Source organism: Mesorhizobium sp. WSM4840 (assembly GCF_055811755.1).
Genome location: NZ_JBVVQD010000013.1, coordinates 110,380 through 164,426 on the forward strand (window position 1 = coordinate 110,380; position 54,047 = coordinate 164,426).

Sequence of the window (54,047 nt, forward strand, 5' to 3'; positions counted from 1 at the left end):
TTTTTTATTTGTTTTTTTCATGGGGCGGGCCCTTTTATATAAAAAAAATTTAAAATATTCCCTTTCCAAACATTTTTATTCCCCCCCCCCCCCCCCCCCCCCCCCCCGCGGGGGGGCCACGGCCGTTTGTCCTCAGAAGCCTGGCGTCAGTAGTCCATGCCGGCACCGGCAGGCATCGCCGGCGTGGCACCTTCTTTCTTCGGCTTCTCGGCCACCATCGCCTCGGTGGTCACCAGCAGGCCGGCCACCGACGCCGCGTCCTGGAGAGCGGCGCGCACCACCTTGGCCGGGTCGATCACGCCCTGCCCGTAGAGGTCGCCGAACTCGTTGGTCTGGGCGTTCCAGCCATAGCCGAATTCGGTCTTCTCTCGCAGCTTGCCGACGATGATCGAACCCTCGGCGCCGGCATTCTCGGCGATCTGGCGCACCGGCTGTTCGATGGCCCGACGCACGATCTCGACGCCGGTCTTCTGGTCGGGATTGTCGACGGCGACATTGTCGAGCGCCTTCGCCGCCCTGAGCAGCGCCACGCCGCCGCCGGGCAGGATACCCTCCTCGACCGCCGCGCGGGTGGCGTGCATGGCATCGTCGACGCGGTCCTTGCGCTCCCTGACCTCGACCTCGGTCGAGCCACCGACGCGGATGACGGCGACGCCGCCGGCGAGCTTGGCCAGCCGCTCCTGCAGCTTCTCACGGTCGTAGTCGGAGGTGGTCTCCTCGATCTGCGCCTTGATCTGGCTGATGCGCGCCTGGATTTCATCCTTGCGGCCGGCACCGTCGACGATGGTGGTGTTCTCCTTCTCGATCAGCACCTTCTTGGCGCGGCCGAGCATCTCCAATGTGACGTTTTCGAGCTTGATGCCGAGATCCTCGCTGATTGCCGTGCCGCCGGTCAGGATGGCAATGTCTTCCAGCATGGCCTTGCGGCGGTCACCAAAACCCGGCGCCTTGACGGCGGCAACCTTCAGGCCACCGCGCAGCTTGTTGACGACCAGCGTCGCCAGCGCCTCGCCTTCGACATCCTCGGCGATGATCAGCAGCGGCTTGCTCGATTGCACTGCGGCTTCGAGCACCGGAAGCATGGCCTGCAGGTTGGACAGCTTCTTCTCGTGGATCAGCACATAGGGCTCTTCGAGCTCGACACGCATCTTGTCCTGGTTGGTGATGAAATAGGGGCTGAGATAGCCGCGATCGAATTGCATGCCCTCGACCACTTCCAGCTCGGTCTCGGCGGTCTTGGCCTCCTCGACGGTGATGACGCCCTCATTGCCGACCTTTTCCATCGCTTCGGCGAGGAAGCGGCCGATCTCGGCATCGCCATTGGCCGAGATGGCGCCGACCTGGGCGATCTCGTCGTTCCGGGTCACCTTGCGGGCATTGGCCTTGAGTTCAGCGACGATGGCGTCGACCGCCTTGTCGATGCCGCGCTTCAGGTCCATCGGATTCATGCCGGCGGCAACCGCCTTGGCGCCTTCCTGGACGATCGACTGAGCCAGAACGGTCGCGGTCGTTGTGCCGTCGCCGGCGACGTCGCTTGTCTTCGACGCCACCTCGCGCACCATCTGCGCGCCCATGTTCTCGAACTTGTCCTCAAGCTCGATTTCCTTGGCGACGGTAACGCCGTCCTTGGTAATGCGCGGGGCGCCGAATGACTTGTCGAGGATGACATTGCGGCCCTTGGGACCGAGTGTGACCTTCACTGCGTCGGCGAGGATATTGACGCCGCGCAACATCTTCTCGCGGGCTTCGGTATGGAATTTCACATCCTTGGCAGCCATTGGATAACTCCTTCAAATAGGCAGCTTTTCGTTGACTGATTGCTTGTCCAGGCCCCGCTCAGGCGGCCTTCTGCATCTTGTCGGTCGATTCGATCACGCCCAGCACGTCGCTTTCCTTCATGATGAGCAGGTCCTCGCCGTTGAGCTTGATCTCGGTGCCCGACCATTTGCCGAACAGGATACGGTCGCCGACCTTGACGTCGAGCGGCTGCAGCTGGCCGCTATCGTCACGCGCCCCAGGCCCGGCGGCGATTACCTCGCCTTCCTGCGGCTTTTCCTTGGCGGTGTCGGGAATGATGATGCCGCCCGCGGTCTTCTCGTCGACCTCGATGCGGCGGACCAGGATACGGTCATGCAGTGGACGGAACGCCATGTCGTTCTCCTCATAGGACAAACAGATTTTCTTGGACCTCCCTTCGCAGCCGACCGGTACAACGGCCGATGCGACGGTGCGCGACCCCTGCTCAGGCATCACGCGCATATCGAATTAGTCTGCCGATTCAGGCTTTCAAGAGGACGTCGAAAAAATTTTAGCACTCGCCGTGGTCGAGTGCCAACGCACCGTAATAGCGCACTGTAATTATGGCGCTATTCCAGGATTGAAACGACGGATGCGGCTTGAAACCGCGCCGCAACCCTCCAACGTCGTCGTCGACCGCGGCACCGCCTGCCGGCCGGCCGGAACCGATGAGGAAGCGGACGCGTTTTTGCACGCGGAGGATGGCGATGGAACGCGATGCCCCAACGATTTCGATTGCACCGGAAGATCCCGCTCTCGGCCGGCTGCTCGATCCGGCGCGGCATTTCGATCGTCCACAGGACGTGCTGGCCGACGCGACGCTGGACGTCGGTGAAAAGCGCGCGATCCTGTCGTCATGGGCCTCCGATGCCTGCGCGGTCGAATCCATGCCGGCGCTGCGCAAGCCGCCCGGCGCCAAAGCTCCAATCGCCTTTGAAGAGATCATGGACGCTCTGCAGGCACTCGATGGCGCAGGTCCATCTCAAGGCGCCGGCGCCAGCCGAAGCCGCCACGGCGGGCCCCACCGCGTCGGCGCCTGATTTACGACAGAAAGGAGACGTGCATGGTCAGCAACGAGTTCCAGCTCCAGATGCAGGGTTTTGGCCTGACGACGGCGGAGATCCATTATCGTCTTCCCGACTATCGGGACCTGCTGCAGCTCTTCATCTGGCAGGAATACGACATCGCTCCGGATTTCCCGACGCTGAAGCATTTCCTCGAATATTGGGAACGTGAGATCGAAGGCCCGCTGCATTCCGTGCGTGTCGCCCATCACCGTCTGATCCAGCCCTCCGAATGGCGGGCGGTGGACGGTGTTATTACGCTGCAGTGAGACGTCGTTGCGTTGCAGTGAGGCAGGGGGGTACGCGCCGCTCCGGGCCACGGCCGTTCAGGTGGATTTACGTCCCTTGACAAGCAGTCCGGCCGTGCGAGCCGCCTTGACGAAGGCCGTGCGAGCCTCGCGGGCGGTGCGCCAGCCGTCGAGCGCGTCGCGGCAGGCGCGATAGGCTGCGCGCCAGTTCCGGCCGCGCGCCCGGTCCGGCCACTGCTGCATGCATTCGATGGCTTCCCAACTGCTTGCGACCTTGCGCTCTCCGACGGATTGGAGCTTCAGCGTGATCGGCTCGGAAAATGGGACGTCGTTCATCACTTCCTCCTTCTTTCTGTTTTTTAGAGCAAGTAACATCCTCGAATAAGCAGCAAGGCAGCCGATGTCCGATCGGCGCCGGTGGACGAGATGGTTCGTGTGCCTGCACGCTTCAAGACCTCCCCGCCTCAAACCCCTGGCCCCCGCCCTCGACTGCAACGGCCGGCTATATGTCGTCGTCAGGCGGTTCGAGAAGCCCGATCAGCGTCGCCACCCTTGCCGACGGCAGAGGGCGGCCCTCGTTGACCAGCGCCTCATCGGCACCGACCCAGGCAAAGGCCTCGCGCAACTCTTCGATCGTCGCGCCGGTCGAGGCGATGTCGGCGATGACGGCGTCGTCCACCGGGCCCAGCACCGAAATGATGTCGTCGCGTGTCATGGTCATGATATCCTCCATGCGGCGTGCCGGCGCGACCCTCAAATGACGGTTGAAACCGGCATTGCCAGTACAATCTGGCAACAAAAAAATCTGGCTGCGGGACAGAATCTGGGTCTTGATTTCGGCCTGACAATAACCAAATCCAAATTGCCGGTTGCCGAACGGGACCGGCAGAACCCAGGGAGCGCCAAGCTCTTTGGCGTCCCTCGTACTATGTTGCTCCATGGAGGATGTAGCTATGAGAACCGCATTCGACTTTTCCCCGCTCTATCGGTCGAGCATCGGTTTCGACCGTATCTTCACCCTGCTGGAAAACGCGCCTCAGGCAGTCGAAACCTGGCCGCCTTATGACATCGAGCGAAGCGACGAGAACACCTATCGTGTGAGGATCGCCGTCGCCGGCTTTTCCGAGAACGATCTCGACATTAGCCACGAGCCGAACCTTCTAATCGTCTCGGGCGAGCGCAAGGAACAGGACGAGGTGGAATATCTCCATCGCGGCCTTCCGGTGCGACCGTTCACACGGCGCTTCGAGCTTGCCGATCACATGACGGTCACCGGCGCCTCGCTCAACAACGGCCTGCTGACGATCGACCTCGTGCGCGAAGTGCCCGAGGAGATGAAGCCGCGTCGCATCGCGATCGCCAAGGACGACGACGCGCGGAAGGCCGGGCAGGTCGAGAAGCCGAAGCAGGCCGCCTGAGCGAAGGCGATCTCTGGCGTTCGCCTTTGGCGCAACCAGTCGAGAAAGGAGAACAGCAATGGCTATTCGTGATCTCATACCCTGGGGCCGGGAGAACAGTCCGGTTCCCAGCTTCTATCGTGACGAGGAGCGCGACCCGTTCATGGCGTTGCATCGCGAGATGAACCGCCTGATCGACGACGCGTTCCGCGGCTTCGAAACGCGCATGCCTTCGCTCAGCGGATTTTCGTCGGCGCGCGGCAGCTGGCCGAGCGTCGAAATCGCCGACGGCGAGAAGGAGATCCGCGTGACCGCGGAAATTCCTGGCATGGACGAAAAGGACGTCGAGGTGATGCTCGATGACGGTGTGCTGACGCTGCGCGGCGAGAAGCGCTCCGAGACCGAGGACAAGGACAGGCAGTTCTCCGAGCGGTTCTACGGCCGCTTCGAGCGCCGCATCCCGCTCGGCTACGAGGTCGAGGAGGACAAGGTGAACGCCGCCTTCCATAACGGCGTGCTCACCGTGACGCTGCCCAAGACGGAGCGCGCACAGTCGAAAGCCAAGCGCATCGCCATCAGTGGCGGTGCCGCCAGCCCCGGCAAGAGCAAGCACTGACGACATCGGCAGCCGGACGCGCAAGCGCCCGGCTGCGCAGGCCCGCGCTCTCCGCCAAAGGGGCGTGGGCTTCATTTGTTTGGCCGATGCGCCTGACGGCGCGAAGGCCGCATATTGAGTATCTACGGAGCATTTAGTAGCAGCGTCGCTACCGTGGCGTTCCTGGCCCCCAGGCTACGGAAGCCCGTCATCCGAAAGGGTGGCGGGCTTTCGTATCAATTGTCGAACTTTATCGGCCTGTCGGAGCCGAGCGAAAAGTCCTCGCCATCCGCTTCTTGTCGCCTGTCACGGGCGGAGCCGGCCATCCGTCTCAGATCTCCTCGCGCTCGCGTTCCGGCGTGGCGACCAGCACGGCCGCGGCGGTGTTGGCGGCGGCGAGGGCAGCCTCGACCTGATGCCCACGGGCAAGGCCTGCCGCGAACGCGCCGACGAACTCGTCGCCGGCGCCATGGGTGCTGACGACCTTCACCGGGATGGCCGCCAGCAAGAACGCCTGGCCGTCGCGGTCGCAATAGGCAACGCCCTCCCCGCCGGCCGTGACGATCGCGGCCGGATAGAAATCGGCCAGCATGCGTGCCGCCTCGGCAGCCCCCTCGAGCGTGTCGACGACCGGAATGCCGGCCAGGAATTCCGCCTCGATGGCGTTGACGATGACGATATCGGTAAGTGCGATCAGTTCGCCGGACAGTTTTCGGGCGGGTGCGGCGTTGAGCACGACGCGCCCGCCATGCGCCTTCACCGCCCGCGCCGCGGCAATGTTGGCGGCTTCCGGCACCTCGTTCTGCAGCAGCAGAACCGACGTTTGCGCAATCACATCAGTAGCTTCCGCGACGTCTTTCTTGCCCAAGGTGAGATTGCTGCCTGACACGATCACCGCGCCATAATCGCCGCCGTCGTCGAAAATCGCCACGCTCATGCCGGAGCCGGCGCCAGCCGCGACCCGCACGAAGCGGCTGTCGACGCCGCAGCGGTAGAGATTGTCGAGAAGCACGCGGCCGAAATCGTCATCGCCGACGGCGCCGATCATCGCCGAGCCCACGCCGGCTCGCGCCACCGACACTGCCTGGTTGCCGCCCTTGCCGCCGCATTTCGGCTGCCAGGCATGGCCGGTCACCGTTTCGCCCTTGCGCGGGCGGTCAGGCGCTTCGACCATGATGTCGTAATGCAGGCTGCCGAACACGGTGACCAGCGGAGCCGTCATGTACCCCAATCTTTCATGAGCCCTTGTCCCGACGTTTCGACGTCACCGCCGACATGGTGCGGCCGAGATTGCGCTCCGCCGCCTGATAGTCGCGCTGCGCCACCGCGACGAACAGCGAATCGAGAATGTTGAGCTGGGCGATGCGCGCCGCAGCGTTCTCGCCCATCAGCGGCGAGCCCTGCGCTGTCGAGCACAGCACGATGTCTGCAACGGCGGCCAGCGGCGAGTTGTCGTAGTTGGTGATCGCCAGCGTCCGCGCCCCGCTCTTGCGGGCGAGATGGATGGCATCGATGACGGCGCTGGTATTGCCCGAATGCGAGAAGCCGACGGCGATGTCGTCGGCGCCGAGCAGCGAGGCCGACATCAGCATCATGTGCGAATCGTCGTAGACCGATGCGCGGATGCCGATGCGCAGGAATTTGTGCGACACGTCGCGCGCGATCTGCGCCGAACCGCCGACGCCATAGAAATCCCGGTTCTTGGCGCGGTAGAGAAGATCGGCGGCGCGGTCGAAATCGTCCATGTCGAGGATCGCCAGCGTTTCCTCCAACGCCTGGATGGAGGTGCGGAACACTTTTTGGACGATCTCGGCCGAACTGTCGTCGGCCGACAGCTCCTGGTGCATTTCTGCGGTCGGCAGGCGGCTATACTCATAGACCGCGGTGCGGAAGTCGCGGTAGCCGGAAAAACCCAGCTTCTTGGCGATCTTGACCACCATCGCCTCCGACACGCCGGCCTCTTCGGCGATCTGCTTGAGCGGAATGGTCTCGTCGAAGCCGCGCCGTCCGAAGACGGTTTCCACCACCTTCGCCTCGAGCGGCGTCAAATGCGGCATCATCATGCGGATCCGCGGTCCTACTGCTTTCAGATCCAGGCTGGTCAAGGTCATCCACGTCCCCTCGTCACGCGATCGATAAGCATCGCGGCAAGGATTATAAGACCAGTTGCCAGGAGCTGATAGAAGGACTGGACATTCATCAGCGTCAGGCCGTTGCGCATGGTGCCGAGAATGACGGCGCCCAGGATGGTGCCGACCACGCTGCCCTTGCCGCCCATCAGCGAGGCGCCGCCGATGGCCGCCGCGGCAATCGCATCGAGCTCCCAGAGATTGCCGAGAATGGGCTCGGCGGCACCCAGCCGGCCGATCAGGATCTGCGCGGCAAGGGCCGCCAGCAGACCCGAAATCATGTAGGCGGCTATCTTGGTGCGGGCGATCGGCACGCCTGCTATGTAGGCGGCCTCCTCATTGCCGCCGACGGCGAGCAGATATTCGCCGAACGGCGTCTTCTTGAGGATGATCCATGCGATCAGCGCGACCACGGCCACGATGATGACCGCCAACGGCAATCCGAACAGCGAGCCGTTGAAGATGGTGCGGAAGCCGGCAGGCAGGCCGAGCACCGGATTGCCGCCGGTATAGATCAGCGCCAGCGCCCGGTAGGTGCTGAGCGTTCCCAGCGTGACGATGAAAGGCTGCAGTCCGACATAGGCGACCAGCACGCCGTTGAGCAGCCCGCAGACGAGGCCGATGGCGAAGCCGGCGGCGATGGCCAGCGGAAACGGCACGCCGGCAACCAGCATCGAGGCCGAGATGACGGCCGAAAGGGCCGCCGTCGGCCCGACCGACAGATCGATGCCGCCCGAGATGATCACCAGCGTCATGCCCAAGGCCAGGCAGGCATTGATGCTCGACTGCTGCAGGATGTTGATCAGGTTGCGCTCGGCAAAGAAGCCCGGGACCAGCGCACCGAAGACGGCGAGGATCACGACCAGGCCGATCAGCGTCCCGGCGTCGCGCACGGAAAACCGGTGCAGGAATTCAGCCCTTGGGCGCGCTGCTGTGTGTTCGGTTATATCAGTCATCCGCTGGTCCTGTCCGTTATGCACCGGCCCGATGGCCTTGCGCCTTGCCGGCCTGAGTCTCCGATTGGGGTATGGCGTGCGCCGCGATCGCCTGTTCGTTGAGATCGGACCGGTCGATTGCGGCGGCGACCGTGCCGTCGCGCATGACCAGCACGCGGTCGGCGAGCCGGATCACCTCGGGAAGCTCGGACGACACGACGACGACCGAATGGCCTTCGGCGGCGAGCTCCTCGATCAAATGATAGATCTCCGCCTTGGCGCCGACATCGATGCCGCGCGTCGGCTCGTCGAACAAAAGGATGCGCGTTCCCGCCGCCAGCCAGCGGCCGATGATCGCCTTCTGCTGGTTGCCGCCGCTGAACAGCCGGATCGGCCGGTCGAGCAGGAATGGCCTGAGATTGACCCGCTTCATCTTCTCGGCCGCGACCCGCTTCAGCCTGGTGTGATCGATGACGCCGCGCGGTGCGAACACGCCCATCGACGCCAGCGCCATATTGCTGGAGATCGACCGTAACGGCACGATGCCTTCGCGCTTGCGCTCCTCCGGCACCAGGCCGATGCCGGCGGCGATAGCGTCGCGCGGATTGGAAAGTTTGATCGCCTTGCCGTCGATGTCGACCGTGCCTGATGAGGCGCGGTCGGCGCCGGCCAGCAGCCGCAGCAGTTCGGTGCGGCCCGAGCCGACCAGGCCGGCAATGCCCAGCACCTCGCCGCGATGCAGGTCGAACGAGACGTCATGGACCTTGGATGCCGAGGCGAGGCCACGCACGCTCAGCCTTACTTCGCTGGAAGCGTGCGAGCGGTGCTGTTCCTGGGCAAGCTCGCGGCCGACCATCATCGAAACGACGGCTTTTTCCGACATCTGCGCGAGATCGACGGATCCGACCACGACACCGTCGCGCATGATTGTGGCGCGTTGGCAGATGCCGAACACCTCGTCCAGCTTGTGCGAGACATAGACAACCGCGACACCGTCGCGCGCCAGTCCGGCAATGACTTCGGCCAGGCGCTCGAACTCGCTCGGCGTCAGGCTCGATGTCGGCTCGTCCATCGCCACGATGCGCGCCCGATCGAGCAGCGCCCGGGCGATCTCGACGATCTGCCGCTGCGCGACCTTCAGGCTGCCGAGCGGTCCACCCGGATCGATGGTCGGATCGAGGGCGGCAAGGGCTTCCGCAGCGCGGCGTTCCTGCTCGCGCCGTGCGACGAAGATGCCGCCGCGCGTCAGCGGATGACCAAGGAACATGTTCTGGGCGACGCTGAGGTGCGGCACCTGCTGCAATTCCTGATGGATCATGGCAACGCCCGCGGCGCGCGCGGCGACCGGATTGTTCAGCATCAGCGGCCTGCCGTCGATCAGCACGCTTCCGGCTGTCGGCCGGTAGACACCAGACAGGATGCGCAGCAGCGTCGATTTGCCGGCGCCGTTCTCACCGAGCAGGCCATGGATTTCGCCGACGCCGACCGAAAAGGACACATCGCTCAGCGCCCGCACGGCCGGAAACACCTTGGAAATGCCCTCGAATTGCAGCCGAGGTGACATTGGTTCGTTCTCCAAGCGATCTCTCAAAGACCCCTCACCCAGCCTCCGCTTCGCTCGGCTGACCTCTCCCCGAGGGGAGAGGAGATCGCCAGCGTCGGCGCCCTGCTCTTCTCCCCAGCGGGGAGAAGGTGGCCGCGAAGCGGCCGGATGAGGGGGGGTGCAACAGCCCCGGTTGTTGCCCCGTCTTAGTTGCCCGCCGCCGCGTCCTCGAGCAGCGCCTTGCGCACGGCGTCGCCGGCGCCGGAATAGCGGTCGGCATTGTCCTTGGTGATCAGCGCCTGCGGCGTGGCGACGACGCGCGGCAGCTTCTGCCCGGCCACCAGTCGCAGCGCCGATTCCAGCGCCACCTCGCCGGTCAGCACCGGGAAACTATCGACGGTGCCGGTCAGCTCGCCGGCGCGGATCGAGGTATACGCGTCGGAGATGCCGTCGGTGCCGAAGACGGCGACCTTGTCCTGCAAGCCGGCGGCCTTGACCGCCTCGACGATGCCCAGCGCCATACCGTCATTGTTGGCATAGAAGCCGATCAGGTCGGGGTGCTGCTGCAGGATGTTGGTGGCCGCGTCGTAGGATGTCTGGCGATCCCAGTTGCCGGGCACGCTGGCGACGACCTCGAACTTCCCGGCCTCGGTGATCGTGGTTTTGAAGCCATCCGTGCGCTGGACGGCGGCATAGACGCCGGCCTGGCCTTCGACGATGGCGACCTTGCCGCCATCCGGCCGGTTCTTGATGAACCATTTGGCGACGCGCACGCCATTGTCGCGCTGGACATTGCCGACATAGTGCTCAGCCTGCGGGATGACCGCGTCATTGACGTTGACCACCGGCACGTTGGCGGACTTGGCCTGTTCCATGATCGGCTGCAGGTTGGAGTCGGTCTGCGGCGAGACGAGAAGCACGTTGTAGCCTTGTGTGACCAGGCCTTCGGCGATGGTGAGCTGGCCGAGCTGGTCGCCCTCGCTCTGCGCCGCCTGGTAGACGACCGGAACGGCGACGCGGTCGCCGAACGACTTGTAGCCCTCACCCAGCGAGCGCCAGTATTCGTTGGTCAGCGTCTTGGAGACGGCGCCCGCCTTGGTGCCCTCGGGCAGCTTGGGGAAAGCACCGAACTTGGCCTCGAGCTGCGACCAGTCGATGCGATCCTGCTCGGTGTCGGAGTTGAGCGGCGCGAGGTCCGCGGAAAATGCCGAACCGATGGACAGCGCCATCAGGCCAGCGGCAGCGGTGGCAAGCAGAAATTTCATGGTCTTTCCTCCCTTGTTGAAAAACGGCGACGGCGCCGGCGTCAGCTGTCCGGCCCGAGCATGGCTTCCTGAATGATGGCTTGCGATGCGATCGCGTCCTGACGATCGACGGCGGTGGACAGGCGGTTGTCCTTTTCCAGCCGATCGACAACGCGCAGCATGCGTTTGACTGTGGCGATGTTGACTTCGCATTCGTGGACCGGATCGAGCCCGGTCATGTCGGGAAACGTGTCGAAGTAGATGGCGCCGGCGTAGCCGTCGCGGAGGATCTGCCTGAGCAGCTCGATCGTCTGCAGCGTGTGCACCGCGCCGACCATCAGGCCGTCGTCGCGCTTGCCGTAGCCGTCGTTGAGATGGACGCCCAAGAGCTTGCTGTGGCGCGCGACCAGTGCTGCGGCAAAGGCCGGCTGCTCGTCGGCGTAGAGCACATGGGCGAAATCAAGCGTCACGCCGAGATTGGGCAGTCCGATCTCGCGGATCGCCAGCAATGTCGTCGCCGCGTCGGGCATCAGGCTGTAGGAGCGCGGCTCGTTGGGCTTGTATTCCAGGCTGATCTGGCAGTCGGGATCATGCGCCGCCACTTCACGAATACCGTCTATCTCGTGTTGCCACAGCGTCGCGTAGTCGGCCTGGAAGGCATAGTCAAAGCCATCCTGGCCGAGCCACAGCGTCATCAGATTGGCGCCGGCCTCACGCACGGCGTCAATGCCGGCCTTGGTTAGGTCGATGGCTTCGCGGCGAACTGCGGGATCTGGATTGGTGAAGGCGCCGAGCTTGAAAGCCGGGTTGGAGTAGTAGCGCATGGCGAAGCCATTGATCGAAAGCCCGACATCGCCGAGTTTTCGCGCCATTTCCGCAGGTTTTTCATCGACATGGTCGGGAAAGTTGAGGTCAAGGTCGGTCAGCCCCGCAACCTTCGCCGCACGCGCCGCCATCTGCAGCATGGACGGCTTGTCGACAAGATCAGGCCATTCGGCCTGTGGTCGCGAGGCAAAGGAATTCAGGCGTGTGGCGAAACGACTGGTTGTCATGGATGACCCTTTTGGTGGACATAACTTCACATGTTTTAATTTACTTGTAAAGTATAGAGCACTGTTTAATTCAATCGTGGGGGCCGGGGGCCTGGGAAGAGACGAACTGCTGGCGCGCGATTTGACCCGCATCCACGGATGCCTTGAGCGCAATTGTTACCGCTTTCGCGAAAGCGGTAACAATTTATGATGACGGTGGCGACGAAATTGTGTTATTACCCTTTTCGCGAAAACGGTAACAACTCATATGCAGCAGATTCCCCATACATACCAGACGCTCTATTCCGAGCTGGCGCAGCGGTCGCTGGATGCCTCGTTCTCGACGGAATTCAACGTCGGCGGCCGCTTTGTCACAGCCGAGGTGAAAGGCCGCCGTTACTGGTATCTCGACCTGCCGAACCCTGACGGCGGCAAAACACGCACATATGTCGGCCCCGTCGACGATCCCGAAATCACCAGGAGGGTCGAAAACTTCAAGGACCTGAAAGCCGACATCAAAGAGCGGCGAAAACTGGTTTCGACACTCATTCGCGAGGCCTACCTGCCACGGCCGGAAAGGAAGACCGGCGACATTGTCCAGGCGCTCGCCGAAGCCGGTTTCTTCAGGCTTCGTGGCGTCCTGGTCGGTACCGTCGCCTATCAATGCTATCCAGCCGTCCTTGGCGTTCGCCTGCCCAGTACGTCGATGGTCACGGGAGATGCCGATTTTGCGCAGTTTCATTCGATCTCGACGGCCGTCGATGACAAGATGCCACCCGTGCTCGATACGTTGAGGAAAGTCGACCCGACTTTCCGGGAGATTCCGCACCAGGCTGACGGCCGCTTCACCACGCAATATTCTTCCCGCTCCGGATACAAGGTCGAATTCCTGACTCCGAACACCGGTTCGGCCGACTACGAGGGTCGTCCAACATCCATGCCCGCGCTTGGTGGCGCGTCGGCGCAGCCCCTGCGGTTTCTCGATTTCCTGATATACGAGCCGATCCGGGCCGTTCTCCTTCACGGTGCCGGCGTGCCGGTGAACGTGCCGTCGCCCGAACGGTACGCCATCCACAAACTCATCGTCGCCAGCCGCCGTCGGACGGACAGCGACGGCACCGCCAAGAGCCGCAAGGACAAGATGCAGGCTGCAACCATCATGGAAGCCATGATCGAACAACGGCAGTCGGAAGACCTGGCCGATGCTTTCATGGAGGCTTACGACCGCGGCCCGGCCTGGAAGGATGCCATACGCAGGAGTCTATCCCAGGTTGAGAAGGGCGCGCGCGAAACCGTCCTGCCGGCGCTGGCCCGCGCTATTCGAAAACTGGAAAGAGACCCTTCGGAATTCGACCTTGAAGACGTGGCGACCGCGCCGAAACGATAGCGCCTCGCGAATAGTAAGGTTCCGGGCAGTAGGCGCCGACCATCAAGTAAATTTACACAGAGCAGTATCGCGGGTAAAATTGCTTGCAAGCGATCGGCGTCCCAAATGAAGGGCCCACTGAAGATCAAGGTGCTCGGCGAATTGGTGGTCCTGCGGGGCGCCCGGGAGATCGCGCTGCCACCGTCGAAGAAAACGCGCGCCCTGCTCGCCTACCTAGTGGTGGCGAACCGGCGTCAGCGGCGCGATCATTTGTGCCGAATGTTCTGGGAGGTGCCTGACGATCCAAGAGCTTCGCTGAGATGGAGTCTCTCGAAGCTAAGGCACATCATCAACCAAAACGGTGACGAGGGCTGCCTGAAGGCCGATCGAGAGAGCGTGCTTTTCGACACCGCCAAGCTTGATGTCGATTTGCCGCAAGTCGCCCACATGACGGCGGACGAGGTACGCTTTCTCGACACCTCACGCCTGGTAACCCTGGCCGCCATGTTCCGGGGGCAGTTCCTTGAAGATCTGGAACTGCCGCGCTGCCCGGTGTTCGAGGCTTGGCGCACATTCCACGGCGACGCATTGGATCGCACCAGATCGATGATCCTGCAGGCGCTTGTCGAGCGGCTGCGCAGCGATCCTGAACGGGCCCTTTCCTACGCCGAAATGCTGCAGTCTCTGGACCCGGCCAACAAGCAGGTTTCATTGGAGATAAGATCCCTCGAGGCTTCGGCTCCCGGCAATGGGCGATCACATCCTCAAGACATGTCCGACGAGCACCGCTTCCTGGTACCCCGAGACCGGACACGCACCCTTCATCGAGGACTCCTCTCGTTTCAACCGCGAACTCGCCGACTCGTGCGCAGAGCGACGACATCATAGCTGACGATAGCGGACATTTCGCGCCAAGGCTTCTCAATCGGACCAGGCCGTCGTGTCTGCTATTGGCGGCGCATTGCGGACGTAAGGCTCGACGCGGCGAATTTCCGTCCGGGTTTTGAACGCGGCCTGCGTATCAGCACCACGCCTCCCACTCGATTGTTCTGAAGCATCATAACGCATTGATCCATCGAGGAAAATTTTTCCGCTGACGACGAAGAACCGTATCCCGGATCTGTCAGAAATTCTCGCTCTTGAATTCAAAGGAGAATTTCGGCGATCCGCGATTTGCTCGGTTTCAAAGACTATCGATATCGGTTGGTCTATTTTCCTCGGAGTTCTCCGCAAAAGCGGCGTCTCCAGCCTGCCAAAAAGACCGTCAGCGATGGTGAAGTCCGTCGCCGTCAGTAGTGTGGCCCTCCCGCCGGTTGCGATACGGCGCAACATTCGCGGATTGAACGACGCCGCTTCAAGCGATCGCAGCTCGGCTTCCGACCGGATTACGGCAAGCGTCGCCGGCGACCTGCTGCGCATCAGTCGCGCGATACAGACAGCCCCGCGAGAAGCGGAGCGTACGCGGCGAGCCTCCGGGATACGAACTCAGTGAAGAGCCGCACGCGCTTCGTCTTGCGTGTCTCCCCCTGCGTGAGAAGCCAGAGCGTTCCATGCATGTGCAGGTCGGTGCCCGGCACCCTTACCAGTAGGGGGTCGGCATCTCCGACGAAGCACGGCAGTGTCGTCATCCCGAGCCCTTGCCGTACTGCAACGATCTGCGCCTCGCCGTCCGTGGTCCTGAACGGAGCCCCCGTGGTACGAACCTCACCCTCGCGGGCCCAGTCCGGGATGCCATGAAAGCTTATGACGATCCACCGGATGGGATCAGGCGCACCCGCACGCCACGCGGCTAGTCGATCGCGAGACATGTAGACGCCGCTGAACAGCTCCGGTCCCTTCAGGCCGTGAAGATTGAGCGGCAGGGTTTTGCGGTCGTAAACGACGCGGATCGCGACATCGGCCTCTCGGTTGGTCAGATTTGCCAACTCGCCGGACGACAAAATTTCCATCTCGATGTCCGGATGCAGAAGCGCAAACTCAGCGAAGTCGGGCATGAGCAGGTGCGTCGCGAGGGTCGGCGCCAGTGTCACCCGCAAGAGTCCGCGTACGCCCTGATCGCGCCCGAAGATTCGCGTCTCCAGCCGGTTCGACGACGCCTCCATCTGCTCCGCGAACTCGAGGACCTCCTCGCCCACAGCCGTCAGGCGGTAGCCCGAAGGCAGCTTTTCGAACATGTGCGCCCCCAGGCGTTCCTCGAGCTGAGCGATGTGTCGCAGCACGGTCGAGTGATTCACCCCGAGGCCCTCGGCGGCGGCCCGCACTGAGCCTCCGCGCGCGACGGCAAGAAAGTAGCGAACGTCATCCCAGTCGATCATGGTGCAATCCGGCACCGCGCGGTGCGCGCCTTCCAAAGCCCGTATCTAGCACATCGAACAGCAGTACGGGCGGTTATCCTAGCCTATGTCGACGAACGAGGCCCCATTCCGAACGGCGGACACCGATCGTCGCGGCTGGCGTCAGTCGTCCAGCCGGATCGATTTCGCACCACCGATGTGCGCGCTTCCGCACTCAACAACTGACGCCGACTGACCCATTTCGAGGTCCTCGGAGGCAGATGCTGTCCCGACACCACGAAAGGAGAAGTCATGGGAAAGCTTGAGGGCAAGGTTGCAGTCATCACGGGTGGATCGAGCGGCATGGCGCTGGCGAGCGCCAAGCGGTTCGTTGAAGAAGGCGCCTACGTTTTCATCACGGGCCGGAGGCGGGAGGCGCTCGACGAGGCCGTCAAGCTGATTGGCCGGGACGTGACCGGCGTGCGCGGCGACGCGGCTAATCTCGACGACCTCGACCGCCTGTTCGATACAGTCAAGCGGGAAAAGGGCAAGATGGACGTCCTGTATGCGAGCGCCGGCACGGGCGAAGCCGTCCCACTGGGCGAGATTACCGAGCAGCATTTCGATGCGACCTTCGGCCTGAATACGCGCGGCACGCTGTTCACGGTGCAAAAGGCGTTGCCGCTGTTCAACGATGGCGGATCGATCTTCATGACCGGATCAGTTGCTTCGGTGAAAGGTTTTCCTGGTTACAGCGTGTATGCGGCGAGCAAGGCGGCGTTGCACGCATTCGCACGCGGGTGGCTCAACGAGCTGAAGGGCAGGAATATCCGGGTGAACGTGCTGCACCCGGGGCCGATCGCCACACCGATGCAGGACCAAGTTCTCGACGAGGAGGGGAAGCGGATGTTCGAAGCCCTGATCCCGCGGGGAAAGATGGGGCGTCCTGAGGAAATTGCGACGGCCGCGCTGTTTCTTGCTTCAGACGATTCGAGCTTCGTGAATGGGCTGGAGTTGTCTGTCGACGGAGGCTTCTCGGCCATCTGAAATCGCGCCGGATCGCGGCAAGTGGCTGATCGGCGGGAACTAGCATGTCCATGGTGGAACGACTTCCGCGCTGAACGGTCGGCCCGGCCGCGCGGAAGTCGTTCACAACGGGATGTCTACGCAAAGGTCGCCACACAGCAGAACGGATAACCCAGCGCCGTTGGAGGCGGGGAATGAATATCAACACGGATCGGAGAAGCATTATGAGCTACGCAATTGTAGGATTCGGTAAGATAGGCCAGGCCCTCGCCCACGCCTTCGCCCGTAAAAACATCGACGTGACCGTCGCGAGCCGCCGTCCGCCCGAGGCGTTGGCGCCACAGGCTCGGGCGATCGGACCCACGGTCGTCGCCAAGTCTCTGCAGAATGCAGTCGAGGCCGACACGATCATCTTGGCAATCCCGTTCTGGGAACACCGCGAGGTTGCGAAGGCTCTGCCGAGCTGGGAAGGCAAGACAGTCATCGACGCGACGAACGTGTTTCCAGTCCCTGAAGAGCTGGACGGTCTCCCGTCCTCCGCCTTCGTCGCGAAGGCGTTCACCGGCGCCAAGCTCGTCAAAGGGTTCAATCACCTGATTGCGGCCACCCTGGCTGCCGATCCGATCGTCGAGGGCGGCCACCGGGTCGTCTTTCTGTCGAGCGACGACGAGGACGCGGCCGCTCCCGTGGCGGCTTTGGCCAAACAACTCGGGTTCGCACCCGTCAAGCTGGGAAAGCTCAACGAGGGTGGCGCGCTGGTGCACGCACGCGGCCGCACTTGGGGCCAGCTGATCTTCCAGGATTTGTTCAAGAAGGAGCAGTAATCGATCTATGACCGTGTGATCGACGCCGAGAACTGGTCGCGCGCGCTAACTTCTTCGAGCAGCGCGCGACCGAATATTTGAAGGCCACAAAGTCGCGAAGGTTGGGGTGGGCCTGACGGCGTATGGGCGCCGTTCGAAAAGCGGGGAGACGCCCGACAGAGCGGCAGATCTGCAGGTCGCCTAGAATCTATCGACTGCTATCGATGGCCTAGGATTCGCTCGAGTGTCCTCTGCTATCCGATACTACTCCACGGTACTCCCTTCACTCCCACTAGAATATCGAGCCCGCCGTCAACAGCTTGGTCATGCTCGCCGCCCTTGCGTCTTGCGCGCCAATTGACCATGCTCGCCGACGTTAGTTGCACCGCGGCCGGGGGGTTCGCACATGCCGACGCTCTATGCGCTCAAACCGGCCTTTCAGGCGAAGCTGCGGCCGCTCGCCGACCGGCTGGCCGGGGCCGGCGTCACCGCCAACCAGATCACGCTGCTGGCTGCCGCCCTGTCGGTTGCCACCGGCGTTGTGGTCGCGGCCCTTGCCGGCCATCGCGCGGTCTTCCTGCTGATGCCGGTGGTGCTGTTTGCGCGCATGGCGCTGAACGCCATCGACGGGATGCTTGCGCGAGAACATGGCCAGGCCTCCAAGCTCGGCATGTATCTTAACGAACTCTGCGACGTCGTTTCCGACCTGGCGCTGATCCTGGCCTTTGCCGCTCTCTTCCCTGCCTGGGGCGTCGTCGCCTTTGCCGTCACAGCAGTGCTTGTGGAATTCGCCGGCGTGCTCGGCATCGCGGCGGGCACGGGGCGCAATTATGCCGGGCCGTTCGGCAAGAGCGACCGGGCGCTGGCGCTCGGTATCATCGCCTTTCTCATCGCCTGCGGCCTGTGGGTGGACGCGATCACGCCGTTTGTGTTTCCGGCCTTGGCTACACTCTCGCTGGTGACCGCCATCAACCGGATACGCAGCGGGCTTAACGGGAGCGGTGACTGAAATTCCGGTCGCCAGGGGAACAACATGCTTCATGAACCAACGATTGCCGCTTCCGCAAGTGAGCAGCGGGTGGCGCAGGAGCGCACCTTCCGCACGCATGACGGCACCGAGATCTTCTATCGCTATTGGCCGGCATTAACCGAACACGGCAAAAGCGCGGTCCTGCTGTTCCACCGTGGCCACGAGCATGGCGGCCGCGTGGCGCATCTTGTCGATGAACTCGACATGCCCGGCCATGCCTTCTACGCCTGGGACGCGCGCGGCAATGGCCGCTCGGCCGGCGAGCGCGGCTATGCGCCGTCCTTTGCAGCACTTGTGCGCGACATCGATTGTTTCGTGCGCGAGATCGGCAGAGACGGGTTCGGCCAACGCGACATCGCATTGATCGCGCAATCCTTCGGCGCCGTGCTCGCCGCCGCCTGGGTGCATGATTATGCGCCCGACATCCGCGCGCTGGTGCTGGCCTCGCCGGCCTTCTCGGTCAAGCTCTACGTGCCCTTCGCCAAGCAAGGCATTGCGCTGTGGCAGAAGATCAAGGGCCGCTTCTTCGTCAATTCCTACGTCAAGGCCAAGTTCCTGACGCATGACCCCGAGCGCATCGCCTCCTTCGAGGCCGATCCGCTGATCACGCGGCCGATCGCCTCCAACATCCTCGTCGAGCTCTACGACCACGCCGCGCGTATCGTCGCCGACGCCCGCGCCATCACCGTGCCGACGCAATTGCTGATCTCCGGCAGCGACTGGGTGGTGCGGCATGGACCGCAGCACGAGTTCTTCGTCAATCTCGCCAGCCCGGCCAAGGAGCGGCATGTGCTGCCCGGCTTCTTCCACGACACGCTCGGCGAACGCGACCGCCGCAAGGCACTCGACCTGATCAAGCCGTTCCTCGAAAGACAGTTCGCGACGCCGGAGAAGCCGCTCGACCTGACCACGGCCGACCGCGCCGGCTACACACGCGACGAGGCCGACCGGCTGGCCTCGCCGCTCGCCCCGCTGTCACCGAAAGGCCTGTACTGGGCAATGAGCCGCGCCTCGATCCGCATGGGCGCGTGGCTGTCGTCAGGCATGAAGACGGGGATTGCCACCGGCTTCGATTCCGGCTCGACGCTCGACTATGTCTACGAGAACCAGGCGCGGGGCACCGGTCCGCTCGGCCGCATGATCGACCGCACCTTTCTCGACGCCATTGGCTGGCGCGGCATCCGCCAGCGCAAGCTGCACCTGGAAGAGCTGATCGGCGGCGCCGCTGAGACGCTGAAGACCGCCGGCCGACCGGTCCATATCGTCGATATCGCCGCCGGCCACGGCCGCTACGTGCTCGACGCCGTCGCCAAATGCACTGAGCCGCCGGCCAGCGTGCGGCTGCAGGATTTCTCCGAGCTCAACGTTTCACTCGGCTGCAAGCTGATCGCCGAGCGGCACCTGCCGACCAGCATCTCGTTCCATCAGGCCGACGCCTTCGACGCCCAAATGCTTGCCGGGCTGGAGCCGGCGCCGGACCTCGCCATCGTCTCCGGGCTTTACGAATTGTTTGCCGACAACGCCATGATCGCCCGCTCGCTCGGCGGGCTGGCCAAGGCGATGCAGCCGGGCGGGCTGCTTCTCTACACCAACCAGCCCTGGCATCCGCAGCTCGAAATGATCGCGCGCAGCCTGACCTCGCATCGCGGCGGCCAGGCCTGGGTGATGCGCCGGCGCACCCAAGGCGAGATGGACCAGCTGGTGGCGGCGGCCGGCTTCGAGAAGCTCGACCAGCGCATCGACCAGTGGGGCATCTTCACCGTCTCGGTCGCGCGGCGCGCCTGAGCATGGTCTTGCCTGCCCTTGGCCCTGCCGATGCCCCTGCCCCTTCTGGCTCCGCGCGCGAGCCGTACGCCGGCATCGTGCTGCGGGCGGCGCTGTGGGTGGGGTTTTTGGCACCGTTCTTCTACGCGACCTACGGCTTCGCCAACTGGCTGGCGTCGCAGCGCGACGATGTCGGCAGCATCGTCTTTGCCTGGGAGCGCGGCATCCCGTTCATCGCCTGGACGATCGTGCCCTATTGGTCGATCAACCTGTTCTACGGCCTGTCGCTGCTGCTCAACGATACCAAGCGCGGCGTCGACCGTCTTGCCGGCCGCTATCTCACGGCGCAAATCGTCGCCGTCGCCTGCTTCATCCTGTTCCCGCTGACGGCGACCTTCGTGCGGCCGCAGACATCAGGCCTGCCAGGCTTCATGTTTGCGGTGCTCGGCGGCTTCGACAAGCCGTTCAACCAGGCGCCATCGCTGCACATCGCGCTGCTGATCATCATCTGGGATCATTGGCGCGGTCGGCTCAAAGGCATGGCCACCGTCTGGCATGCCTGGTGTTTGCTGATCGGCGCCTCGGTGCTGACGACGTGGCAGCACCATGTCATCGACATCCCGACCGGCGCTTTGCTCGGCTTCTTCGCCCTGTGGCTGTTTCCGCGCGATGGCGAATTGCCGTTCGCCGGCTTTCAGCTAACCGCCGACGCCAGGGCCAGGCGGCTGGCTCGGTTCTACGCGCTTGGCACAGCCCTTGTGCTGGCCGGCGCCGTTGCCGGCGCCTTCGTCTCGGCGCTGTGGCTGATCCTGCTGTGGCCGGCGCTGGCGCTGGCCATCGTCGCCTTCGCCTATGCCGGGGCCGGCGCCAGAGTGTTCCAGAAGACGGCCGACGGCAGCGTCTCCCTGGCCAGCCGTGTCTTGCTGCTGCCCTACCGGCTTGGCGCCAGGATCAATAGATGGGCATGGACGCGCAAGCTGCCGCCGCATGTCGCCATTGCCGACGGCGTCTTCCTCGGCCGCTTTCCCACCGCCGCCGAGGCCGACGCCTTCGGCACGGTGATCGACCTTGCCGGCGAGCTGGAACGGCCGCGCGGCGTCACCAGCCGCTGGACTGCTATCGCCATGGTCGACCTTTTGCCGCCACCGCCAGAGGCGCAAGCGCAAGCGGTGGCGGCGATCGAGGCGGCCCGCGGCCACGGCACGGTGCTGGTCTGCTGCGCGCTCGGCTTCCAGCGCAGCGCCGGCGTCGTCGCCGAATGGCTGGTTGCCACCGGCCGCTCGCCAACGCCGGCGCAGGCGCACAAGCGGCTCGCGGCATCGGGCCGGCCGGTGCATCTTCGGATCGCGGTGGATGAGCCGGCATGAGTGCCCATCGAGACAAGGCCGAAGCTTTCGCCGCCGGGCTGATGACGCAGGCGGTGTGGCCGCTGCTTTTGGTGCTGGCCGCATTGACGGCCGCGCCGGTCATTGCCGTGGCAGCGCAGCCGCAGGCGACGATGCTGGCGGCGGCGGCCTGGCTGGTCGCGGCAGCGAGCGGCGTGGTCACCCTCGCCCTCTCGGCCCTGCTTACCTTCGACGCACTGCTGTTCTGGCTGATGGCGAGCCACATCAGCGAGGCCGCCGGCGGAGCCTCGGTCGACGACGTGCTGGCGCGCATGCGCGTCAAACCGGCCGCTGCCGGCATCCGCTCGCTCGACCGGCGCATCGCGGGCACGCAGCGCCTGCTGATGAAGCAGCGCATCGCGCTCGGCCTGTTTATGACGGCATCCGCTGTCGCCTTGTCCTTCTGAGCCGGACGATGAGCAAGCTAGGCACAAGGACCTTCACCCTGCTGCAGACCGTGACCTCGGTCGGCCTGTCGGCGCTGGCCTGGGCGGTGACCGGCGTGCGGCCGATCTGGAACGGCAGCCAGCCGTCGGACCGGCAGCGCATCTACTTCGCCAATCATGCCAGCCACGGCGACTTCATCCTGCTGTCGGCCTGCCTCAGCGAGAAGCAGCGCGCCCGCACCCATGCCGTCGCTGCCGCCGACTATTGGGGAAAATCGCGGCTGCGCCGGTTCATCGCGCAGGACATGCTGTCCTCCGTGCTGATCCAGCGGCAGTGGACGGAAGAGGCGCAGAATCCGATCTCGATCATGCTGTCGGTGCTCGATGAGGGCCATTCGCTGATCATCTTTCCCGAAGGCACCCGCAATATGACCGACGAGCCGCTGCTGCCGTTCCGCTCCGGCCTCTACAATCTGTCGATGGCGCGGCCCGATGTCGAACTCATCCCGTGCTGGATCGAGAACATGTCGCGGGTGCTGCCCAAGGGCCAGTTCGTGCCGGTGCCGCTGCTTTGCCGCGTGGTCTTCGGCGCGCCGATCGCCATTGCGCCGGATGAGGAACGCCGCGCCTTTCTCGACCGCGCCCGCCAAACGCTGCTTGCGCTGAACCCCCGCCCGCCAACGCATGATGCGGAAAAGTGGAATCCGGTTTTCCGGAAAACATCATGCGACCAAAAGAGCTTAGAGCATCGTGCCGGATCCGATATCCGGCACGATGCTCTGAAGGACGACTAGTTCAACATGCCAATGCACGAAACCCTCATTCTGGTTATCGGCCTCGCTGCGGTGCTGACCACGGCAAGCCTGGTTGCCGGCATCCTGTCGTGGCGCGCGCCGAAGCCGCTGTCTTCGACGCTGGTCAACCTCAACCAGCGCATCAACGCCTGGTGGGTGATGGTGCTGGCGATCACCGTCGCCTTCTTCTTCGGCCGCTCCGGCATGACCATCCTGTTCGCGCTGATCTCGTTTGCCGCCTTGCGCGAATTCGTGACGCTGACGCACAGCCGCCGCAGCGACCATTGGGTGCTGCTCGGCATGTTCGGCATCGTCATCCCGTTCCAGTACTGGCTGGTGTGGACCGCCTGGTACGGCCTCTTCACCATCTTCATCCCGGTCTACTGCTTCCTGCTGATGCCGGCGATCACCGCGCTTCACGGCGACACCGAGCGCTTTCTCGAGCGCATCTCGGCGCAGCAATGGGCCGTCATGATCTCGGTCTACTGTGTCAGTCACGTGCCGGCGCTGCTGACGCTCGACGTTCCCGGCTTTGAAGGCCGCAATTTGTTGCTGATCGCTTTCCTGATCATCACCGTGCAAGGCAGCGACGTGCTGCAATACATCTTCGGCAAGCTGTTCGGCAGGCACCTGATCTCGCCGAAGGTTTCGCCGTCGAAGACCTGGGAAGGGCTGGTCGGCGGGCTGGCGACGTCGAGCCTGCTTGGCGCGCTGCTGTCGTTCCTGACGCCGTTTTCGCCGCTCCAGGCGGCGGGCGTCGCCTTTATCGCCTGCCTGATGGGATTCCTCGGCGGGCTGGTCGCCTCCGCCATCAAGCGCGACCAGGGGGTGAAGGACTGGGGCCATCTGATCGAGGGCCATGGCGGCATGATGGACCGCGCCGACAGCCTGGTCTTCGCCGCTCCGGTGTTCTTCCACACGGTGCGCTATTTCTGGACGGTGTGAGGGCGCTCCAGCTGCAAGGGCCGGCACCCCCAAGTCATTAATGCATCGACCTAATTCAGCAAACTGACTGGCCGTTTCGCTCTGAGGTCTGTTAAGCCTCCTCCAGCCAGAGAGTTCTGGCACTTTCCTTGGCGGGTGGGGATGATGACCTATAAGGCGCTCCAGATATGGTTATACGCGTCGCTGTCGGTGATGCTATTGAGCAATCATGCTTGGCCAACTGAAAAAGAAGTTGTTCAAGCGCAGGCCACCAAAGACGCCGCCGTTAACTATTTGCGGTCGCTGCCGCATGATAGGAAAATTCATGTTTGGCCGTCATGGCATCGGCCTTACGAAATTGTAGCCAATCGTCTGAACGTACGCAGCTCGATCGAGCGATACAAAGCTCTCAGAGGCGATCTGAATGGTCTTCTCCCGGCCATTGGCACGGCCCAGATTTCCATAATCGCTGCCGACGGCGCGAACTGGCAAAAGGACGTAGCGTCGGCCTTAACCAGTTCGCGCCTGCTGCCATGGTACAAAGATTTCGTTGCAAAGGCGGAGCCCAGTTTGGACGGATGTACGGCGTATAAGTTTACAAGCAGAGACACTTGGACATCTGTAGGTGTCATTTTGATAAACGAGCTCAACTTCCGCGAAAATGGCACGGAAACGCTTGATCGATGCGTCCATGCGGCACTTGATTACTTGCAAGGGCTTCCAACGAGAGAGGGATACTTCGACTACTCCACGCTTCCTGACGCGAGAATTCGGGGCTTGGTGATTGAAGCGACCTATAAATGTGCTGCTGAAGGGGACGGAACCGCCGAGCCAAGAGAAAGGACTAGGGACGGTTTGACGCCACTTCCTTCGCTAGATTGCATCGTGGCGAAGGTGGCTGAATAAGGTCAGGCCACCGAGGCGGCGCAACTTTCTGGGCGGGCTGGTCGCCTCCGCCATCAAGCGCGACCAGGGGGTGAAGGACTGGGGCCATCTGATCGAGGGCCATGGCGGCATGATGGACCGCGCCGACAGCCTGGTCTTCGCCGCTCCGGTGTTCTTTCACACGGTGCGTTACTTCTGGACGTGAGAACGAGCTACGGTCTCATTTTGCAGCTGCAAGCGGCGCCTTCTCGGCAGGGCGCGGCCGACGGCGCATGCGGCGCTTGGCAGCGACCTTCAGCGCAACCGGCGGATCGCTCGACAACGCCCCCAGAACGGCTTCGACCATGCCATACGCGACAAAATCGGCGTTGATGTCATTGGCCAATTTGACGGCTGCCTCTTTGTCGTCGCCGTCCTCCGACCAAAACACGATGCCTACCCGCAGCGCCGACTTGGCACGTTTCAGCCGACGAACCAGGAAACGGGCGTGCTTGACGGAGTCGCGGTTAAGGAATCCGACCACCACGGTGTCGACAGCATCGAACTTGAGCCGGCGAATGCTCGCCGGTTCCATGTCGGCAAAGCTCGCCTTCGAGACCGTCGCGCCCTGGATTTCGAGCACCTGCGCCAGCATGGCGGCGGCGGCATCGTCAAGTTCCCCGCGGCCGCCGGCACAAAGCACCGACATGTCCGTGCCATCCGGCAGTTCGGTGTCGTCCTCGCCCTCCGCTTGAGCCTGCTTTTCCTCGTCCGCTGTGGCAGGCTCGGCCGCAGCCGGGTCATCGTCCTCCTCCGCTTCCTCCCGTGCGCTGTCGTCGAGGTTCGCCACCAGCGTCTGCGCACTGGCCGCCACCTGCCGTCTTTGCTCATCGCCCATGACACCCCGCACCCGATCCTGTTCGCCGAGCAGAAGTGCGGGAATGGCGACCTTGTCATAGAATTCGAACAGATATTTTTCCTCCAGGATCTCCTCGGCGTGATCAGTGGCTTCTTCCGGATCGCCGGCCAGCAGCCGCTGGTAGAGTCGGGCATGTAGCTCGAGCACGGGTTCGTTGCCGAACAGGACGTCGAGGAATTCGAACTGCGGCACGTGCCTGCCGAGCACGACGAGACAGACCGTGAGCGGCGTCGACAGAACCAGGCCCAGCGGGCCCCAGAGCCAGGTCCAGAAGATCGCCGCGACAATGATGGCCAATGGTGAGAGCCCGGTGCGCGAGCCGTAGAGCCAAGGTTCGACGACGTTGCCGGTGATCATTTCCATGACCACGAACAGCCCGGCGGTCCACAGCACGAGCGACCAGCCGGGAGCCACGGCAAGCGCCAGGAACAGAGGCAGCAGTGCACCAATGATCGGGCCGATATAGGGAACAAAGCGCAGCGCCAACGCCAGCAATCCCCACAGCAGTGCATTGGGTATGCCGAGAACCCAAAGCCCGAATGCAATCGGCACGGCGTAGACGATGTTCACCACCAATTGCATGAGCAGATATCGGCCGACCCGCTTGCCCGCTTCCTGGAGCGCCTCGGTGGTCCGATGAAGATCGCCGTAGCCGACGAGGCGTATGAAACGATCGCGCAGGTCCTCGCGCTCGAGCAGCATGAATATGACGACGATGATGATCAGGCCGGCCGATGCCAGCGGGCTGATCAGCGGCCGGATCAGGTTCTGGAGAACCTGGAGCGGCCTTTCGCGCGCGATGATCTCGACAGGCACCGGCTCGCGCTCTGGCTCATCTGCGGCGGGCGGTGAGGTTTCCTGCCTGTCGAGTTCCTGGCCAACGCTTTCGATCACCCCGCTCAGCCTGGCGATGATGCCTCCGCCGATGCCGGTTTCCTTCAGGGATCGGACCTTGGTCAGGATATTCGACTGGTAAAGCGGGATGTTCTGCGCCAGTTCGCTGACCTGCGTGGCGACAATGAAGGAGAACAGCGCAAGGACCGTGAATGCGCCCAGCACAGTGGCGATGACGGCCGGAAGACGGGGAATGCCGATTCGCTTGAGTACGGAAACCATGGGTGCAAGCGCAAAGGTAAGCAGCAGAGCGATTGCGATCGGCAGGAATACCTCGCGCCCGAAATACAGGGCGGCAACCGTAGCCACGACGGTCGCGACGGTCGGCAATGACATGCGCGGGAGGACCCTGGCACCGGAAACAATGCCCACCAGCCCGGACTCCGACGGGTGCATGCCGTTTCGACGATTGGCCGCCACTTGGTGCCTCCACCCTGCCAATCACCATGATCAGGCATATTGAGCCGGCGCGCAACGTCCGCACCTTTGTGCCGGAGCCCGACCGCAGGGAGGTATTCCCTCTTTGTCCGGCCCGCGCGCCGCAAGATCGGAACGGCGGCTCACTGTTGCTGTGGTCAGACTTAGCCGGAATGACGCAGCCAATGACGGTCGAACACGTCGAGAATGGACCGGAATTCGGCCGGCGGGATCTGGTTGGCGCCGCCGTCGCTGTCTCCGGCGAGGAATTGCGCCAGCTGCCGGTCAACCGCCTCCGTGTGCTCGACTGACAGGCCAAGCGATGCCAAATCCCTAGCGATCGACCCGTCGGACGGCAGATATCCGCCCCATGTCTTGGGCGCCGGATTGCGCAAGCGGATCATCAGGATCCTGGTCAGGGACGGCTGCGGCTCCGGGCCGATGATGGTGGTGCCGCACAGATAGCCGCCAAGCACGCTTCCCGGCCGCGAGTGCGGAAACAGGCATAGGAAGAAGTGGGCTTCGCCGTTGGTTTCTTTCAGATGCGCATAAAGGCCGCGTTTTGCCGGCGTCATCAGCCCGCCGAGCAGCAGCTGCCCGGTCGGCAATGCCTCGCGATAGGCGGCAGTCAGGCCGTGCGCCCCCGGCCCGGCCTCTATCGACAGGCTGCCCCTGATCAACTGGCCGCGATAGTAGGGCGACAAGGCGCGCGAATAACATGCGTAGGTTCCGGCAACGGCCAATCCAAGGCTTCGCTCCTCGTGTCCGGACGCCGTCTCGAAATGCGCACCGGCGCGGCGTTCCAGTTCGGCCCTCTCGATGCCGTGGCGGGCGCAGATCGCCGCCGTAAAGCCTGACAGGTCGCTCTCGGCGATCCAGGCGCCGGGCTGCTCCAGCTTGAGAAGCTTCGACCAGTCGTCGTAGACGCTGAGTTCGCGTGGCTGGGCGCGGCCCTGCAGCCATTTGTCGGCACGGCCGAGATCGAACGCCGTCTTCGGGTTGACGCCCCGGAACGCCGCCGCCAAATCCTTGCGGGCGACGGTTCCCAGCAAGGCTGCAGTCAACCGTAACTTCTGCGCGATATGCTGTGCCATCCCCCACCTGCCCCTTTATGCCACCGCAAGGCATAGCATGTGCCAGCAATTGCTCCCACCGCATTCATTGCGGGCTGGACCTCTCCTAAAGTCTATATTCCAGGAAATCCGCAGAATTCCACGCCGCTCCACGCGGCTGCCCTTTTCGCCCCGCCGGGCGGCGCTAAGGTCGCGCAGGGCAAGGGCAAGTTATGAAACTCACGCTATCTAGGGTTGAATACCGACACCCTTCCTCAGTCATTTGAACGACGGCGAAGCCGAGCTCTCGGCACCGGCACAAACCAGCGTAGATGCCGCCTCAACAAGGAAGGAATAATTCGATGTCCTGGATTGCCTCCCCCAAAATCCCTTTCACCGCGGTTGCGGCTGGATCCGCTGCACTGCTGCTGCTGACCTTCGGGCCGGATGGACCATCGCGTGCCGCTGCCGGCTCGCGCGCGGCAGCGACATATGGCAAGGCGGCTCCTGCCTCGCCGGCCATCGAGCCGACGCGCATCGAAGTCGACGGCAGCGCGCACGTGATACGCTTTTACATCGACGGCAAGCAGGTCGCCCTGCTCGACTCGACCGGCTTCAGGGATTGATCTTCACACCAGCGCTGGCCGCTACGAAGCGGGCGAATAGCTGCTGCCTTCATGCGCGGACGACGGTCACCACGGAGTGACCGTCAAACGCTGCGCGACATGGCGCACCCTGCTGCCTTGATGCGACTGTAAGCCTGACTCGCGCCGGTTCGTTGCAGCCGCGCTTTTCCACAAGCCATATTCCAGGAATTCCGCAGAATTCCACGCCTTTCCGCGCAGCGGCCGTGTTCAGGCCGGCGGCTGGGGCTAACCTTACGTTAACCATTGAGGGACGCCGTCATGAAACTTGCTCTGTCTGCACTTCTCGCCGTGCTCGCCCTTTCGCAAACCGTGGAGGCTAAAACGAAAGTCGTTGCCACCGATGCGAAAGCGGCCACAGCCGAGAAAAGCCGGCCGCAGCTCGACAACAAGTCCACCGGCGGGATCACCGCGTCGCCCGGTGCGATGGCAGCGCCGGCCGACAAGAATGTGTCCAGTCCGTATCCGCCGGCGATCTATTTCGATTTCTAGAGTCTATCCATCCCTAGTGGCGGGGCTCCATCTTTTTATTTCGACCGCACCGCGCTTGCGGTACCCGGGATCGGCGGGCCCGGGGGATCGACAAGCCCGATCGACAGGCCTCGGGATCAACAGACTTGGCGGCGCGCCAGGCGGTGATAGGATTGTTCCGTTCGCCTCCGGCCTCAGCCGACCCTGACGACGAAATGCTTCGTCACCGGCTCGATGATTTTCCACGTTCCCTTGAAATCGGCTTCAACCACGAAGGCGTCGCCGGGGCCGACTTCGACGGGCGCGCCGCCATCGGGCGTGATGACGATGCGCCCAGCGATCATGTGCACGAATTCATAGTCGCTGTAGGTTGCGTGGTAGGTACCGGGGGTGGCCTGCCAGGTTCCCGACATAACCTTGCCGTCCGCTGTGGTGTGCTGGACGGCGGTCTTCATGGTCGGGTTGCCGTCGACCACGACCCAGCCTGCGAGATCGCCCGCCTCGGCGTTTTCGACCGCGCCGAATTTGAGGATGGTCTTCTCTGTCATGGTCGGGCTCCGTTTGGAACTGTGCCGGCATTGGCTGCCGGTCAATAGCCGAAGCACCTGAGATGAGCAACGCGGGTGCCCTGTCCGGTTCACGAGCAAGCGATGGCACGGTTTGCCGCGTGCCATCGCTTGACCTTGCCGCCATCCGCCGGATAGTCGGTTGTCCGGCTCCGATGAAAGACCCCGATATGGCAGACGCGATCGTAAGAGACAGCAACGGCACCCAGCTGAACGAGGGCGATTCCGTGACCCTGATCAAGGATTTGAAGGTCAAGGGCACCTCGGAGACGATCAAGCGCGGCACGCTGGTGAAGAATATTCGCCTCACCGGCCATCCCGGCGAGATCGAGTGCAACACCAAGCAGGTGAAGGGCCTGGTGCTGAAGACCGAGTTCCTGAAAAAGGCGTGATCGCGTGGAGTCTTGACCCGTGATCCCTGGCCTTGCGGCCTCCGGAACCGGCGCAGCGCCTCTAAGTTGAGCAGACGGATGACGGCACTGACGGAGCCTGGCTAACCGGCCGGCGGAGCCACTCCTTGAAAGCCGTCGAAAGTGCGATATATCAATGACTAAGCGTGCGCTGCACGCGACGTAGTGCTTTGGTCAAACTTCACCTGTGGAGGTTGTCATGGCAAACGGTCTGATGGAAGGAAAGAAAGCCCAGGACTGGATCAACCTGATCCTTGCGGCATGTCTGTTCATCTCACCCTGGGTCATCGGCTTCGTTGCTGAAACCGCTCCTGCGTGGAACGCCTGGATTGCCGCAGTCGTGCTCGGCGCCCTGGCTCTCGCGGCGCTTTCGGTATTCGCCGAATGGGAAGAGTGGGTGAACCTTGTCGTCGGGCTCTGGCTGGTCGTCTCGCCCTGGCTGCTTGGCTTCGCGGCAAACGTCAACGCGATGGGAACCCATGTGGTCCTCGGCGTGCTGGTGGTTGCGGCATCGGCCTGGGCGGTCTGGGACTCCCGTCATCATCCGCCAGCGCATGCGTGATCGGTGACGACCAAGGGGAGGAGCCCGGCGCGCGAGCGGCGGGCTCTTCCTAAGCCTGAGATCGGTACGCAGGCCCGCTAGCCGGGCCAGTCATATCCTTGTGCTCAAAAACCAACCGCCCGGCGGGTGCAGATGGCAGCGCCGCCGCGGCGCTTCCTGGTATAGACGCCGACGAGCACCCCGCTACACTCAGCGAACTTCCGCTTATGTTGCATTGCGTTAGATTTGTTGCATTGCAATATCAATGCATTGCGTCGAGTCTTCGCAACGGGGCTTTTTCAACGACCTATGTGAGGTTTTCGCCGTGTCAGCATCGTTTCGGCCTGATATCGAAGGGCTGCGTGCGCTGGCGGTGTCGGGCGTCGTCGCGTTCCATTTCGGTCTGTCGGACCTGCCGGGCGGCTTCACCGGCGTCGACATCTTCTTCGTCATTTCCGGCTATCTGATCACCGGCCAGTTGCTGCGGGAAATCGCCGAGGACGGCAGGCTGGACCTGTGGCGGTTCTATGCAAGGCGCGCCCGGCGCCTGCTGCCGGCCTCGCTGTTCGTCATCTTCGCCACGCTGGTCGCGGGCTACTTCATCCTGTCGCCGGACGAACAGTCGCTCTATTCGAAAGGCGCCATGTACGCCTCGGCCTATGCGATCAATTTCTGGCTGATCCGCTGGTCGTTCGACTATTTCGCCCCCGATGCGGCGAACAACCCCTTCATCCATTTCTGGTCGCTCTCGGTCGAGGAGCAGTTCTATCTCGTATGGCCGGTGCTGCTTCTGCTGGCGGCATGGCTGCGCCCGGGCAAGCGCACTGCGATCCTGGTGATCGGCCTCGCCGGCGTGGTGTCGTTCGCCGTCTGCGCCTGGCTCACCACCGTGTCGCAGCCCTGGGCCTTCTATTTCTCGCCGCTCAGGGCCTGGGAATTCGCCGCCGGCGGCCTGGCGACGATGGCGCCGGCAAAATTCTGGCGAGAGCGCCCGCAACTGGGCGCAGCACTGGCATGGCTTGGCCTGGCGCTGATCGCCGGCGCCTATCTGACCTTCAGCGAGCGGGACACCCCCTTCCCCGGCGTCGCGGCGGTCGTGCCGGTGGCCGGCACCGTGCTCCTTTTGCTCAGCGGCTCCGGCAATGTCCAAAGAGGGCCGAGCGCCATGCTGGCGCTGCCGCCTTTGCAATGGGTGGGGAAACTTTCCTACTCGCTGTATCTCTGGCACTGGCCGGTCATCGTCTATGCAACGATGATGGTGCCCGACCTCTCCTGGCCCGGGCGGCTTGCCTGCGCGGCATTGACGCTGGCGCTGTCGATCTTCACCTATCATTTCATCGAAAACCCGATCCGTCGCAACGGCTGGCTGATGGCGAGCGCGGCGCGCGCGCTTATCCCCGCCGCAATGCTGACCGGCGCCGGCGTCATGGCGACCTACGCCAATGCGCGCCTTGCCGTGGACGACCTCGACCCCTCACAACGCATCATTGCCGAAACTGCCGCGCAGCCCTCCACCGCGCGCGCCAAGGTGGGTTGCGTTCTCGACTACGAGACCGTGACGCCGAAGCCCTGCGTGTTCGGCGCCAAGAATGCCGAGCGCTCGATCGCGCTGTTCGGCGATTCGCATGCCGACCACTGGTCGACGCCGCTGATCGAGGCAGCGAAGAAGAACGACTACAAGGTCGTCACCTGGCTCAAAGCCGCCTGCCGGGCCTCGCGGCTGACGGTCTGGAGCTCGAAGCTGAAGCGCGACTACGCCGAGTGCGATCAATGGCGCGAGCAATCGATCAAGGAGATCATCGCCCTGCGCCCGAGCCTGGTGGTGATATCGGAGATAGCGCTGACCAGTTCGCGCAAACTTTCGCCCGATGCGCAGCAATCCGACAGCCTGAATCAGGACTGGCAGGCCGGCCTTCGCGCAACGCTGGAGGCGTTCAGCCAGGCCGGGCTGAAAGTCGCCTTCATCCGCGATGTGCCGTTCAACAGCATGTTTGTCGACACCTGCGTGGCCCGCGCGCTGTGGCGTGGACAGACGCCATCGGTATGTGACGCGCCGCGAACCGACGCCGCCAACGACGCCATGGCCGCGGTGGAGCGCGACATCGTGCGCGCCGTCCCCAACGCGACCTACATCGACATGACCGACCGGTTCTGCGACGCCAAGACCTGCCATGTCTTCATCGACGGCAAGCTGGCCTACCGCGATCGCCACCACATGGCGACGCCCTTTGCGCAAACGCTGGAGCCGCCGGTCGAGCGCGCGCTGTTCTCAACACGGTGACCACAGCCGTGAAGTAAGGCGGGAGGCGACTGCCCGCTCAGGCAGGTCTTCGTCGTCCGGCGCCTCTGGCGTCGCCACGCTTTCGGTATCGCCGAATGGGAAGAGTGGGCGAACCTTGTTGTCGGGCTATGGCTGATCGTTTCGCCCTGGCTGCTTGGCTTCGCGGCGAACGTCAACGCGATGGGAACCCATGTGGTTCTCGGCGTGCTGGTGGTCGCGGCGTCGGTCTGGGCAGTCTGGGACCACCGTCGTCATCCGCCAGCGCATGCGTGATGGTGACGACTTAGGGGGAGCCCGGCGCGCGGGCGGCGGGTTCCTCTAAAGCCTGAGATCGGTGCGCAGGCCCGCTCGCCGGGCCAATCACCTCCTGTGTCAAAAATCGGCCGTCGCGTGGGTTCAGGCTGGCGCTGGCGCTGCGCTTCCTGACGTGCACGCCGACGTGCACATCGCGGCTGCAGTCCGCGACTTCCACTTATATTGCACTGCGTTAGATTTTTTGATTATGTTGCACTGCGTTAGATTTTTTGCTTATGTTGCGCTGCCTTAGATTTTTTGCAGTGCATATCGGCGCATCGCGTTGAGTCTTCGAAACGGGTAGCTTTTTTCAACGACTCTACGCGAGGTATCGCCGTGTCGCCATCGTTCCGGCCGGATATCGAGGGCTTACGCGCGCTGGCGGTATCAGGCGTCGTCGCGTTCCATTTCGGTCTGTCGGACCTGCCGGGCGGCTTCACCGGCGTCGACATCTTCTTCGTCATCTCCGGCTATCTGATCACCGGCCAGCTGCTGCGGGAGATTGCCGAGGATGGCAGGCTGGACCTGTGGCGGTTCTACGCAAGGCGCGCCCGGCGCCTGTTGCCGGCCTCGCTGTTCGTCATCTTCGCCACGCTGGTCGCGGGCTACTTCATCCTGTCGCCGGACGAACAGTCGCTCTATTCGAAAGGCGCCATGTACGCCTCGGCCTATGCGATCAATTTCTGGCTGATCCGCTGGTCGTTCGACTATTTCGCCCCCGATGCGGCGAACAACCCCTTCATCCATTTCTGGTCGCTCTCGGTCGAGGAGCAGTTCTATCTCGTATGGCCGGTGCTGCTTCTGCTGGCGGCATGGCTGCGCCCGGGCAAGCGCACTGCGATCCTGGTGATCGGCCTCGCCGGCGTGGTGTCGTTCGCCGTCTGCGCCTGGCTCACCACCGTGTCGCAGCCCTGGGCCTTCTATTTCTCGCCGCTCAGGGCCTGGGAATTCGCCGCCGGCGGCCTGGCGACGATGGCGCCGGCAAGATTCTGGCGGGACCGGCCGCGGCTCAGCGCAGCGCAGTCATGTCTCGGCCTGGCGCTGATCGCCGGCGCCTATCTCATGGTGAGCGAGGATTCCCCCTTCCCCGGGGTGATTGCGCTGGTGCCGGTCGCCGGCACCGTGCTCGTGCTGCTCAGCGGCAGCGGTGCAAGCCGGAGCGCGGCGCAGAACCTACCGATCAGCGTGCTGTCGCTGTCGCCCATGCAGTGGCTTGGCAAGCTTTCCTACTCGCTCTATCTGTGGCACTGGCCGGTCATCGTCTATGCGACGATGATGGTGCCCGACCTGTCCTGGCCCGGGCGGCTTGCCTGCGCGGCATTGACGCTGGCGCTGTCGATCTTCACCTATAATTTCATCGAAAACCCGATCCGTCGCAATGGCTGGCTGATGGCGAACGCGGCGCGCGCGCTCGTTCCCGCTGTCATGCTGACCGGTGCGGGCGTGGTCGTGGCCTATGGCAATGCGCGCTTTGCCGAGCACAATCTCAGCCCCGAACAGCGCGTCATCGCAAGCAGCGCGGCGCAGAGTTCCACGGTGCGCGCGACCAACGCCGGCTGCGTGCTCGATCTGGAAACCATCAAGCCGAACCCTTGCGTGTTTGGCGCGAAAGATGCCGAGCACTCGGTGGTGCTATTCGGCGATTCGCATGCCGACCACTGGTCGACGCCGCTGATCGAGGCGGCCAGCAAGAACAACTACCGGGTCGTCACCTATCTGAAATCCTCCTGCCGCGCCTCGCGGGTGACGACCTGGAACTCGCGGCTGAAGCGCGACTACACCGAATGCGACCAATGGCGCGAGCAGTCGATCAGGGACATCATTGCCTTGCATCCGAGCCTGGTGGTGATCTCGGAATTCTCGATGGGTAATATGATGCGGGAATCGCCCGATGAATTGAAGCACGCCAATTGGAACGAGGAGTGGCGGAGCGGCCTGCGCTGGACCCTGGGGGCGTTCAGTCAGGCCGGGATCAGGGTCGCGGTCATCAGAGACGTGCCCTTCAACAGCAGCTATGCCGACAAATGCGTGGCACGCGCCCTGTGGCGCGGCCAGACGCCGGCCGCATGCGACACGCAGAGGGTGATGGCCGCCAATGACGACATAGCCAAGGAAGAGCGCGACATCGTGCGCGGCATTCCGAACGCCACCTATCTCGACATGACGAACCGCTTTTGCGATCAGACCACCTGCCATGTGTTCATCGACGGCATGCTGGCCTTCCGCGACCGCCACCACCTTGCAACGCCCTTTGCGGCAACGCTGGAGCCGCCGATCGAGCGCGCGCTGTTCTCGAAGGTGGCGGCGGAGATGTAAGGGCGGCGCAAGACGCGCTTTTTCACCCGACGTCTCAGTGCAGGCCAAACTCACGCAGCAGTTCTTCGCGATAGCGCACGAACCGGGTTTCGCTGCGATCGCGGGGGCGCGGCAGTTCAACCTCGACCAGCCGTGCCGTGCCGCCTTTCTCCCTGGGCAGGATCAGCACCCTGTCCGCAAGATAGATCGCTTCTTCCAGATCATGGGTGACCATGACCATGGTGACGTTCTCCTCGCTCCAGATGCGCACCATTTCCTCTTGCATGCCGATCTTGGTCATGGCGTCGAGCGCGCCTAGCGGCTCGTCGAGCAGCAGGATTTCAGGCCGCACGGTCAACGCCCGGGCGATGCCGACGCGCTGCGCCATGCCGCCCGAAAGCTGCCTGGGATAGGCATCGCTGAATTCGGCCAGACCGACGAGCGCGGTATAGATGCGGGCCTTGTCCTCCGCCTCCGCCTTGGGCACGCCCCGCACTTCGAGGCCAAAGGCGACGTTGCCGAGTACCGTCAGCCACGGCAGCAGGCGCGGTTCCTGGAAGATCACCGCGCGCTCGGAGCCGACGCCATGGACCGGCTTGCCGTCGATCGCGACACCGCCACTGTCGGCAGCCTCCAGCCCGGCAAGAATGCGCAGCAGCGTGGTCTTGCCCGATCCGCTGGCGCCGACAATGACGAGGCATTCGCCGGAGCGGATGTCGAGGTTGAGCGCCCTCAGCACGGCAAGCGGGCGCCCGCCAAGGGTGAAGGATTTGGAGAGGTCACGTATCGTGACCTCGCCGCCGCTTGTGGTGGCCATGGCCCGTCTCCCGGTCAGTTGGTTTTCGTTTCGCCGCGCCGGTAAAGGATGTCAGCGGCTTTCAGCTTGCCCTTGGGCAGGCGGCCGTCGCGTTCCAGCACGCTGACCCAGAAGTCGATGTCGCGGCTGTCAGCCTTCGCACCTTCACGCAGGCCGAAGCCGGTCCAGTAGCGCGCCAGCTCGCCATTTTCGCCGCGCTTGTCGAGGATGTCCGCGAGCACCTTGCGCGCCGCCGACTGGTCGACGAAATTGCGGGCGCCATCCGGATGCGCCGTGATGAAGTCGCGCCGCAGGACGATGAAGCCGCCGGCCAGTTCGCCCAGCACGTCGGTGTCGTTGAACACGCCGCGTACGCCGCCCTTGTCGACCAGCGCGCCGGCAAACGTCGCCTGCCAATAGCCCAGTGCCGCGATATCGACCTGACGCGACCGTAAGGTCTGCTCGAGCTGCGGCCCGGGCACCACGACGAGGTTGGCGGCATCCGGTGGCAGGCCGACGCCGTGCAGCGCCTCGCGCACGGTGTAATCGAGATGGGCGCCGAGCGTGTTGACCGCAATGGTCTTGCCGGCGATGTCGGCAATCGATTTGATCGGACTGTCTTCCAGCACGTAGAAGACGCTGCGCACTTGCCTGTTGATGCCGTTGCTTGGATAGGCGGCGACGAAGTCGTTGCCGCCGGAGATCGAATTGATCACCGCAGCGGTTGCGGCCGAGCCGAGATCGACGCTGCCGGAGGCGAGCGCGAACAGCGATTCCGGGCCGCCGCTGGAGTAGCCGACATTCTCCAGCTTGACGCCGAGGCCCTTGAAATAGCCGAGCGCCTCCGCCAGCTCATGCGGCGAGATGCTGCCGCGGCTGGCGAGGTAGCGCAACGTGACCGGCGCGGCTTGCGCAACGGCGAAGCGGGGCAGGCCGGCGGCGATGATGCCGGCGGCAAAGGGAGCGCCCGCAAGCAGGGAACGGCGAGTGATTGGCATGGGTCCGGTCTTTCCTGTTGGAGAGGGTGGTGCCTGTTGAAGAGGATGGTGAAGGCTGGTCAGTCGATGGGATTGCTCCAGCGGCAGAGCCGCCGCTGCAGGCTGACCAGCGCCTGGTTGGCGATCAGGCCGAGGCCGGCGAGGATGACGATCGCCGCAAACATCAGCGGGATCTGGAAGTTGTACTGCGCGTTCATCACCTGGAAGCCGATGCCCTTGTTGGCGCCGATCATTTCGGAGGCGATCAGCAGCAAGAGCGCCGTGGTCGCACTCAGCCTCAACCCGACGAAGATCGACGGGACGGCCCCTGGAAGCACGACACGGCGAAACACGGTGAGCCGCGCGGCGCCATAGACCCGGGCCATCTCAAGCAGTTTCGGATCGACTTGCTTGACGCCGCTGATGGTGTTGAGCAGCAGCGGAAACAGCGTCGCCCAGAAGATGACGAAGACCTTTGATGCCTCCCCCAGCCCGAGCAGCAGGATGAACACCGGATAGAGCGCCAGCGCCGAGGTCTGCCGGAAGACCTGCAGGATCGGATCAAGCGCGGTTTCGACGGCGCGCACCTGGCCCATGAACAGACCAAGCGGGATGGCGACCGCCACCGCCGCTGCGAAGGCGAGGCCGGCGCGCTGCAGGCTGATGGCGATGTCGCCGAGCAAGGTGCCGCCGGCCAGACCGTTCCACAATGCGGAGACGATCGTGTCGATCGGCGGCAGCACCGCGGCGTTGACCCATCCCGCGCGGCTCGAGACCTGCCAGATCGCGAGGAAGGCGATCAGGATGCCGTAGCGGGACAGGAAGCGGACGACAGTCCGGTTGGCCAGGCGCGGGAAAACGGCGCCAAGGCTGGTTCTGCCGTCATGTGTAGCGATCGTGACCCGCTGCTCGATGTGTTGCAAACTCATCGTCCTGCCCTTTGCTTTAACAGAATCTATTCGGCGGCCAGCACCTTGGAGCGGCCGGCGGTCCAGGGGTTTTCCGGCCGCCTGAGGCCGAGATTCTCGCGCAGCGTCCTGCCTTCGTAGGCGGTGCGGAACAGGCCCCGGCGCTGCAGCTCGGGGATCACCAGGTCGACGAAATCGTCGAGCGCGCCAGGCAGCCAGGGCGGCAGGATGTTGAATCCGTCGGCGGCGTCGTTGCCGAACCATTCCTCCAGCTGATCGGCGACCTGCACCGCGCTGCCGATGACGGTGTAGTGGCCGCGGGCCGTCGCCACCCACTGGTAGAGCTGGCGGATGGTGAAGTCGTGCTCGTCGGCAATCTGGCGGATCAGTGCCTGGCGGCTCTTCATGCCTTCGGTTTCCTTGCTCGGCGGCAGCGGTCCGTCGAGCGGATACCCGCTGATGTCGAGCGTCTGGCCCGCCAGCCCGTTGAGCAGGGCCACGCCGTCCTCGGGCAGGATCAGGTCGTTCAGCTGCTGGTACTTGGCGCGGGCTTCCTCTTCGGTGCGGCCGACGAAGGGAGCTACGCCCGGCATGATTAGTACCTGTCCGGGATCGCGGCCGACCGCCGTCACGCGCGCCTTGATGTCGCGGTAGAACTCTTGCGCCGAGGCGAGATTCTGATGGGCGGTGAAGATGACCTCAGCCGAATGGGCGGCGAGCCTGCGGCCGTCCTCCGACTGCCCGGCCTGCACCACCACCGGGTGACCCTGCACCGGGCGCGGCACATTGAGCGGGCCTTTGACGCTGAAATGCCGGCCCTTGTGGTCGATGTCGTGAAGCTTGTCCTTGTCGTAGAAGCGCCCCGACTTCTTGTCGCGGATGAAGGCATCGTCTTCCCAGCTGTCCCACAGCGCCTTGACCGTCTCGACATGCTCATGCGCCCGGGCATAGCGCTCGGCGTGGGCAGGCTGCGTCTCGCGGTTGAAATTGCGCGCGGTCTCGTCGCCGGCCGAGGTCACGACATTCCAGCCGGCCCGGCCATTCGACAGCAGGTCGAGCGAGGCGAACTTGCGGGCTAGCGTATAAGGCTCCTCATAGGTGGTGGAGGCGGTGGCGATGAAGCCCAGATGCGTGGTGAGCGGCGCCAATGCGGCGAACAGCGTCACCGGCTCGAACCCGGCGATCTTGGCATTGCCGCCTTCGCGGGCGCCGAGGCCGACGGTCAGATTGTCGGCGAGGAAATAGGCGTCGAACAGGCCGCGCTCGGCGGTCAGCGCGAGCTGCCTGTGGAACTCGAAATTCGTCGCGCCGTCGGCCGGAGCGTTAGGATGGCGCCAGGCTGCGATGTGCTGTCCGCCACCGGGCAGGAAAGCACCAAGCTTGATCTGCCTGGACTTGCTGGGTCTGGTCATTGCGGTTTCCTTCTGAGCTGTGCGGAAAGGGAATCGAGGGTCACGGGCCGGTGTTCAGGCGGCAAGACCGACGCTGCGTGGCACCACCCGGCATGCTTCGGCGACCGCTTGCCTGGCGCGAGCATGGATGGCTTCGGACACCAGCACGCCGTTGGCGAAGTCCTTGTCGGAGGCGTAGATCGCGGTCGGCAGGGTCAGCGCCTCGAAAAAGCCGAACAGCGGCCGCAGCTGATGTTCGACAACCAGCGAATGACGGTCGCCGCCGCCGGTTGCAGCAAGGATGACCGGCTTTCCCCTCAGGGATGACGGATCGAGCAGGTCGAAGAAATGCTTGAAAAGCCCGGTGTAGCTGCCTTTGAAAGTCGGCGAGCCAATCACCAGGACATCGGCGTCCAGCAATTGCTCGACGATATTTCTGGCCAACGGATCCAGTTCGCCAATACGCCTTGCCTGCGGGAAGGACTGACCGAGATCCTCGATGTCGAAAACGGTCGAGGCTGCACCGGTGCTGCTCGCCACCTCAGCGACGATGTGGCTGATGAACGCCTTGGTCTTCGACGGACGGGTCAGGTTGCCCGACAGCCCCACCACCAGCTTTTTCGACATTTTGGGCTCCTCGCAAAACGGCTTCTGTGCATTAACTCTACTGGGTTTATAGAATTAGATCAGAAAGAAGATTTCAAAACGAACCCGCCAAGCGGATTGAGTTTGCGGCACATCGTCGTCGATTGGTTCTTTCGACGCGAAAATGCGAACGCCGAGTTTGGCAAGGGCGCCTTGACCGCATTCCGGCCACGCGTTGATTATCTCAAGCGCACCAAAGCCATCGGCCCGGGGGATTCGCATGAAAACAGCCGTTCTGACGTATCTGCTGCTGGCCTGTTTGCTGGCTTCGCCGGCGCGGGCGGGATGGAAGCCAGTCGAGAAGGTCGAGACCTACGCCGTTTCAGGGCAGACCGGTCCCCAGCTCCATGCCTCGATGGGCGAGCGCGGGCCGATGATCGGCAAGGGCAAGGTCCGCGCCATGGCCTACACCAATTTCAAGCTGACCTGGGTCAGGGACTATCAGCGACAAGGCAACGCCTGCGTGCTGGTGTCGGCGCGGCCGAAGCTCATCATAACCTACACCTTGCCCAAAACGTCCGGGCCGGTGCCGGCCGCCGTGCAGAAGAGTTGGGACGTTTTCGCCGCTGGCCTCGCCGCCCATGAAAAGGTGCATGGCGACCTAATCATCGACATGGTCCGCAAGATCGAGACGGCGACCATCGGCCTGTCCGTCCCCGACGATCCCGGCTGCAGCAAGATCAGGCCCGAAATGACCAGGCGGCTCGCCGAACTCTCCCAGGCGCAGCGGCAGGCAAGCCGCGATTTCGACCGGGTAGAATTCGCCCCGCGCGGCAATCTGCAGCAGCTCATCGTTAATTTGCTGATGGGGCGGTAGGGGAATCATCGCAAAGCTGGCGGGACAGCGCCCCCTCTGTCCTGCCGGACATCTCCCCCACTTGGGGGGAGATCGGCCGTCATCTTTGATTTCGCCAATCGCCAACCTCGAAAAAGAGGCGCTGTAGGCGGAACTGCCAATCTCCCCACTTGTGGGGGAGATGTCCGGCAGGACAGAGGGGGGCGCCGTAGAGCACAGGCCTCGCCTCACCCCGCCATCGGCGTCCACATCACATCCTCGACCCGCATCGCCCCCGTCGCCAGCATCACCAGCCGGTCGAAGCCGAGCGCGGCGCCGCTCGCCTCCGGCATTATGGTGAGTGCGGCGAGGAAGTCTTCGTCGATCGGATAGCGTTCGCCATAGATGCGCTCCTTCTCGTCCATCTCGAGGATGAAGCGCCGGCGCTGCTCGGCGGCGTCGGTCAGCTCGCCGAACGCATTGGCCAGCTCGATGCCGCAGCAATAGAGTTCGAAGCGCTCGGCGGTCCGCGGGTCATCCGTGCTCGGCCGGGCAAGGGCGGCCTCCGAAATCGGATAGCCGTAAAGGATGGTGGCGCGCCCCTGCCCCAGCGCCGGCTCGATCTTTTCCACCATCACCCGGCTGAACAGATCGGCCCAATTGTCGTCGGGCGCGGTGCGTAAGCCCGCCTTGACCAGCGCCGCATGCAGCGCCTCGCGATCGGTGCTGCCGTCGGCGGCCACCGTGGCCAGCAGATCGATGCCGGCATGGCGCAGGAAGGCCTCGGCGACGCTCAACCGTTCGGGCTCGGCGAACGGATCGGCCTCGCGGCCGCGAAAGGCGAAACGTTTTGCACCGGCGCGCTCGGCGGCCAGCGCGACAAGCCCGGCGCAATCCTCCATCAGGCTCTCATAGGTCTCGTCAGCCCGGTACCATTCGAGCATGGTGAAGGACGGATGATGCAACGGGCCGCGCTCGCGGTTGCGATAGACGGCGCTCAGGCTGAAGATGCGCGTCTCGCCGGCGGTGAGCAGCTTCTTGCAGGCGAATTCCGGCGAGGTGTGCAAATAGAGCGGCAGACGCTGTCCGTCCGGCCCGATCGCCTCGGTGGCGAAGGCCGACAGATGCGCCTCGTTGCCGGGCGAGACCTGCAGCGCCGCCGTCTCGACCTCGATGAAATCGCGGCTTGCAAACCAGTCGCGCAGGGCCGCAGTGATGGCATTGCGCAGGATCAGCCGCGGCCGCCTGTCGGCGTGAACATCAGGCGTCCACCAGGGCGAGGCGGCGGTCATGACGACAGGATTTGCATGGAGGACTGGCGATTGCCGCCAAGATGCGCTAGGCCGCACCGAACGGCTCCCGCAGCCGATTTGCGCCGGTCGGCGCTCCCAGGCCAGTCAACGCTCTTAGGAATAAAGCCCGTGAAGGTCATCGCCAGTTCCCTACGCAAAGGCAATGTCGTCGAAAAGGACGGCAAGCTCTATGTGATCCTCTTTGCCGAAAACATCCATCCGGGCAAGGGCACGCCGGTGACCCAGCTCGACATGCGCCGTATCTCCGACGGGGTGAAGGTTTCGGAGCGCTACCGCACCACAGAGCAGGTCGAGCGCGCCTATGTCGAGGAGCGCGAGCACACCTTCCTCTACCGCGACGCAGAAGGCTTCCATTTCATGAACCCGGAAAGCTACGACCAGGTCGCGGTGCCGGAAAGCGTGGTCGGCGAGATGGCGCCCTATCTCAAGGAAGGCATGGCGGTGCAGGTTTCCCAGTACAATGGCATCGCCATCTCGCTGGTGCTGCCGCAGCGCGCCACCTTCGAGGTGGTCGAGACCGAGCCGGTGACCAAGGGCCAGACGGCGTCCTCGTCCTACAAGCCGGCAACACTGTCCAACGGCGTGCGCACGCTGGTGCCGCCGCACATCACCGCCGGCACCCGCGTGGTGGTGATGACGGCCGATGGCGCGTATGTGGAGCGCGCCAAGGATTGAGGCTGGTGGATCGCTTGCGGGCGACAGGCCTCGCGTGCTGGAAGCAGGCTGGGCGCGCGGCGGCTAGTAGCGGGAGCAAATCGCGTACACAGCTGCCAGGTATGTGAATGCAATCGTGACGTAGGAGACCGCGAGTTCGGCCACGATGGAGGTGATTTGAAGCAGCGTCACCGGAAAACCCTTTGTTAACCCTAGCTCGCACATACGTGTTAATCCTGTCTCTTAACAGTCCCCTATAAGTTAAGTATCGGTGAGCGAGGCCTGCCACGGCGCCTGATCGTCGCAGAATGCCAAAGTAGAGGCCCAACCCGCGTTTGCCCCATGCCATGACGCGCCGGAAGAGTCTGCTTCACTGGACTGTGCAGCGGGTTTACTGGACAGTGCAGCGGGGAATTCAGCCAAGGATGAAACCCGCTATCAGAACCGTAAGGATCATCGACAGCGGAACGGCAAGAAGGCAGCACGCCTCTAACCTGTTGATTTGCCAACGGTTCATCGAGCGCTTCCCAGTTGGTTTCCTATCTAAACGGGCAAACCGGGACGGCAGTTCCACGGAAATGCCCGGCGTCATCCACGCCAGTTCATCGTGCTGATTGGCGCCAACCCTTATTCCCGGTCATCCAGCGGGCACGCGCCAGATGCGTCGCCCAGGCCCGGAATGCCCGTTCCGGCTCCTGGTTCGGATCAATATGCAGAACGCTGCGGGCGACCTCACGCCAATCGGCGCCGTCCGCCGAAGCATCGAGCAGCCGCATGTAAGTCAGCATGCAGTGCTCGTCATACGCGGTCAGCACCGAAGACGTCGGCGCCACGTCTGCGAAATGAGGGTCTAGCGGTGGCTTTGGCATGGCGATCTACCAGCAATGGCGCACCGTAACAGGCCGTCGAGAAGCCCGCGCCCTTCAATTGGAGGACGCTGGCCGATCGAGGCCCGCTGCGCGCCCCGAAAATCAGGATGCGGCTTAGCTACATTCGCTTCTGGGGCTTTAGATGAGCCATAGCACTGCGGCGGCAAACAAGAGCGCAAAAACAAGCGAGACATTAAAAATCGGATGGGTGCTGGACACAGCCGCCGCTGCCGCAACAATGCCGACGATCGCTAAGATTGCCCCCAAAACAACGCCCATGAAACGCATTGCCAACCCTCACATCTCTTGGTCAGGTAGGCAGCCTCTGATGGCATGACAAGTTCATAGCGCCCGCCCCGTTTGCCCTCTACCCCCGCGGCCGCCGCATCAGCATCATCCCGTAATGCACCGCCAACAAATCCAGCCCGATCTTGAGCAGTTTAGAGACCACATCCCGCGGCTCGCCGGTCTGTTCGGCCAGGCTTTTTACCGTTTCGCCGGCGCAGCAGACTTTTTGCACCACGCCCGACACCTCCCAATGCGCAAGCGCCCTGGTGGCGTCGGCATAAGAGCGGCCGGCGGACAGGATGCGGTCGGCAACGCCGCCGCCGATGCGGCCACCGTCGACGCGCTCGGTCAGCGCCATCGGCTTGACACCGTCCTGCGCCGAGACGCGAAAATCCTCGCGGTAGCGCATACCCGCCTCGCGCTGCTGGCACGACAGCGAGGTGATGCCGGTGAGCGGGTCGACATTGCGCACCCGCACAATGCCGCCGGTCGAGCTGTCATTGGAAACCTCATAGATGCGCTTCGCCTCCAGCGTGCCGGTCGCCAGCCGCTTGCGGCCGAAGGCGTCGTCCTTCAGCGCGAAATCATGGCCGACCTCCTTGCGGATGCGCACCTGCTCGGCCTCGCCTTTTGCCAGTTTGGGTGCCTTCGGCGCCTTGACCTTGGCGGTCTTCTTGCTCATGGACAGTCTCCTCGTTTGATTTGCTGCCTTTGCAGAACCTGGGTTCCTCGCCCCCACGCAGTGGGGGAGAGGAACCAGGCCGCCGTGCTTGGCGAGAAGAATCTCGACCGATGCCGCTCACGCTGCATCCGCGAGAGCCGTACGGCGATGGTCGCAGAAGCGTGCCGCGTGATAGGCGCAGTAGCTTTTCAGCGGCCGCGTGCGCAGGCCGCAGCACAGCATGTCCAGTGCCGGCCGGCTGCCCGGTGCGTCGTTTTCGGGATCTTCCTCGAGCGTCAGATCGAGCGGCGCGCGGCAGCGGTTGAACAGGCAGTCGATGAAGCGCATGGCCGCGACATGCGGCGGGCGCCCGACGGCTGCAACGGCGCGCGGTGCCGGCACCTTGAGGGTCTCGGGCCCGTGGATCTCGCGCACGAACTGGCGCTGCGGCAGCCAGACCGGCGGCGCCAGCCTGGCCGGGGTGCGGGCGATGCTTTGCAATTCCGTGTCGGTATAGACGGGCATGATGTTGATCCATTGAAAGGTTGAGTAGATGCCGAAGCTGCGTCCCTCTCCCCGTTCACGGGGAGAGGATGCCGGCAGGCAGGTGAGGGGCAGCGCGACGTCGCCGATTGCCTCTCCCCAAGTCATTGCCGGCACTGCCCGAGCAGCCCAGCGATGGTGCCGCCCCGCCTGCCGGCACGGGGAGAGGGACGCAACTCCGGCGGCCGAGCTTCGCCTCGGCCGCCTCGCTTGTGGCGCCGGAAACCGCCCTGCCCGTGCACCGGTCGAAGACGATGACCGTGCCGTCCTCGGTGCGGATGCACGAAAGGCCGGCATTGCACTTGCGGAAATTCGTGGCCGGAGCCGTACGGGGAACGGCTCCGGCCGTTCCGGTAGCCTGCGATGACGGCAGGGTGACCGGAGCCGAGGCGCTAGCCTCGGGCTTCGTCCCGGCCGGGGAGGAGGGCAGCCGGGACGGATGGGAAAACGGGATGGAGCGACGTGACTTGTGCATGGCCGTATATAAGCATAACTCAAAAAATTATGCAAGCTATTCTTGCATGGACGAAACCGATTCTTATGTTTCAGATGGCGCCATGGCGAAAACCTCATTGTCGATCAAGGTCGGGGCGGCGATCCGCAAAGCGCGCAAGCAGCGCGGCCTGGTGATGCGCCACATTGCCGAGCACAACGACACCGACGTCGCCGCCGTCGGCAATTGGGAAACCGGCCGCAACCTGCCAAAAACCGAGAACCTGCTGAAGACCGCCGCCTTCCTGCGCGTCGACCCGGTGGCGCTCGGCAAGGGCGAAGTCGTCTTCCTCGACGACGCCGACAATGTCGCCGACGCCGAGATCGTCACCGACGCCGCCCCCCTGCCCGCCGGCCCGATGGACATCGAGCTTCTCGGTGCGGCGGTCGGCGGCGACGACGGCGACTTCACCTTCAACGGCGAGGTCGCCGGCTATGTCCAGCGTCCGCCCGGCATCGCCCATTTGCGCAAGGTGTTCGCGCTGCATGTGCTCTCCGACTCGATGGTGCCGCGCTACGAGCCCGGCGAGATGCTCTATTGCGGCGGCCGCGACGCCGTGCCCGGCGACCACGTGGTGATCGAGATGTTCCCCGAGGAACACGAGCGCAACGGCAAGGCTTTCATCAAAAAACTGGTTAAGCGCACCGCCGCCGAGCTGGTCGTCGAGCAGTACAATCCGCCGAAGACGCTGACCTTCAACCGCTACGCAATCCAGCACGTCTGGCGCGTCATCCCGCTCAAGGAACTGCTGGGGTACTAGGGCGGCGGCGGAGCGCGCTCCCTTCTCCCCCTGTGGGGCAGGGCAATCGCATTTGGATTCTTGCGAAGATGGACCCCCCTAACCCTCCCCACAAGGGGGAGGGAACGCTGCCGCGCGCCTTTACTTCCCCTTGGCGCCGAAAGGCAGGCAATTTGCCGAGGTCAGCGCCAACGGAAGTCTCCCTCCCCCTTGTGGGGAGGGGTTAGGGGTGGGGGTACATCATAGAGCGAAAGCCTCGGCTTTCCACCTGCGATAGCCCTGCCCTGCGGGGAGAGGGCGTCTCCGCCATCAAGCCCGCCTGGATCTCTCCAGCGGAATCTCGCGCTCGCCAAGCATTCGCGCTTCGGCGCGGCGCTGCTGCTGCTCGTCGATGAACGCCGCCTGGATCGAGATCGCCGCGCCCGGCAGCCCGTCGGCGCGGCAGGCCGAGCAGCGAAGGCGCCCCGAAAGCGCCGCCAGCGGCGTCTGCGCGGTCACCCCGAAGCGCTTCAGCTCCGCCGGCTTCCACCATCTGTTGCGGCCGCAATCGATACACTCGACCGCGATCGAGACGACCTCGGCGATCGTCGCTTCCTTGCCCGGCAATGCCATCGTCCCTAGTGCCTCAGTTCCTGTTTTGTTCACATCATTAGGGGTTTTTCCCGAAGAGTCGAGTCAGTTCCGCTCACACCGTGCAAAAGTTTAACTTGCGTCTATTTTTGAGTTATGCTTATATATCTGTATCGACGGATAACGCCGCCGCGGACTATCGGATAGGCGGCAGGACCGGGCATCCGTCGCGGCCGCCAACAAGGAGACGAAGATGGACGCTCTCTCCGCCCAGTTCGCCCGCGATTGCGGCTATACTGGCGACAGCCCGGCCATGCTGGCGTCCTTCGCCGCCATCCGCCACGACGGCATAGGCAAGGGCCGTCTGGGCCATGACCAGCGCAAAGCGATCGTCGACCGGCTGAAGCATGGCGAGGCGCAGTTCCTGGCGGCGATCCGCCCGGCGCAGTCGGCCGAGGAGGCGCTCGAGGACGCCGCCCGCTTCATTGCGCTGTTCCGCAACATGCCGCGCTGGCGCCAGGAAAGGCGCGGCGCCGATCTCGCCCGCGCCAGGCAGCAGCGGCTCCTGGCGCGCTTCTTCCGCCGCTACGGCCACCGCCTCTGGGCACGGCAGGCGGCGTAAGCTGGAGGTCGCAGACGCCATCAGCCGCGAATGCCTGGCGCCGGTCGCCCGCACCGCGACGCGCCTGTCGCGCATAGCTGGACCGCACTTGCCGTCACCAAATCCACACCGTATGTCCACTCGATGAGCGAGATCAAATTCCGTCGCGCGCAAGCGCACGATCTGCCGGCGATTGTCGCACTGCTTGCCGACGATGCGCTCGGTGCTGGTCGGGAGGACCCGTCGACGCCGCTCGCGCCGTCCTACCTCGATGCGTTCCGAGCAATCGAAGCCGATCCCAACCAGCTGCTAGCGGTGGCCGTCGAAGCCGGACAAGTGGTCGGAACCCTGCAGCTCAGCTTCATCCCGGGCATTTCGAGGAAAGGCGCCTGGCGTGGCCAGATCGAAGGTGTTCGCGTCGCCCGGCAATGGCGGTCTCGCGGCGTCGGCAAGCAGATGATCGAATGGGCGGTTGAAGAATGCCGTGCACGCAACTGCAGCTTCGTTCGGCTCACGACCGACAAGAGCCGACGGAAGGCGCACGCTTTCTACGAGGGCCTCGGTTTCACCGCCAGCCATCTCGGCTATAAGATGGCGCTGTAGCGCTCGATCGGCTGATTGCCGAAGTCGGCGCTGCCCCTCATCCGCCTGCCGGCACCTTCTCCCCGTATAGTGACGGGGCAAAGGGGGCTGTCCGCAACCCCGGCACCCTTTTCTGCAACGCTGGAGATTGGCGAAACCCTTTGCGAAGGCTGTCCTTCTCCCCGTCCCTATACGGGGAGAAGTGCCCGGCAGGGCGATGAGGGGCAGCGCAACCTGAAGCGATTACCCCCCACGCTCCTTGACAATCCACCCACAATGTTCTCTTTACGTTCCATACAAAACCACCTCAAGACAGTGCGGCGTTCGCACCGCCGCGGGCGAACGGGCCCGATGGAAGCCAACATCCTCCACGCGGATCTGGATGCCTTCTATGCCTCGGTCGAACAGTTGCTCGACCCGGCCCTGCGCGGCAAGCCGATCGCCGTCGGCGGCGGTGTGGTGCTGGCCGCTTCCTACGAGGCCAAGGCCTTTGGCGTGCGTGGCGGCATGCCGGGGCGGCGCGCCCGGGAACTCTGCCCCGGGCTGATTTTCGTCGGCGGCCATTTCAAGGATTATCAGCGGCTCGGCGACGCGGCCATCAAAGTGCTTGGCGATTTCACGCCGATGGTCGAGCGGATCTCCATCGACGAGGCGTTCGCCGACGTCGCCGGCTGCACCCATCTGTTCGGTCCGCCGGCCGAGATCGCCGCAACCATCCGCCGCCGCGTGCGGGCGGAGCTCGGCCTGCCGATCTCGGTCGGCGTGGCGCGTACCAAGCACCTGGCCAAGATCGCCTCGCAAGTGGCCAAACCCGACGGGCTGGTGGTGGTCGATCCGCGCCATGAGCTGGAGTTCCTCCACGATCTGCCGGTCGAGCTGATGTGGGGCGTCGGCCCGGTGACCAGGGAGCGGCTGGCCGGCATCGGCGTCAACACCATCGGCGAGCTGGCGAAAACGCCTGGCTGGTCGCTGGAGCGCCTGCTCGGGCCGGCGGCGGGCGAAAAACTCAACGCGCTGGCCTGGAACCGCGATCCGCGCAAGCTCGAGACGCAGCGCCGTGCGCGATCGGCCGGCGCACAATCGGCGCTCGGCAGGAAGCCGGCCGAGGCAAAAATCTTCGTGCCGGCGCTGCTGCATCTGGCCGACAGGGTCGCCACCAGGCTGCGGGCGAAATCACGACCCGGCCGCACCGTGACGGTTCGCGTTCGCTTTGCCGATCTGCGCTCGGTGACGCGCTCGATCACGCTCGACCAGCCGATTTCGGCAACCGCGATGCTGGCCGAGATCGCCGAGGCGCTGGTGCGCAAGGTGCTTGCCGATCATCCGCACGAGAAGACCATCTCGCTGCTGGCGATCGCCGTCTCGCATCTGGAAAAGCAACCGGCCCTGCAGCTGGAACTGCCGCTCGGCCTCGACGACGACCGCCGCCGCCCCGGCACCAGGAAGGGCGCGGCGCGCTGGACCGCCGACCGCGCCATCGACAAGATCCGCGACCGCTTCGGCTGGGAGGCGGTCGGCTATGCCTCGGTCGCGCTTGGGCAGTCGCGCTCGGTCCCCGACGCGTTTCGCGAACTGGCCGAAAAGGAATTGTGAGCCGCGATTACTCTTGGTCGCAAATCGCCGGAATGACGTTCTTGGATCCAGTTCGTTGTGCACCGGTTTTTGGCATCAACCGGATAGGGCAGCACCCGCTCGCAAATTTTCTGCGTCTTCTGGTCGTCAGACCAAAAGCGTTGCGCCGCCCCAGGCGATCAGGACGATGCCGGCCGCCCGGCCAACCCGCTGGCCGGCAGGAAACGCCTTTTCTACCAGCACCAGAATGGCGAGCCCGGCAACCCACACCAGGTTCATGATGCCCCCCACGAACAACAACGCCATCAGCATCCAGCAGCATCCGACACAAAACGCCCCGTGCAGTGCGCCCAAACGCAGCGCGCCGAGTGCGTGGGGACGCCAGTGTCGGGCAAGGAACGCCGTCGGTGCCCGGCAATGCGACAGGCAGGCGTTCTTGAGCGGCGAGAGCTGATAGAGGCCCGCGGCGATCAGGACGATGGCTGAAAGCCAGCGGCTTTGTGAGCTCATCAGCGTCGCGGAAGCGAAGGCTTCGCGTTCGAGCAGCCGATGCAACGCGGTCGCCGCAACGGAGAACCCCAGCCAGACCAGGAGGTAGCCTGCCATAAATACGCCGGTGGGCGCGAGCTTGTCCTGGATCTGGCCCTGTGCGAGCGCACGGCGATGCACGCTCGCATAGAGCAGGATGGTCGGCGCCGCGCTCGGCGACATCATGGCGATCATCATGACCCACCACATGGCGATCATCAGCGCCCAGTTCGCGGCCCCCCAGACCCGCGGTTCCGTCGCTGCGGCCATCGCGCTCATGTCCATGCCGGGCATGTCCATGCCAGACATATTCATGCCAGACATATCCATGCCGGGCATATCGGAGGTCACGCCGGCAGTTTGCTGGTGGGGGAACAGCGCGAGCCTCGACATCTCCCACGCATTCATGCCGAGCCCTGCACCGGCGACGATGTAAAGCCAGGCCAGCAGGCACAGCGCCACCACGCCCGCAATCGTGATGACGCGGTCGCGTCTGAGCAGGCGTTCCAGTGGCGACGCGCCGTTCATGCGAGGCGTCAGGCTCGCACCACCCCGTGATTGTTGAGATGCAGCCGCGCGAACTGGCCGTAACTGTCCTTCGTGGTCACCTGAACCGGGCCGCTGGTTGTGCTCGAAGCACTGCCGATCTCGGCGACCGCATATTCGAAGCCGTTCGGCAACACGATCTGCGCGCGCGAGTCCGCACCCGTCACCTTGTTGCGGATCGGTTCGCCGACCGTTTCGATGTAGTCCTTGACGAAGATGCGGCCCCTGCGGCCGTCAATATCGAGGTCGAGATCGATCTTCGTGAACACCGGCTCATTCATTTTTGTCACGGTTGAGGCGTAGACGGCGAACATCGTCGCGAACGGGTCGGTGTCCTGGCCGGTCATGATGCGCAGCAGCGCGTTACGCTGCCGGTCGGTTGCATTCTCGTCGACGAAAGCGATGGCTTCGCCATTGCCTTCGTGGATCGCGCCAGGCCATTTGAAGATCGCGGCGATCCGCAGGCCATCGAGAGCGGTTTCGCCATGATGACCCTCATCGATCTGAATGCCGGCAACGGCATGGCAATGGCCTTTGTCGGGCAACGCATTGAATTGACAGTTGCAGCCATATTCGCAGGTGCAATTGACGAGTTCGCGTCCCTTGATTTCCCAAGACGTCACGCTGTCCTCCCTGATGTCGAAATATTAGACCATCATCATACACCTGGACTCTTCCCTCTCAAAGGCGCACCCTTAAAAATGCGAAACCCAAGCGAGAGTTTCGTCCAATGCTTCACATGCTTGACTTGCGTCGGTGATTGTCTGACCTATCCGGATACTTCCGGCTGGGCAGACCTCATATTGTGTCGCCTATCCGTGATCAGGCTACGGCCTAAGGCACGTTGCAGCCCGTTCCGGATCAACTGGGAGGTAAACACATGCCTGATTTTCAGCGCAGAGAACTTCTTGTTCAAGGAAGCGCGGCTCTTGCCGCAATTGCTGCTCTCTATACCTCGCGTCGGGCTTACGCTTTTCCAACACGGCCGAGCGAGGAGGTTATTGCGTGGCTGGACCAGCCGACCGAAAATCCCGATCCGGTCGGTATCCAGAAGCAGCTTGTCTGGGAGGATTTGGATAGCTGGATAACTCCAAACCACAAGTTCTTCAGCATCTCGCATTTCAACCGGCCAACGATCGACGAGAAGACATGGTCCATGGAGATCGGAGGCCTGGTCAAGAAGCCCTTGAAATTGACGCTCGCCGACATCAGGGCGCGACCGCGGCAGGAGGTCGTTTTCACAGTGGAATGCTCGGGCAACCACGGGTTTCCCTTTTTCACTGGCGGCATCGGCAATGCCCGCTGGGCAGGGACGCCGCTCGCCCCGATCCTCGAGGAAGCCGGCGTTATGGAGAAGGGCATCGAGGTCGTCTTTTTCGGTACTGACAAGGGCGAGGTTCCGATACGCGACGTCAAGATGCAGCAGAACTTCGCTCGCAGCATGTCACTCGCCGACGCGATGAATCCCGACAATCTGCTCTGCTATGAAATGAACGGAGCCGCCTTGCCGCCGGCCAATGGTTTTCCGCTGCGGCTGATTGCTCCCGGCTGGTACGGGATCGCCAACGTCAAGTGGCTGGAACGCATCGAGGTTCGCGACACCCGCTTCATGAGCCTTCTGATGGCCCGTGACTATGTCACCATCCGGGAGGAAGAGCACAACGGCGAGACCGTGTGGACCGAGAACTCAGTCGGCCGGGCACGGATAAAGTCCGCGCCTGCAAAGGTCACCCGGAAGGACTCAGACTACCGCGTCATTGGGGCAGCTTGGGGGGCACCGATCGACCGGGTCGAAGTGCAAATCGATCAAGCGCCATGGGCACCGGCGACCATTGACCGCAGCGAGGAGGCCGAGCACGCCTGGAAGATTTGGTCCCTGGATTGGGCAAATCCCTCTCCTGGAGAACACACGGTGACCTCGCGCGCGGTCAGCACCACGGGACAAGTTCAACCGGCAATGGACGATCCCTTGATTGCCAAGAAACACACATACTGGGAAAGCAACGGCCAGGTGACGCGCCGCGTGCGTGTCGACTAAGAACTACGCGGGAAGGTGAAGCAGGCAGCGCCTGATCGCAGACTGTTTGTCCAAGCAATCTTTAGGTCCGCTTCGGCAGGCAAAATGGACGCGCATCGTAGATGCCCGGAACGACCGCTTCGGGTGGACTGGCGCGATTCGTCTCGTCCATGGGGACATGGGACGGCCGGAATACTGGAAATCGGTCCCCAGCGTCAGCCCTTGGATGCCGTGATGACCAGCGCCGGCATGTCGAAAGCGACGGCGCCGACCGCTGTCACGAAAGGCATAAGTGCTCGCTCGGCCTCCTCCAGAAGCCGCTTAAACTGCTCGTTGTCCAAAAGTCCGCCCAACGTCCAGATGCAGGCTCTTTCAGTCGAGATCAGCGACTCGATCGAGGCAAAACGGACCGTTCCGCGGTGCCGCTTCACCTCGGCATGCTCTATGCCTGCCTTCGCGCAGAGCGAGAGCAGTAACTCTGCATTGCCGAGAGCAAAGGGCGCGCGGAACGCGTTCGCAACGTCGCTTCCAAACAGCCGTTCAAGCATAGCCGCCACTGCGGCATAGCCGGGCGACTGGTCGAGCGAGTCGCAGACCGCGACGGCGAGCCGGCCGCCGGTCTTAACCACGCGCAGCATTTCCCGCAGTGCGGCTGCTCGATCCTCGAAGAACATCAGGCCGAACTGGCTGACTGCGGCGTCGAAGCTTTCATCCGGAAACGGAATCTGCTCGGCGCGCCCTTCTCGCCAGTCGATGCGAGTGCTTTTGCGGCGGGCAACGCAAAGCATATCGGGATTGGGGTCAAGCCCGACCACCTTGCCCTCCGCGCGAACGCGGTCGAGGGCCGCGAGCGCCAGCACACCCGTACCGCAGGCGATGTCGATGACGCGGTCGCCCCTCCCTATTCGCGCCTCGGCGGCGACGATAGGCCCCCATTGTCGGAACAGCGCTGGAACGAACAGTGAGTCGTAGATTTCAGCCGGAGTTTTCGATGTCTTACCCCGGTGGGTCTGGACCGCCGCGTCCACAGATCCCGGCGTGGCACCTTCAAGGAACACTGCGTTGGATCGGGCTCCGGCGACGCGAAGCGCCTTCAGCGGCTCGTATTCAGGCGATGAGTACCAGCGCTTGGCATGCTCGGCGTCGGCAAATTCGACGATGACCGGATAGACCGGCTGCCAGTCTCCTTCGACAAGG

At 63.7% G+C, this 54,047-nt stretch carries 57 protein-coding genes and 3 pseudogenes (1 of these 60 running past the window's edge); 31 read left to right on the forward strand and 29 right to left on the reverse strand.

All coding sequences use genetic code 11. The features are described 5' to 3' along the window. Positions 1-146 precede the first annotated feature (146 nt). Together groL and AC0L3I_RS18690 are read right to left on the reverse strand one after the other, a co-directional pair. Positions 147-1,778 (reverse strand): chaperonin GroEL, encoded by a 1,632-nt coding sequence (groL, locus tag AC0L3I_RS18685; RefSeq protein WP_473527858.1) that lies wholly within the window; start codon positions 1,776-1,778, stop codon positions 147-149. Positions 1,779-1,836: 58 nt separating this feature from the next. Next, a complete protein-coding gene (locus AC0L3I_RS18690; RefSeq protein WP_095493216.1) occupies positions 1,837-2,151 on the reverse strand; it encodes a co-chaperone GroES in 315 nt (104 codons plus the stop codon). 353 nt (positions 2,152-2,504) lie between these two features. Here AC0L3I_RS18690 and AC0L3I_RS18695 point away from each other — a divergent pair, with 353 nt between their 5' ends. Together AC0L3I_RS18695 and AC0L3I_RS18700 are read left to right on the forward strand one after the other, a co-directional pair. After that, positions 2,505-2,837, forward strand: a complete 333-nt coding sequence (locus AC0L3I_RS18695; RefSeq protein ID WP_473488922.1) for a hypothetical protein — start codon at positions 2,505-2,507, stop codon at positions 2,835-2,837. A 23-nt stretch (positions 2,838-2,860) separates the two neighbouring features. Continuing rightward, positions 2,861-3,130 carry an usg protein gene (locus AC0L3I_RS18700; RefSeq protein ID WP_258123242.1) on the forward strand — a complete coding sequence of 90 codons (270 nt, stop codon included), beginning with the start codon at positions 2,861-2,863 and terminating at the stop codon, positions 3,128-3,130. A 57-nt stretch (positions 3,131-3,187) separates the two neighbouring features. Here the strand turns inward: AC0L3I_RS18700 and AC0L3I_RS18705 are convergent, their stop codons facing one another. Continuing rightward, entirely contained in the window at positions 3,188-3,445 is a 258-nt protein-coding gene (locus AC0L3I_RS18705) for a DUF982 domain-containing protein (protein ID WP_292193223.1), read from the reverse strand. 166 nt (positions 3,446-3,611) lie between these two features. Next, the gene (locus AC0L3I_RS18710; protein WP_023799042.1) at positions 3,612-3,830 is read right to left on the reverse strand and encodes a hypothetical protein; all 219 of its coding nucleotides are present in this window, start codon (positions 3,828-3,830) and stop codon (positions 3,612-3,614) included. 232 nt (positions 3,831-4,062) lie between these two features. Between AC0L3I_RS18710 and AC0L3I_RS18715 the strand changes: the two genes are divergently transcribed. The 3 genes from AC0L3I_RS18715 to AC0L3I_RS18725 are packed head-to-tail and all read left to right on the forward strand — an operon-like array spanning position 4,063 to position 5,240. After that, positions 4,063-4,527 carry an Hsp20 family protein gene (locus AC0L3I_RS18715; RefSeq protein ID WP_473488923.1) on the forward strand — a complete coding sequence of 155 codons (465 nt, stop codon included), beginning with the start codon at positions 4,063-4,065 and terminating at the stop codon, positions 4,525-4,527. Positions 4,528-4,585: 58 nt separating this feature from the next. After that, on the forward strand, positions 4,586-5,122 hold the full coding sequence (locus tag AC0L3I_RS18720; protein ID WP_123147844.1) for an Hsp20/alpha crystallin family protein: 537 nt from the start codon (positions 4,586-4,588) through the stop codon (positions 5,120-5,122). Then, entirely contained in the window at positions 5,091-5,240 is a 150-nt protein-coding gene (locus tag AC0L3I_RS18725; protein WP_473527859.1) for a hypothetical protein, read from the forward strand. Before AC0L3I_RS18720 ends, AC0L3I_RS18725 begins: the two co-directional genes overlap by 32 nt. A 192-nt stretch (positions 5,241-5,432) precedes the next feature. Here AC0L3I_RS18725 and AC0L3I_RS18730 read toward each other — a convergent pair whose 3' ends face one another. The 6 genes from AC0L3I_RS18730 to AC0L3I_RS18755 all read right to left on the reverse strand — a co-directional run bounded on the left by AC0L3I_RS18730 (position 5,433) and on the right by AC0L3I_RS18755 (position 12,004). Then, positions 5,433-6,323, reverse strand: a complete 891-nt coding sequence (locus tag AC0L3I_RS18730; protein ID WP_473527860.1) for a ribokinase — start codon at positions 6,321-6,323, stop codon at positions 5,433-5,435. Positions 6,324-6,336: 13 nt separating this feature from the next. Continuing rightward, positions 6,337-7,212, reverse strand: coding sequence for a MurR/RpiR family transcriptional regulator (locus tag AC0L3I_RS18735; protein WP_473527861.1), 876 nt, complete (start codon positions 7,210-7,212; stop codon positions 6,337-6,339). Further along, complete coding sequence (locus AC0L3I_RS18740; protein WP_473488926.1) at positions 7,209-8,186, reverse strand: ABC transporter permease; 978 nt, start codon at positions 8,184-8,186, stop codon at positions 7,209-7,211. The genes AC0L3I_RS18735 and AC0L3I_RS18740 overlap by 4 nt, the downstream gene beginning before the upstream one ends. A 16-nt stretch (positions 8,187-8,202) precedes the next feature. Beyond that, a complete protein-coding gene (locus AC0L3I_RS18745; protein WP_473488927.1) occupies positions 8,203-9,729 on the reverse strand; it encodes a sugar ABC transporter ATP-binding protein in 1,527 nt (508 codons plus the stop codon). A gap of 185 nt (positions 9,730-9,914) precedes the next feature. Then, positions 9,915-10,973: a sugar ABC transporter substrate-binding protein gene (locus AC0L3I_RS18750; RefSeq protein WP_473488928.1), complete on the reverse strand. Its 1,059-nt coding sequence runs from the start codon at positions 10,971-10,973 to the stop codon at positions 9,915-9,917. 41 nt (positions 10,974-11,014) lie between these two features. Beyond that, positions 11,015-12,004, reverse strand: a complete 990-nt coding sequence (locus AC0L3I_RS18755; RefSeq protein ID WP_473488929.1) for a TIM barrel protein — start codon at positions 12,002-12,004, stop codon at positions 11,015-11,017. A 247-nt stretch (positions 12,005-12,251) separates the two neighbouring features. Here AC0L3I_RS18755 and AC0L3I_RS18760 point away from each other — a divergent pair, with 247 nt between their 5' ends. After that, positions 12,252-13,370 carry a nucleotidyltransferase family protein gene (locus tag AC0L3I_RS18760; protein ID WP_473488930.1) on the forward strand — a complete coding sequence of 373 codons (1,119 nt, stop codon included), beginning with the start codon at positions 12,252-12,254 and terminating at the stop codon, positions 13,368-13,370. 129 nt (positions 13,371-13,499) lie between these two features. Further along, complete coding sequence (locus AC0L3I_RS18765) at positions 13,500-14,237, forward strand: AfsR/SARP family transcriptional regulator (RefSeq protein ID WP_473488931.1); 738 nt, start codon at positions 13,500-13,502, stop codon at positions 14,235-14,237. Positions 14,238-14,270: 33 nt separating this feature from the next. Here the strand turns inward: AC0L3I_RS18765 and AC0L3I_RS18770 are convergent, their stop codons facing one another. Both AC0L3I_RS18770 and AC0L3I_RS18775 read right to left on the reverse strand, forming a co-directional pair. Next, positions 14,271-14,768, reverse strand: coding sequence for a hypothetical protein (locus AC0L3I_RS18770; RefSeq protein ID WP_473527862.1), 498 nt, complete (start codon positions 14,766-14,768; stop codon positions 14,271-14,273). After that, entirely contained in the window at positions 14,768-15,664 is an 897-nt protein-coding gene (locus AC0L3I_RS18775) for a LysR family transcriptional regulator (RefSeq protein ID WP_473527863.1), read from the reverse strand. Before AC0L3I_RS18775 ends, AC0L3I_RS18770 begins: the two co-directional genes overlap by 1 nt. Before the next feature lie 270 nt (positions 15,665-15,934). Between AC0L3I_RS18775 and AC0L3I_RS18780 the strand changes: the two genes are divergently transcribed. From AC0L3I_RS18780 to AC0L3I_RS18825, 10 genes and pseudogenes are all read left to right on the forward strand, one after another. Beyond that, complete coding sequence (locus AC0L3I_RS18780; RefSeq protein ID WP_473527864.1) at positions 15,935-16,669, forward strand: SDR family NAD(P)-dependent oxidoreductase; 735 nt, start codon at positions 15,935-15,937, stop codon at positions 16,667-16,669. Positions 16,670-16,791: 122 nt separating this feature from the next. After that, positions 16,792-17,472: pseudogene (locus tag AC0L3I_RS18785) on the forward strand (NADPH-dependent F420 reductase); the annotation flags it as partial. A 385-nt stretch (positions 17,473-17,857) separates the two neighbouring features. Further along, complete coding sequence (locus tag AC0L3I_RS18790; RefSeq protein ID WP_123148043.1) at positions 17,858-18,460, forward strand: CDP-alcohol phosphatidyltransferase family protein; 603 nt, start codon at positions 17,858-17,860, stop codon at positions 18,458-18,460. Between the two features lie 24 nt (positions 18,461-18,484). Next, a complete protein-coding gene (locus tag AC0L3I_RS18795) occupies positions 18,485-20,266 on the forward strand; it encodes a bifunctional alpha/beta hydrolase/class I SAM-dependent methyltransferase (protein WP_473527865.1) in 1,782 nt (593 codons plus the stop codon). Between the two features lie 2 nt (positions 20,267-20,268). Continuing rightward, positions 20,269-21,612: a phosphatase PAP2/dual specificity phosphatase family protein gene (locus AC0L3I_RS18800; protein WP_473527866.1), complete on the forward strand. Its 1,344-nt coding sequence runs from the start codon at positions 20,269-20,271 to the stop codon at positions 21,610-21,612. Continuing rightward, positions 21,609-22,037: a hypothetical protein gene (locus AC0L3I_RS18805; RefSeq protein WP_123148040.1), complete on the forward strand. Its 429-nt coding sequence runs from the start codon at positions 21,609-21,611 to the stop codon at positions 22,035-22,037. The genes AC0L3I_RS18800 and AC0L3I_RS18805 overlap by 4 nt, the downstream gene beginning before the upstream one ends. Positions 22,038-22,045: 8 nt before the next feature. After that, positions 22,046-22,810, forward strand: coding sequence for a lysophospholipid acyltransferase family protein (locus tag AC0L3I_RS18810; RefSeq protein ID WP_473488939.1), 765 nt, complete (start codon positions 22,046-22,048; stop codon positions 22,808-22,810). Positions 22,811-22,822: 12 nt separating this feature from the next. Then, a complete protein-coding gene (locus tag AC0L3I_RS18815) occupies positions 22,823-23,755 on the forward strand; it encodes a phosphatidate cytidylyltransferase (protein WP_473527899.1) in 933 nt (310 codons plus the stop codon). A 141-nt stretch (positions 23,756-23,896) separates the two neighbouring features. Then, positions 23,897-24,640 carry a hypothetical protein gene (locus AC0L3I_RS18820; RefSeq protein WP_473527867.1) on the forward strand — a complete coding sequence of 248 codons (744 nt, stop codon included), beginning with the start codon at positions 23,897-23,899 and terminating at the stop codon, positions 24,638-24,640. Between the two features lie 25 nt (positions 24,641-24,665). After that, positions 24,666-24,824 (forward strand): annotated as a pseudogene (locus AC0L3I_RS18825) (phosphatidate cytidylyltransferase); the annotation flags it as partial. Between the two features lie 15 nt (positions 24,825-24,839). Here AC0L3I_RS18825 and AC0L3I_RS18830 read toward each other — a convergent pair. Then, positions 24,840-26,831 (reverse strand): AI-2E family transporter, encoded by a 1,992-nt coding sequence (locus tag AC0L3I_RS18830; RefSeq protein WP_473527868.1) that lies wholly within the window; start codon positions 26,829-26,831, stop codon positions 24,840-24,842. A gap of 161 nt (positions 26,832-26,992) precedes the next feature. Further along, on the reverse strand, positions 26,993-27,922 hold the full coding sequence (locus AC0L3I_RS18835; RefSeq protein WP_473488942.1) for a hypothetical protein: 930 nt from the start codon (positions 27,920-27,922) through the stop codon (positions 26,993-26,995). Between the two features lie 320 nt (positions 27,923-28,242). Here AC0L3I_RS18835 and AC0L3I_RS18840 point away from each other — a divergent pair, with 320 nt between their 5' ends. Then, complete coding sequence (locus tag AC0L3I_RS18840; protein ID WP_473488943.1) at positions 28,243-28,506, forward strand: hypothetical protein; 264 nt, start codon at positions 28,243-28,245, stop codon at positions 28,504-28,506. 279 nt (positions 28,507-28,785) lie between these two features. Further along, positions 28,786-29,016: a hypothetical protein gene (locus AC0L3I_RS18845; RefSeq protein ID WP_473488944.1), complete on the forward strand. Its 231-nt coding sequence runs from the start codon at positions 28,786-28,788 to the stop codon at positions 29,014-29,016. A 173-nt stretch (positions 29,017-29,189) separates the two neighbouring features. Here the strand turns inward: AC0L3I_RS18845 and AC0L3I_RS18850 are convergent, their stop codons facing one another. Next, the gene (locus AC0L3I_RS18850; RefSeq protein ID WP_258123208.1) at positions 29,190-29,543 is read right to left on the reverse strand and encodes a cupin domain-containing protein; all 354 of its coding nucleotides are present in this window, start codon (positions 29,541-29,543) and stop codon (positions 29,190-29,192) included. Between the two features lie 188 nt (positions 29,544-29,731). Between AC0L3I_RS18850 and AC0L3I_RS18855 the strand changes: the two genes are divergently transcribed. The 5 genes and pseudogenes from AC0L3I_RS18855 to AC0L3I_RS18875 all read left to right on the forward strand — a co-directional run bounded on the left by AC0L3I_RS18855 (position 29,732) and on the right by AC0L3I_RS18875 (position 35,403). Continuing rightward, positions 29,732-29,953: an alkylphosphonate utilization protein gene (locus AC0L3I_RS18855; RefSeq protein WP_473488945.1), complete on the forward strand. Its 222-nt coding sequence runs from the start codon at positions 29,732-29,734 to the stop codon at positions 29,951-29,953. 217 nt (positions 29,954-30,170) lie between these two features. Beyond that, positions 30,171-30,533, forward strand: a complete 363-nt coding sequence (locus tag AC0L3I_RS18860) for an SPW repeat protein (RefSeq protein ID WP_473488946.1) — start codon at positions 30,171-30,173, stop codon at positions 30,531-30,533. Positions 30,534-30,837: 304 nt separating this feature from the next. After that, positions 30,838-32,793, forward strand: coding sequence for an acyltransferase family protein (locus AC0L3I_RS18865; protein WP_473527869.1), 1,956 nt, complete (start codon positions 30,838-30,840; stop codon positions 32,791-32,793). Between the two features lie 58 nt (positions 32,794-32,851). After that, positions 32,852-33,066 (forward strand): annotated as a pseudogene (locus AC0L3I_RS18870) (SPW repeat protein); the annotation flags it as partial. Between the two features lie 357 nt (positions 33,067-33,423). Beyond that, on the forward strand, positions 33,424-35,403 hold the full coding sequence (locus AC0L3I_RS18875) for an acyltransferase family protein (protein ID WP_473527870.1): 1,980 nt from the start codon (positions 33,424-33,426) through the stop codon (positions 35,401-35,403). A 34-nt stretch (positions 35,404-35,437) separates the two neighbouring features. Here AC0L3I_RS18875 and AC0L3I_RS18880 read toward each other — a convergent pair whose 3' ends face one another. Genes AC0L3I_RS18880 through msuE form a run of 5 tightly spaced genes read right to left on the reverse strand, consistent with a single transcriptional unit; the run spans position 35,438 to position 40,081 of the window. Continuing rightward, positions 35,438-36,199 (reverse strand): ABC transporter ATP-binding protein, encoded by a 762-nt coding sequence (locus AC0L3I_RS18880; RefSeq protein ID WP_473527871.1) that lies wholly within the window; start codon positions 36,197-36,199, stop codon positions 35,438-35,440. A 14-nt stretch (positions 36,200-36,213) separates the two neighbouring features. Further along, on the reverse strand, positions 36,214-37,176 hold the full coding sequence (locus AC0L3I_RS18885) for an ABC transporter substrate-binding protein (RefSeq protein WP_473527872.1): 963 nt from the start codon (positions 37,174-37,176) through the stop codon (positions 36,214-36,216). A 59-nt stretch (positions 37,177-37,235) separates the two neighbouring features. After that, positions 37,236-38,084: an ABC transporter permease gene (locus AC0L3I_RS18890; protein WP_473527873.1), complete on the reverse strand. Its 849-nt coding sequence runs from the start codon at positions 38,082-38,084 to the stop codon at positions 37,236-37,238. A gap of 26 nt (positions 38,085-38,110) precedes the next feature. After that, on the reverse strand, positions 38,111-39,475 hold the full coding sequence (locus AC0L3I_RS18895; protein WP_473527874.1) for an LLM class flavin-dependent oxidoreductase: 1,365 nt from the start codon (positions 39,473-39,475) through the stop codon (positions 38,111-38,113). A gap of 54 nt (positions 39,476-39,529) precedes the next feature. Further along, a complete protein-coding gene (gene msuE / locus AC0L3I_RS18900) occupies positions 39,530-40,081 on the reverse strand; it encodes an FMN reductase (RefSeq protein WP_473527875.1) in 552 nt (183 codons plus the stop codon). Positions 40,082-40,319: 238 nt separating this feature from the next. Between msuE and AC0L3I_RS18905 the strand changes: the two genes are divergently transcribed. Then, positions 40,320-40,916 carry a DUF922 domain-containing Zn-dependent protease gene (locus tag AC0L3I_RS18905; protein ID WP_473527876.1) on the forward strand — a complete coding sequence of 199 codons (597 nt, stop codon included), beginning with the start codon at positions 40,320-40,322 and terminating at the stop codon, positions 40,914-40,916. Positions 40,917-41,122: 206 nt separating this feature from the next. Here the strand turns inward: AC0L3I_RS18905 and epmA are convergent, their stop codons facing one another. After that, positions 41,123-42,166, reverse strand: coding sequence for an EF-P lysine aminoacylase EpmA (epmA, locus tag AC0L3I_RS18910; RefSeq protein WP_473527877.1), 1,044 nt, complete (start codon positions 42,164-42,166; stop codon positions 41,123-41,125). Between the two features lie 129 nt (positions 42,167-42,295). Between epmA and efp the strand changes: the two genes are divergently transcribed. Next, on the forward strand, positions 42,296-42,862 hold the full coding sequence (efp, locus tag AC0L3I_RS18915; protein WP_473488956.1) for an elongation factor P: 567 nt from the start codon (positions 42,296-42,298) through the stop codon (positions 42,860-42,862). Between the two features lie 581 nt (positions 42,863-43,443). On the opposite strand, the gene AC0L3I_RS18920 is transcribed toward efp, so the two are convergent. The 4 genes from AC0L3I_RS18920 to AC0L3I_RS18935 form a co-directional block, all read right to left on the reverse strand. Further along, positions 43,444-43,710: a DUF2285 domain-containing protein gene (locus AC0L3I_RS18920; RefSeq protein WP_473527878.1), complete on the reverse strand. Its 267-nt coding sequence runs from the start codon at positions 43,708-43,710 to the stop codon at positions 43,444-43,446. Between the two features lie 138 nt (positions 43,711-43,848). Continuing rightward, the gene (locus AC0L3I_RS18925) at positions 43,849-43,998 is read right to left on the reverse strand and encodes a hypothetical protein (RefSeq protein WP_473527879.1); all 150 of its coding nucleotides are present in this window, start codon (positions 43,996-43,998) and stop codon (positions 43,849-43,851) included. A gap of 79 nt (positions 43,999-44,077) precedes the next feature. After that, the gene (locus AC0L3I_RS18930) at positions 44,078-44,680 is read right to left on the reverse strand and encodes a DUF6456 domain-containing protein (RefSeq protein WP_473527880.1); all 603 of its coding nucleotides are present in this window, start codon (positions 44,678-44,680) and stop codon (positions 44,078-44,080) included. A 117-nt stretch (positions 44,681-44,797) separates the two neighbouring features. Continuing rightward, positions 44,798-45,310, reverse strand: a complete 513-nt coding sequence (locus AC0L3I_RS18935) for a hypothetical protein (RefSeq protein WP_473527881.1) — start codon at positions 45,308-45,310, stop codon at positions 44,798-44,800. A gap of 449 nt (positions 45,311-45,759) precedes the next feature. On the opposite strand from AC0L3I_RS18935, the gene AC0L3I_RS18940 reads away from it, so the two are divergent. Continuing rightward, a complete protein-coding gene (locus AC0L3I_RS18940) occupies positions 45,760-46,455 on the forward strand; it encodes an XRE family transcriptional regulator (protein ID WP_473527882.1) in 696 nt (231 codons plus the stop codon). Between the two features lie 288 nt (positions 46,456-46,743). Here AC0L3I_RS18940 and AC0L3I_RS18945 read toward each other — a convergent pair whose 3' ends face one another. Continuing rightward, complete coding sequence (locus tag AC0L3I_RS18945; protein ID WP_123148021.1) at positions 46,744-47,046, reverse strand: hypothetical protein; 303 nt, start codon at positions 47,044-47,046, stop codon at positions 46,744-46,746. A 211-nt stretch (positions 47,047-47,257) separates the two neighbouring features. Between AC0L3I_RS18945 and AC0L3I_RS18950 the strand changes: the two genes are divergently transcribed. The 3 genes from AC0L3I_RS18950 (at position 47,258) to dinB (ending at position 49,780) form a co-directional block, all read left to right on the forward strand. Next, positions 47,258-47,626 (forward strand): hypothetical protein, encoded by a 369-nt coding sequence (locus AC0L3I_RS18950; protein WP_473527883.1) that lies wholly within the window; start codon positions 47,258-47,260, stop codon positions 47,624-47,626. Positions 47,627-47,749: 123 nt separating this feature from the next. Continuing rightward, positions 47,750-48,208 (forward strand): GNAT family N-acetyltransferase, encoded by a 459-nt coding sequence (locus AC0L3I_RS18955; protein WP_473527900.1) that lies wholly within the window; start codon positions 47,750-47,752, stop codon positions 48,206-48,208. Between the two features lie 330 nt (positions 48,209-48,538). Further along, positions 48,539-49,780, forward strand: a complete 1,242-nt coding sequence (gene dinB, locus AC0L3I_RS18960; protein ID WP_473527884.1) for a DNA polymerase IV — start codon at positions 48,539-48,541, stop codon at positions 49,778-49,780. A 126-nt stretch (positions 49,781-49,906) separates the two neighbouring features. On the opposite strand, the gene AC0L3I_RS18965 is transcribed toward dinB, so the two are convergent. Both AC0L3I_RS18965 and AC0L3I_RS18970 read right to left on the reverse strand, forming a co-directional pair. Beyond that, complete coding sequence (locus AC0L3I_RS18965) at positions 49,907-50,815, reverse strand: DUF2182 domain-containing protein (RefSeq protein WP_473527885.1); 909 nt, start codon at positions 50,813-50,815, stop codon at positions 49,907-49,909. 8 nt (positions 50,816-50,823) lie between these two features. Beyond that, entirely contained in the window at positions 50,824-51,456 is a 633-nt protein-coding gene (locus AC0L3I_RS18970; protein WP_473489790.1) for a DUF1326 domain-containing protein, read from the reverse strand. A 257-nt stretch (positions 51,457-51,713) separates the two neighbouring features. On the opposite strand from AC0L3I_RS18970, the gene AC0L3I_RS18975 reads away from it, so the two are divergent. Continuing rightward, on the forward strand, positions 51,714-52,871 hold the full coding sequence (locus tag AC0L3I_RS18975; protein WP_473489789.1) for a sulfite oxidase: 1,158 nt from the start codon (positions 51,714-51,716) through the stop codon (positions 52,869-52,871). 194 nt (positions 52,872-53,065) lie between these two features. On the opposite strand, the gene AC0L3I_RS18980 is transcribed toward AC0L3I_RS18975, so the two are convergent. After that, positions 53,066-54,047 carry the 3' portion of a DUF1330 domain-containing protein gene (locus tag AC0L3I_RS18980; RefSeq protein ID WP_473527886.1) on the reverse strand. It continues 131 nt past the right edge of the window, so only the last 982 of its 1,113 coding nucleotides appear in the window; its start codon lies beyond the right edge, outside the window; its stop codon occupies positions 53,066-53,068.

Coding starts and splice junctions, on each gene's coding strand:
- groL (WP_473527858.1), bottom strand. CDS start 1,778: ATGGCTGCCAAGGATGTGAAATTCCATACCGAAGCCCGCGAGAAGATG.
- AC0L3I_RS18690 (WP_095493216.1), bottom strand. CDS start 2,151: ATGGCGTTCCGTCCACTGCATGACCGTATCCTGGTCCGCCGCATCGAG.
- AC0L3I_RS18695 (WP_473488922.1), top strand. CDS start 2,505: ATGGAACGCGATGCCCCAACGATTTCGATTGCACCGGAAGATCCCGCT.
- AC0L3I_RS18700 (WP_258123242.1), top strand. CDS start 2,861: ATGGTCAGCAACGAGTTCCAGCTCCAGATGCAGGGTTTTGGCCTGACG.
- AC0L3I_RS18705 (WP_292193223.1), bottom strand. CDS start 3,445: ATGAACGACGTCCCATTTTCCGAGCCGATCACGCTGAAGCTCCAATCC.
- AC0L3I_RS18710 (WP_023799042.1), bottom strand. CDS start 3,830: ATGACCATGACACGCGACGACATCATTTCGGTGCTGGGCCCGGTGGAC.
- AC0L3I_RS18715 (WP_473488923.1), top strand. CDS start 4,063: ATGAGAACCGCATTCGACTTTTCCCCGCTCTATCGGTCGAGCATCGGT.
- AC0L3I_RS18720 (WP_123147844.1), top strand. CDS start 4,586: ATGGCTATTCGTGATCTCATACCCTGGGGCCGGGAGAACAGTCCGGTT.
- AC0L3I_RS18730 (WP_473527860.1), bottom strand. CDS start 6,323: ATGACGGCTCCGCTGGTCACCGTGTTCGGCAGCCTGCATTACGACATC.
- AC0L3I_RS18735 (WP_473527861.1), bottom strand. CDS start 7,212: ATGACCTTGACCAGCCTGGATCTGAAAGCAGTAGGACCGCGGATCCGC.
- AC0L3I_RS18740 (WP_473488926.1), bottom strand. CDS start 8,186: ATGACTGATATAACCGAACACACAGCAGCGCGCCCAAGGGCTGAATTC.
- AC0L3I_RS18745 (WP_473488927.1), bottom strand. CDS start 9,729: ATGTCACCTCGGCTGCAATTCGAGGGCATTTCCAAGGTGTTTCCGGCC.
- AC0L3I_RS18750 (WP_473488928.1), bottom strand. CDS start 10,973: ATGAAATTTCTGCTTGCCACCGCTGCCGCTGGCCTGATGGCGCTGTCC.
- AC0L3I_RS18755 (WP_473488929.1), bottom strand. CDS start 12,004: ATGACAACCAGTCGTTTCGCCACACGCCTGAATTCCTTTGCCTCGCGA.
- AC0L3I_RS18760 (WP_473488930.1), top strand. CDS start 12,252: ATGCAGCAGATTCCCCATACATACCAGACGCTCTATTCCGAGCTGGCG.
- AC0L3I_RS18770 (WP_473527862.1), bottom strand. CDS start 14,768: ATGCGCAGCAGGTCGCCGGCGACGCTTGCCGTAATCCGGTCGGAAGCC.
- AC0L3I_RS18775 (WP_473527863.1), bottom strand. CDS start 15,664: ATGATCGACTGGGATGACGTTCGCTACTTTCTTGCCGTCGCGCGCGGA.
- AC0L3I_RS18780 (WP_473527864.1), top strand. CDS start 15,935: ATGGGAAAGCTTGAGGGCAAGGTTGCAGTCATCACGGGTGGATCGAGC.
- AC0L3I_RS18790 (WP_123148043.1), top strand. CDS start 17,858: ATGCCGACGCTCTATGCGCTCAAACCGGCCTTTCAGGCGAAGCTGCGG.
- AC0L3I_RS18795 (WP_473527865.1), top strand. CDS start 18,485: ATGCTTCATGAACCAACGATTGCCGCTTCCGCAAGTGAGCAGCGGGTG.
- AC0L3I_RS18800 (WP_473527866.1), top strand. CDS start 20,269: ATGGTCTTGCCTGCCCTTGGCCCTGCCGATGCCCCTGCCCCTTCTGGC.
- AC0L3I_RS18805 (WP_123148040.1), top strand. CDS start 21,609: ATGAGTGCCCATCGAGACAAGGCCGAAGCTTTCGCCGCCGGGCTGATG.
- AC0L3I_RS18810 (WP_473488939.1), top strand. CDS start 22,046: ATGAGCAAGCTAGGCACAAGGACCTTCACCCTGCTGCAGACCGTGACC.
- AC0L3I_RS18815 (WP_473527899.1), top strand. CDS start 22,823: ATGCACGAAACCCTCATTCTGGTTATCGGCCTCGCTGCGGTGCTGACC.
- AC0L3I_RS18820 (WP_473527867.1), top strand. CDS start 23,897: ATGATGACCTATAAGGCGCTCCAGATATGGTTATACGCGTCGCTGTCG.
- AC0L3I_RS18835 (WP_473488942.1), bottom strand. CDS start 27,922: ATGGCACAGCATATCGCGCAGAAGTTACGGTTGACTGCAGCCTTGCTG.
- AC0L3I_RS18840 (WP_473488943.1), top strand. CDS start 28,243: ATGTCCTGGATTGCCTCCCCCAAAATCCCTTTCACCGCGGTTGCGGCT.
- AC0L3I_RS18845 (WP_473488944.1), top strand. CDS start 28,786: ATGAAACTTGCTCTGTCTGCACTTCTCGCCGTGCTCGCCCTTTCGCAA.
- AC0L3I_RS18850 (WP_258123208.1), bottom strand. CDS start 29,543: ATGACAGAGAAGACCATCCTCAAATTCGGCGCGGTCGAAAACGCCGAG.
- AC0L3I_RS18855 (WP_473488945.1), top strand. CDS start 29,732: ATGGCAGACGCGATCGTAAGAGACAGCAACGGCACCCAGCTGAACGAG.
- AC0L3I_RS18860 (WP_473488946.1), top strand. CDS start 30,171: ATGGCAAACGGTCTGATGGAAGGAAAGAAAGCCCAGGACTGGATCAAC.
- AC0L3I_RS18880 (WP_473527871.1), bottom strand. CDS start 36,199: ATGGCCACCACAAGCGGCGGCGAGGTCACGATACGTGACCTCTCCAAA.
- AC0L3I_RS18885 (WP_473527872.1), bottom strand. CDS start 37,176: ATGCCAATCACTCGCCGTTCCCTGCTTGCGGGCGCTCCCTTTGCCGCC.
- AC0L3I_RS18890 (WP_473527873.1), bottom strand. CDS start 38,084: ATGAGTTTGCAACACATCGAGCAGCGGGTCACGATCGCTACACATGAC.
- AC0L3I_RS18895 (WP_473527874.1), bottom strand. CDS start 39,475: ATGACCAGACCCAGCAAGTCCAGGCAGATCAAGCTTGGTGCTTTCCTG.
- msuE (WP_473527875.1), bottom strand. CDS start 40,081: ATGTCGAAAAAGCTGGTGGTGGGGCTGTCGGGCAACCTGACCCGTCCG.
- AC0L3I_RS18905 (WP_473527876.1), top strand. CDS start 40,320: ATGAAAACAGCCGTTCTGACGTATCTGCTGCTGGCCTGTTTGCTGGCT.
- epmA (WP_473527877.1), bottom strand. CDS start 42,166: ATGACCGCCGCCTCGCCCTGGTGGACGCCTGATGTTCACGCCGACAGG.
- AC0L3I_RS18920 (WP_473527878.1), bottom strand. CDS start 43,710: ATGCCAAAGCCACCGCTAGACCCTCATTTCGCAGACGTGGCGCCGACG.
- AC0L3I_RS18925 (WP_473527879.1), bottom strand. CDS start 43,998: ATGCGTTTCATGGGCGTTGTTTTGGGGGCAATCTTAGCGATCGTCGGC.
- AC0L3I_RS18930 (WP_473527880.1), bottom strand. CDS start 44,680: ATGAGCAAGAAGACCGCCAAGGTCAAGGCGCCGAAGGCACCCAAACTG.
- AC0L3I_RS18935 (WP_473527881.1), bottom strand. CDS start 45,310: ATGACTTGGGGAGAGGCAATCGGCGACGTCGCGCTGCCCCTCACCTGC.
- AC0L3I_RS18940 (WP_473527882.1), top strand. CDS start 45,760: ATGGCGAAAACCTCATTGTCGATCAAGGTCGGGGCGGCGATCCGCAAA.
- AC0L3I_RS18945 (WP_123148021.1), bottom strand. CDS start 47,046: ATGGCATTGCCGGGCAAGGAAGCGACGATCGCCGAGGTCGTCTCGATC.
- AC0L3I_RS18950 (WP_473527883.1), top strand. CDS start 47,258: ATGGACGCTCTCTCCGCCCAGTTCGCCCGCGATTGCGGCTATACTGGC.
- AC0L3I_RS18955 (WP_473527900.1), top strand. CDS start 47,750: ATGAGCGAGATCAAATTCCGTCGCGCGCAAGCGCACGATCTGCCGGCG.
- dinB (WP_473527884.1), top strand. CDS start 48,539: ATGGAAGCCAACATCCTCCACGCGGATCTGGATGCCTTCTATGCCTCG.
- AC0L3I_RS18965 (WP_473527885.1), bottom strand. CDS start 50,815: ATGAACGGCGCGTCGCCACTGGAACGCCTGCTCAGACGCGACCGCGTC.
- AC0L3I_RS18975 (WP_473489789.1), top strand. CDS start 51,714: ATGCCTGATTTTCAGCGCAGAGAACTTCTTGTTCAAGGAAGCGCGGCT.